The sequence below is a fragment of the Oceanobacillus caeni genome, assembly GCF_042678465.1.
Taxonomy (GTDB): domain Bacteria; phylum Bacillota; class Bacilli; order Bacillales; family Amphibacillaceae; genus Oceanobacillus; species Oceanobacillus caeni.
Genome location: NZ_JBHTKV010000001.1, coordinates 288358 through 346028, shown reverse-complemented (window position 1 = coordinate 346028; position 57671 = coordinate 288358). Strand labels below are relative to the sequence as shown.

General features: G+C 37.0%; 54 protein-coding genes (2 of these 54 only partly in view). 53 read left to right on the top strand and 1 reads right to left on the bottom strand.

The features are described from left to right. Nucleotides 1–1187: the 5' portion of an IS1634 family transposase gene (locus ACFQ18_RS01665; RefSeq protein ID WP_047184088.1), read on the bottom strand. The gene continues 529 nt to the left of window position 1, outside the view; the window shows 1187 of its 1716 coding nt (coding positions 1–1187); its start codon is at nt 1185–1187; its stop codon lies beyond the left edge, outside the window. Between the two features lie 286 nt (nt 1188–1473). On the opposite strand from ACFQ18_RS01665, the gene ACFQ18_RS01660 reads away from it, so the two are divergent. The 53 genes from ACFQ18_RS01660 to ACFQ18_RS01400 form a co-directional block, all read left to right on the top strand. After that, complete coding sequence (locus tag ACFQ18_RS01660; RefSeq protein WP_204797666.1) at nt 1474–2682, top strand: acyl-CoA dehydrogenase; 1209 nt, start codon at nt 1474–1476, stop codon at nt 2680–2682. 20 nt (nt 2683–2702) lie between these two features. Next, nucleotides 2703–3482 (top strand): SDR family oxidoreductase, encoded by a 780-nt coding sequence (locus tag ACFQ18_RS01655; RefSeq protein ID WP_204797665.1) that lies wholly within the window; start codon nt 2703–2705, stop codon nt 3480–3482. Nucleotides 3483–3631: 149 nt separating this feature from the next. Further along, on the top strand, nt 3632–4195 hold the full coding sequence (locus ACFQ18_RS01650) for a TetR/AcrR family transcriptional regulator (protein ID WP_204797675.1): 564 nt from the start codon (nt 3632–3634) through the stop codon (nt 4193–4195). Nucleotides 4196–4297: 102 nt separating this feature from the next. Continuing rightward, complete coding sequence (locus ACFQ18_RS01645; RefSeq protein WP_204797664.1) at nt 4298–5365, top strand: phosphotransferase family protein; 1068 nt, start codon at nt 4298–4300, stop codon at nt 5363–5365. Between the two features lie 130 nt (nt 5366–5495). Continuing rightward, complete coding sequence (locus ACFQ18_RS01640; RefSeq protein ID WP_047184883.1) at nt 5496–6470, top strand: quinone oxidoreductase family protein; 975 nt, start codon at nt 5496–5498, stop codon at nt 6468–6470. 38 nt (nt 6471–6508) lie between these two features. Then, nucleotides 6509–8152 (top strand): long-chain-fatty-acid--CoA ligase, encoded by a 1644-nt coding sequence (locus ACFQ18_RS01635; protein WP_047184926.1) that lies wholly within the window; start codon nt 6509–6511, stop codon nt 8150–8152. Nucleotides 8153–8210: 58 nt separating this feature from the next. Then, on the top strand, nt 8211–9812 hold the full coding sequence (locus ACFQ18_RS01630; RefSeq protein WP_047184882.1) for a long-chain-fatty-acid--CoA ligase: 1602 nt from the start codon (nt 8211–8213) through the stop codon (nt 9810–9812). 21 nt (nt 9813–9833) lie between these two features. Next, nucleotides 9834–10718: a 3-hydroxyacyl-CoA dehydrogenase family protein gene (locus ACFQ18_RS01625; RefSeq protein WP_145523507.1), complete on the top strand. Its 885-nt coding sequence runs from the start codon at nt 9834–9836 to the stop codon at nt 10716–10718. Nucleotides 10719–10860: 142 nt separating this feature from the next. Continuing rightward, complete coding sequence (locus ACFQ18_RS01620; protein ID WP_204797663.1) at nt 10861–11607, top strand: carboxyl transferase domain-containing protein; 747 nt, start codon at nt 10861–10863, stop codon at nt 11605–11607. Nucleotides 11608–11613: 6 nt separating this feature from the next. Next, entirely contained in the window at nt 11614–13089 is a 1476-nt protein-coding gene (locus ACFQ18_RS01615) for an AMP-binding protein (RefSeq protein ID WP_225344038.1), read from the top strand. Between the two features lie 5 nt (nt 13090–13094). Continuing rightward, complete coding sequence (locus tag ACFQ18_RS01610) at nt 13095–13304, top strand: acetyl-CoA carboxylase biotin carboxyl carrier protein subunit (protein ID WP_047184880.1); 210 nt, start codon at nt 13095–13097, stop codon at nt 13302–13304. A 56-nt stretch (nt 13305–13360) separates the two neighbouring features. After that, nucleotides 13361–15019, top strand: coding sequence for an AMP-binding protein (locus tag ACFQ18_RS01605; RefSeq protein WP_225344029.1), 1659 nt, complete (start codon nt 13361–13363; stop codon nt 15017–15019). Nucleotides 15020–15048: 29 nt separating this feature from the next. After that, a complete protein-coding gene (locus ACFQ18_RS01600; RefSeq protein ID WP_047184878.1) occupies nt 15049–16347 on the top strand; it encodes a GntP family permease in 1299 nt (432 codons plus the stop codon). Nucleotides 16348–16390: 43 nt separating this feature from the next. After that, complete coding sequence (locus ACFQ18_RS01595; RefSeq protein ID WP_047184877.1) at nt 16391–18376, top strand: acetoacetate--CoA ligase; 1986 nt, start codon at nt 16391–16393, stop codon at nt 18374–18376. Nucleotides 18377–18431: 55 nt separating this feature from the next. Continuing rightward, a complete protein-coding gene (locus ACFQ18_RS01590) occupies nt 18432–19970 on the top strand; it encodes an acyl-CoA carboxylase subunit beta (protein WP_204797662.1) in 1539 nt (512 codons plus the stop codon). 259 nt (nt 19971–20229) lie between these two features. Further along, complete coding sequence (locus ACFQ18_RS01585; protein ID WP_204797661.1) at nt 20230–21210, top strand: NADPH:quinone oxidoreductase family protein; 981 nt, start codon at nt 20230–20232, stop codon at nt 21208–21210. A 62-nt stretch (nt 21211–21272) separates the two neighbouring features. Next, entirely contained in the window at nt 21273–22922 is a 1650-nt protein-coding gene (locus ACFQ18_RS01580; protein WP_240473196.1) for a long-chain-fatty-acid--CoA ligase, read from the top strand. 44 nt (nt 22923–22966) lie between these two features. Beyond that, nucleotides 22967–23710 (top strand): SDR family NAD(P)-dependent oxidoreductase, encoded by a 744-nt coding sequence (locus ACFQ18_RS01575; RefSeq protein ID WP_047184874.1) that lies wholly within the window; start codon nt 22967–22969, stop codon nt 23708–23710. 46 nt (nt 23711–23756) lie between these two features. Beyond that, nucleotides 23757–24194 (top strand): hypothetical protein, encoded by a 438-nt coding sequence (locus ACFQ18_RS01570; protein WP_047184873.1) that lies wholly within the window; start codon nt 23757–23759, stop codon nt 24192–24194. A 21-nt stretch (nt 24195–24215) separates the two neighbouring features. After that, on the top strand, nt 24216–24425 hold the full coding sequence (locus ACFQ18_RS01565) for a hypothetical protein (protein ID WP_047184872.1): 210 nt from the start codon (nt 24216–24218) through the stop codon (nt 24423–24425). Nucleotides 24426–24443: 18 nt separating this feature from the next. After that, nucleotides 24444–25643: a sodium:solute symporter family protein gene (locus ACFQ18_RS01560; RefSeq protein ID WP_047184871.1), complete on the top strand. Its 1200-nt coding sequence runs from the start codon at nt 24444–24446 to the stop codon at nt 25641–25643. A gap of 5 nt (nt 25644–25648) precedes the next feature. Next, a complete protein-coding gene (locus tag ACFQ18_RS01555; protein ID WP_047184870.1) occupies nt 25649–25948 on the top strand; it encodes a hypothetical protein in 300 nt (99 codons plus the stop codon). 26 nt (nt 25949–25974) lie between these two features. Next, complete coding sequence (locus tag ACFQ18_RS01550) at nt 25975–26838, top strand: branched-chain amino acid ABC transporter permease (RefSeq protein ID WP_047184869.1); 864 nt, start codon at nt 25975–25977, stop codon at nt 26836–26838. Continuing rightward, nucleotides 26838–27839: a branched-chain amino acid ABC transporter permease gene (locus tag ACFQ18_RS01545; RefSeq protein WP_047184868.1), complete on the top strand. Its 1002-nt coding sequence runs from the start codon at nt 26838–26840 to the stop codon at nt 27837–27839. The genes ACFQ18_RS01550 and ACFQ18_RS01545 overlap by 1 nt, the downstream gene beginning before the upstream one ends. Next, nucleotides 27839–28624 carry an ABC transporter ATP-binding protein gene (locus ACFQ18_RS01540; protein ID WP_047184867.1) on the top strand — a complete coding sequence of 262 codons (786 nt, stop codon included), beginning with the start codon at nt 27839–27841 and terminating at the stop codon, nt 28622–28624. The genes ACFQ18_RS01545 and ACFQ18_RS01540 overlap by 1 nt, the downstream gene beginning before the upstream one ends. After that, nucleotides 28596–29315, top strand: coding sequence for an ABC transporter ATP-binding protein (locus ACFQ18_RS01535; protein ID WP_047184866.1), 720 nt, complete (start codon nt 28596–28598; stop codon nt 29313–29315). Before ACFQ18_RS01540 ends, ACFQ18_RS01535 begins: the two co-directional genes overlap by 29 nt. A 26-nt stretch (nt 29316–29341) precedes the next feature. Beyond that, entirely contained in the window at nt 29342–30370 is a 1029-nt protein-coding gene (locus ACFQ18_RS01530; RefSeq protein WP_052771683.1) for an ABC transporter substrate-binding protein, read from the top strand. A 73-nt stretch (nt 30371–30443) separates the two neighbouring features. Next, nucleotides 30444–31679, top strand: a complete 1236-nt coding sequence (locus ACFQ18_RS01525; RefSeq protein ID WP_145542810.1) for an ABC transporter substrate-binding protein — start codon at nt 30444–30446, stop codon at nt 31677–31679. A gap of 160 nt (nt 31680–31839) precedes the next feature. Further along, the gene (locus ACFQ18_RS01520) at nt 31840–33015 is read left to right on the top strand and encodes an acyl-CoA dehydrogenase family protein (protein WP_047184864.1); all 1176 of its coding nucleotides are present in this window, start codon (nt 31840–31842) and stop codon (nt 33013–33015) included. Nucleotides 33016–33036: 21 nt separating this feature from the next. Then, nucleotides 33037–33801, top strand: a complete 765-nt coding sequence (gene fabG / locus ACFQ18_RS01515) for a 3-oxoacyl-ACP reductase FabG (protein ID WP_047184863.1) — start codon at nt 33037–33039, stop codon at nt 33799–33801. A gap of 17 nt (nt 33802–33818) precedes the next feature. Beyond that, nucleotides 33819–34268, top strand: a complete 450-nt coding sequence (locus tag ACFQ18_RS01510; protein WP_047184862.1) for a MaoC family dehydratase N-terminal domain-containing protein — start codon at nt 33819–33821, stop codon at nt 34266–34268. Next, nucleotides 34265–34669 carry a MaoC/PaaZ C-terminal domain-containing protein gene (locus ACFQ18_RS01505; RefSeq protein ID WP_047184861.1) on the top strand — a complete coding sequence of 135 codons (405 nt, stop codon included), beginning with the start codon at nt 34265–34267 and terminating at the stop codon, nt 34667–34669. Before ACFQ18_RS01510 ends, ACFQ18_RS01505 begins: the two co-directional genes overlap by 4 nt. Nucleotides 34670–34686: 17 nt before the next feature. Beyond that, nucleotides 34687–35856 carry a thiolase family protein gene (locus tag ACFQ18_RS01500; protein ID WP_047184860.1) on the top strand — a complete coding sequence of 390 codons (1170 nt, stop codon included), beginning with the start codon at nt 34687–34689 and terminating at the stop codon, nt 35854–35856. Nucleotides 35857–35932: 76 nt separating this feature from the next. Then, a complete protein-coding gene (locus ACFQ18_RS01495; RefSeq protein WP_379565558.1) occupies nt 35933–36373 on the top strand; it encodes an acyl-CoA thioesterase in 441 nt (146 codons plus the stop codon). 241 nt (nt 36374–36614) lie between these two features. Continuing rightward, nucleotides 36615–37847 (top strand): acyl-CoA dehydrogenase family protein, encoded by a 1233-nt coding sequence (locus ACFQ18_RS01490; RefSeq protein ID WP_047184859.1) that lies wholly within the window; start codon nt 36615–36617, stop codon nt 37845–37847. Nucleotides 37848–37943: 96 nt separating this feature from the next. Further along, on the top strand, nt 37944–38735 hold the full coding sequence (locus ACFQ18_RS01485) for an MBL fold metallo-hydrolase (RefSeq protein ID WP_047184858.1): 792 nt from the start codon (nt 37944–37946) through the stop codon (nt 38733–38735). 66 nt (nt 38736–38801) lie between these two features. Beyond that, on the top strand, nt 38802–39830 hold the full coding sequence (locus ACFQ18_RS01480) for an NADP-dependent oxidoreductase (protein ID WP_047184857.1): 1029 nt from the start codon (nt 38802–38804) through the stop codon (nt 39828–39830). A 101-nt stretch (nt 39831–39931) separates the two neighbouring features. Then, nucleotides 39932–40774, top strand: a complete 843-nt coding sequence (locus tag ACFQ18_RS01475; RefSeq protein WP_047184856.1) for a crotonase/enoyl-CoA hydratase family protein — start codon at nt 39932–39934, stop codon at nt 40772–40774. Nucleotides 40775–40814: 40 nt separating this feature from the next. After that, entirely contained in the window at nt 40815–41585 is a 771-nt protein-coding gene (locus ACFQ18_RS01470) for an SDR family NAD(P)-dependent oxidoreductase (protein ID WP_204797660.1), read from the top strand. 105 nt (nt 41586–41690) lie between these two features. Continuing rightward, on the top strand, nt 41691–43250 hold the full coding sequence (locus ACFQ18_RS01465; RefSeq protein ID WP_276516037.1) for an acyl-CoA synthetase: 1560 nt from the start codon (nt 41691–41693) through the stop codon (nt 43248–43250). Between the two features lie 434 nt (nt 43251–43684). Next, nucleotides 43685–44947, top strand: a complete 1263-nt coding sequence (locus tag ACFQ18_RS01460) for a dihydrolipoamide acetyltransferase family protein (RefSeq protein WP_047184853.1) — start codon at nt 43685–43687, stop codon at nt 44945–44947. A 16-nt stretch (nt 44948–44963) separates the two neighbouring features. After that, entirely contained in the window at nt 44964–46043 is a 1080-nt protein-coding gene (pdhA, locus tag ACFQ18_RS01455; protein WP_244986858.1) for a pyruvate dehydrogenase (acetyl-transferring) E1 component subunit alpha, read from the top strand. Between the two features lie 10 nt (nt 46044–46053). Then, the gene (locus ACFQ18_RS01450) at nt 46054–47034 is read left to right on the top strand and encodes an alpha-ketoacid dehydrogenase subunit beta (protein ID WP_047184852.1); all 981 of its coding nucleotides are present in this window, start codon (nt 46054–46056) and stop codon (nt 47032–47034) included. Between the two features lie 268 nt (nt 47035–47302). Further along, nucleotides 47303–48355, top strand: a complete 1053-nt coding sequence (locus tag ACFQ18_RS01445) for a zinc-dependent alcohol dehydrogenase family protein (RefSeq protein ID WP_047184851.1) — start codon at nt 47303–47305, stop codon at nt 48353–48355. Nucleotides 48356–48600: 245 nt separating this feature from the next. Further along, nucleotides 48601–49188 carry a TetR/AcrR family transcriptional regulator gene (locus ACFQ18_RS01440; protein ID WP_047184850.1) on the top strand — a complete coding sequence of 196 codons (588 nt, stop codon included), beginning with the start codon at nt 48601–48603 and terminating at the stop codon, nt 49186–49188. A 21-nt stretch (nt 49189–49209) separates the two neighbouring features. Further along, nucleotides 49210–49980 carry a 3-hydroxyacyl-CoA dehydrogenase gene (locus ACFQ18_RS01435; protein ID WP_047184849.1) on the top strand — a complete coding sequence of 257 codons (771 nt, stop codon included), beginning with the start codon at nt 49210–49212 and terminating at the stop codon, nt 49978–49980. Nucleotides 49981–50179: 199 nt separating this feature from the next. Further along, nucleotides 50180–51331, top strand: a complete 1152-nt coding sequence (locus ACFQ18_RS01430) for a thiolase family protein (protein ID WP_047184848.1) — start codon at nt 50180–50182, stop codon at nt 51329–51331. Nucleotides 51332–51371: 40 nt separating this feature from the next. After that, nucleotides 51372–52508, top strand: coding sequence for a CaiB/BaiF CoA transferase family protein (locus tag ACFQ18_RS01425; RefSeq protein WP_204797659.1), 1137 nt, complete (start codon nt 51372–51374; stop codon nt 52506–52508). A gap of 81 nt (nt 52509–52589) precedes the next feature. After that, a complete protein-coding gene (locus tag ACFQ18_RS01420) occupies nt 52590–53360 on the top strand; it encodes an enoyl-CoA hydratase (protein WP_047184846.1) in 771 nt (256 codons plus the stop codon). A 19-nt stretch (nt 53361–53379) separates the two neighbouring features. Beyond that, complete coding sequence (locus ACFQ18_RS01415) at nt 53380–54366, top strand: NAD(P)H-dependent flavin oxidoreductase (RefSeq protein ID WP_047184845.1); 987 nt, start codon at nt 53380–53382, stop codon at nt 54364–54366. A 25-nt stretch (nt 54367–54391) separates the two neighbouring features. Continuing rightward, nucleotides 54392–55168: an enoyl-CoA hydratase/isomerase family protein gene (locus ACFQ18_RS01410; protein ID WP_257454685.1), complete on the top strand. Its 777-nt coding sequence runs from the start codon at nt 54392–54394 to the stop codon at nt 55166–55168. Between the two features lie 32 nt (nt 55169–55200). Beyond that, the gene (locus ACFQ18_RS01405; protein WP_047184844.1) at nt 55201–56241 is read left to right on the top strand and encodes a phosphotransferase family protein; all 1041 of its coding nucleotides are present in this window, start codon (nt 55201–55203) and stop codon (nt 56239–56241) included. Nucleotides 56242–56472: 231 nt separating this feature from the next. Next, nucleotides 56473–57671: the 5' portion of a long-chain fatty acid--CoA ligase gene (locus ACFQ18_RS01400; RefSeq protein ID WP_186301031.1), read on the top strand. Its footprint extends 415 nt past the window's final position; 1199 of the gene's 1614 nt are visible here — the first part of the coding sequence; the start codon lies at nt 56473–56475; its stop codon lies beyond the right edge, outside the window.

Genomic DNA, 57671 nt, shown 5'->3' with positions numbered 1-57671 from the left:
TCATTCTGATTATGTTTATTCAACGAGCTTGGATTTTCCATCTTTTTCTTCGCTCGTTCAACTTGTTTAGCTCGAATGGATGATTGATAACGCTGATAAACAGGGGAGTAGGTGACAATTAACTTTTGTTCTAGATCATTTTCCTTGATCCAACGCTCTTTGTAGTACGTTCTCTGGTCATTTTCGAGATTGCGAATGTCATTCAAATTTATCTTTTTATTACTTCCTGGTATTCGCCACCCTTCAGGATCCAGAGACCATTCCTTCAAAAATTTCTTCAGTTTTTTGATAGACTGCGTAGTTACAAAGGCGCGTTTTCCTCGAGTATTATATATCCGATTCTTATTTGAAGATAGACCGGCATCTGTACATACAACAAATTTTGAAAGGTTAAAGTCCTTTAAAATACGACGTTCCAACGGTTTCAAGGTTGTTTGTTCATTTCTATTTCCAGGTGTCATACTAAAAGCAAGTGGAAGGCCTGACCCATCCATGAACAGTCCCATTTGAACAATTGGGTTGGGGCGATTTTCTTTAGAAACTCCATATTGTTTTAAACCGTCTTCTTCTTCGATTTCAAAGAAAAAGTTTGTGCAGTCATAATATAGAATCTGTGTGTTTCTATCCACTACATTTAGACTGTTTTTATACACCATTTCCTCTATGTAATCTGATTGCTCGGCGAGGACACCAAGTGCCCGATAAATTTGATGTGACTGAAAATGTGCAGGTTCAAGTAAGTCTTTCGAATGTTCAAACGTTCCTTTTTTAGAGGTCGGATGTAGAATCCGTAAATAAAGAAGGCGCGAAAGTATTTCATTCAGATCATATTTGAATTCATACTCCTGAGATATCTTCTGGCAAATTTTATCCAGTTTTAACCCATGGTAAATAGATTGTAAAAAGAGGTAACCAGCATTAAATAGCGTCTGTTTATTCAATGGTATTTGCTTGGCAGGACTGTATTTGGTGACGATTTTATAGTTTCGTTCCTTTTCTTCCAGTGTTAACTTTTTAGCGTATTCTTTTGCCCAGGTATAGGGATCCACACCAGGATGCTTTTCTAAAATTTCTTTGTCATTTCCCAAGGCTTCAACAACTTTGGTTGTCCTTTTATTGCCCCGATAAATATCTTTAATTACAAAATAAGACTTGGAATTTTTAGAACGACTCACTTTAATACGCATAAAATTACCCCCAAAGCAGCTAATGTTACCTTAATTATAGTATATTACGAAATGTTACGCAATAAAATTATGAAAAATTTGACAAAAAAATAAAGCCGTACCAAGGCTTTTGCGCGTTTTTTTTATTTTAGGGTGTCAAACTCCCGGATAAATAAATATGTAGATGATAAATAACTGTCGGTATGAAGAGAGGGGTTTACAATTTTTAAATTTTACTATAATATTATAAATATTAGGAACATACTATACGGTAGGTATGTGAAATTATAGAGTTAGGGGAGATAAAATGGATTTTTCATATTCTGAGAAGGTTTTAGATTTAAAGAAAAAGGTTAATACGTTTATGGAAGAGCATGTTTATCCAAATGAGAAGGTTTATCAAGACCAATTAAATCAACAAAAAACTAGATGGTCTGATATACCTCCAATTATGGAGGAATTAAAGAAAAAGGCAAAAAAAGCGGGGTTATGGAACTTATTTTTACCTGAAAGCGAATATGGGGCGGGGTTAACAAATCTAGAATATGCTCCCGTATGTGAAATAATGGGAAGATCGGTGATTGGCCCTGAAGCTTTTAACTGTAGTGCGCCAGACACAGGAAATATGGAAGTTTTAGCTCGCTATGGTTCAGAAAAGCAAAAGAAGGAATGGCTTGAGCCCTTGTTAGCGGGTGAAATAAGATCATGTTTCTCTATGACGGAGCCGGATGTAGCGTCGAGTGATGCAACGAATATTTCTACAAGCATTGTAAGAGATGGTGATGAATATGTTATAAATGGGACAAAATGGTGGTCCTCTGGTGCAGGAGATCCAAGATGTAAGATTGCTATCGTAATGGGAAAAACAGATACATCAGCCCCAAGGCATGAACAACAGTCTATGATTCTTGTTCCATTAGACGCCCCTGGAGTAAAAATAAAACGAATGCTACCAGTATTCGGTTATGATGATGCGCCGCATGGTCATGCTGAAATAGAATATGATAATGTTAGAGTGCCTGTAGAAAATATGCTGTGGGATGAAGGAAAAGGATTTGCTATTGCACAGGGAAGGTTGGGACCTGGGAGAATTCATCATTGCATGCGTTTAATAGGACTTGCGGAGAGAGCTCTTGAAGATATTTGTAAGCGTATACAGGTTCGGAAGGCTTTTGGTAAAAAATTGTCTGAACATGAAGTCATCCAGGAGTGGATTGCAGATTCCCGTATTGAAATAGAACAAGCTCGTTTATTGACACTTAAAGCAGCATATATGATGGATACCGTTGGGAATAAAGTGGCGAAAAAAGAAATTGCCATGATTAAGGTAGTTGCCCCAAATATGGCATTAAAGGTTCTTGATCGTGCTATCCAAGTATTTGGTGCTGCAGGCGTGAGTGACGACTTTACATTAGCGTATCATTGGGCTAATGCAAGAACACTTCGGATTGCGGATGGACCGGATGAGGCTCACCGTCGCCAAATTGCGAGATTAGAAATGAAAAACTACCAGTAATGATAGCGGGAGGGAATAAAATGGGTGTTATGGATTTATTTAATTTAAAAGGAAAAACTGCCATTATTACAGGAGGGGGACGTGGACTTGGGGCTCAAATTGCTGAAGCCTATGCGGATGCAGGAGCAAACCTTGTTTTATGTTCTAGAAAAGTAGATGCTTGTAAAGAAAAGGCTGAAGAACTAAAAAGAAAATTTGGAACGGAAGTATTAGCCTACGGTTGCGATGTTTCCAAACTGGAGGATGTAAAAAAAGTAGTTCACGAGACAGTGAAATATTTCGGAACAGTAGATATTTTAGTGAATAATAGTGGGGCAACCTGGGGTGCACCAATAACCGAAATGCCTTTTGAAGCTTGGGAAAAAGTGATCAATGTTAATATAACTGGAACGTATTTAATGTGTTTAGAAGTCGGGAAAGTTATGATGAAAAAAGGGAAAGGAAAAATCATTAATATTGCTTCGGTTGCGGGGTTTGGCGGGACTGATCCAAACGTGATGGATACCATTGGATATAATACTAGTAAAGGTGCTGTAATGACTTTTACAAAGGATTTAGCCGTTAAATGGGGTCCACACAATATTAATGTAAATGCGATTGCTCCAGGTTTCTTTCCTACGAAAATGTCAAAAGGTTTATTAGAAAAGGGTGGAGATAAAATTCTAGCTGGAACACCATTAAATAGATTCGGTAGTGATGAAGATATGAAAGGTGCAGCCCTTTTTCTGGCATCAACAGCATCAGATTTTGTAACAGGGGATATTCTAAGAGTTGACGGTGGTTCTAGTGCCTATGCTTAGTGAACTTCTATAGACGTTGTGGTACATTATAATAAGAAAGCGCAAGCGCCATTTAGCGAAGTACGAAGGTGAAGGAAGTCTCACTAGTAGCTGGGCGCTGGCGCTAGACATTAATGTACAAAAATCTTATGCAGTGAGGAACGATTGTGATGAAGGGGAAAATTACAGAAGTAAGTATCAAACTATTTGAAAAGAAGGGTTTTAGTGCAACGTCTATTCAAGATATTGTAGATGCAATCGGTGTTACAAAAGGGACTTTCTACTACTATTATTCAAGTAAAGAACAATTGTTAATGGATATTCACTATGATTATATTACAAGTCTGTTGGAAAGACAGAAACATATCGTTGATAACTCTCATCTATCCCAAAGAGAAAAAATTACAGAAATTATTACTTTATTAATTATGGATGTGACAGAAAAAGGACCAAGTGCTAGGGTTTTCTTTAGAGAGTTGAGGCATTTAAGTGAAGGGAATATAGAGAAAATAAAGGAAATTAGAAAACAGTTTTATTTAAACGTAGAAGCGGTAATTAAAGCTGGAATAGAACAAGGTGAATTCAGAAAAGCAGATCGTCCAGACATGCTAGCGTACGGGGTATTAGGTATAGTGAACTGGAGTTATAACTGGTATAACCCAGAGGGTGATGTGTCACCTAGTGAATTAGCAAAAATTTATGCAAATGTTATTTTAAAGGGCATAGAAAACTAGATTATTATCTATATATAGATAATAATCCGGGATAAATTTTTTGAATAATCATAACATACTGGTCGGATAGTATTTAAATGTTTGCCACGGGAGGGAAATGGTATGAAGTTTTCTTATAATGACACAATCAATGTAAGACAAGGTGAAGAGTTAAATGAAGCAATTGTATCTAATTTTATTAAAGAGAATCTACCTAACATTCCAAGTGGTAATCTGGAAATTGAACAATTCGGAGCAGGGCATTCTAATTTAACCTATTTGTTAAAGATAGGGACATGGGAGGCGGTATTACGGCGCCCTCCCTATGGCCCTGTTGCTCCAAAGGCTCACGATATGGAAAGGGAGTATCGAATTTTAAGTAACCTTCACCCATTATATTCTACTGCACCAAAACCGTATATTTATTCGGATGATAAGTCAATTATTGGTAGTAGTCTTTTTGTTATGGAACGAAGAAAAGGGATAGTAATTGATACAGAATTTCCTGATTCTATCTCTTACACACCCGAAATAGGTCGTAAGCTTTCACAAATCATGGTTGATAAATTAGTGGAACTACACCAAGTTGATTATACGAAAACTGATCTATTGAATATATCTAAGCCAGAGGGATTTATGGAACGACAAGTAGCAGGATGGATAAAGCGTTATGATCTTTCAAAGACAGATGACATCTCAGGGGTTGAGAAGTTAACAAAATGGCTAGAAAAAAATGTTTCAACTCGAGAGGACTCAGCCATCATTCATTACGATTATAAGTTAAATAATGCCATGTTTTCTGAAGACTGTAGTGAAATGGTTGGCCTTTTTGATTGGGAGATGACAACGGTAGGGGACCCACTTGCTGATTTAGGAGCAGCTTTAGGCTACTGGATAGAGGCTGGTGATCCAGAAGAATTAAAAAGTGGATTCAATAAAGAGCCAGTTACGACTAGAAATGGATTTTATACTAGAGAGGAATTTATGCAAGAATATGCGAAGAAAAGTGGTAGGGATTTATCCAATATCCATTTCTATCTAACTTTTGCATATTTTAAGCTTGCGGTAATTGGTCAACAAATCTATTACCGGTTTAAGAAAGGCCAAACTCAGGATCAGCGATTTGCTAACTTGAATCGGTTAGTTGAAAGTTTAATTCATTATGCATTGAACTATAGTAGAGGTATATAAGTGCGTGTTCAAAAAGAAGGATCACCGGACTTTTTGAACAACCTCTATAAGAGGATGAAGACTAAATAAGTTTATCCAAAGTACCTAACTAAAGAAATGAAACATGAGCAAGTGGAGGAGAGAATAAGATATGAAAGTGGTCCAATTTAAGGAATACGGTGGTCCTGAAGTCTTGAAATTAATTGAATTAGATTTGCCCAACATCGGAGAAACAGAGGTGCTAATAAAAATAAAGGCAATTGGAGTAAATTATGCTGATACAGCTAGACGTGAAGGTGCATATGTAGTACCAACACCATTGCCGTTTATTCCAGGTTTGGAGATTGCTGGTGAAATTGTTGGCATGGGAGAAAAGGTAAAAGGGGTAAAAAAAGGTGACAGGGTGATGGCATTAATCGAATCTGGTGGCTATGCAGATTATGCGATAGTGAAGGCGAATCAGCTTATCCCTATTCCAGATGGAGTAGCCTTTGAACATGCTGTAGCTATACCGGTACAAGGTTTAAGCGCTTACCATATATTGAAGACAATGGGAAGGCTTAAAGAGGGGGAGACCGTCCTTATTCATGCAGCAGCAGGTGGTGTCGGAGTGTTAGCGGTTCAACTTGCAAAAATCTTCGGTGCAGGAAGAATCATTGCTACAGCTAGTACGCCTGAGAAATTGGAATTAGCGAAGGAAATGGGAGCGGATGATTTAGTTAACTACACGGAAGAGGGTTGGGAGAATAAGGTAAGAGAAATTACTGGGGGCAAAGGTGTCGATGTTGCACTAGAAATGGTTGGTGGAGATGTCTTTCATAAGACGGTAAATTGTCTAGCACCTTTTGGAAGACTTGTTATTTATGGAGTCGCGAGTGGAAATATGCCTAAATTTTACCCATCTAAACTAATGAAAAGAAATCAATCCATTATTGGTTTTTTTCTTTCACAGATTATGAAAGAGCCAGATCTATACCTTTCTAGTTTGAAGGAATTAATTAGTTTCGTAGAGCAAGGGAAAATAAAAACAACGATTGGTGGCACTTATCCATTAGAAGAAGTAGCACATGTTCATCAAATTCTACAATCTAGGAAAACAAAAGGAAAGATTATATTAATACCATAGATTTCTGAGCTCAAGAAGGAGGATAAAAAAGTAAGATGATGAGAAATACCAATCATTATAAACATTGGCCATTGAGGTTACCTAAGAACTTAACTGTTCCCCAAACAACGCTATATGAAAATCTTGAAATGTCTACTAGAAAGTATCCGGATAAAGTAGCCTTTCACTATTATGGAGCCTCTTATTCCTACAAGGAGCTTTTTAAAGAAGTGGAAAGTCTAGCGGGATATATGGAAAAAGAATGGGGGATTAAAGAAAAAGATAATATTCTACTGTTCATGCAGAACTCCCCTCAATTTATTATTAGTTTCTTTGCTATTTTACGGTTACGAGCGGTTGTCGTTCCTATTAATCCAATGAGTTTGACAAAGGACCTAGAATTCTATGTGAAGGACTGTGGGATTAATCATGCAATTGTGGGTCAAGAACTATATGAAAAAGCTCTTCCTTTAAAGAAAGAGAATTTATTAAGAAATATAATAGTGGCTACTTATTCCGATTACAGTAAAGAAGATGACGCATTCATTCAAAGGGTTGCTAAGTCAGCCGATGGTGAAATAGAAGCTATCCCTTGGAGGGAAGCATTAAATAAAGAACTTCAGGCTTCTACATATAAAGGAGAGAGTGGAGATATTGCCATAATTCCTTATACTTCAGGAACAACTGGACTACCGAAAGGGTGTGTTCATACAAATAGCACGGTTCAGGCAAATACGGTAGGGGCCTATCATTGGATGAACTTAACGGCGGATACGATTACATTAACAACCTTACCACTTTTCCACGTAACGGGATTAATACACAGCACACTGTCCCCAATTTATGCAGGAAGTACACTTGTGATTATGACGAGATGGGATCGTGAGTACGCTGCAAAAACAATAGAGAAATTTAAATGTACCCATTGGATCAATATTAGTACGATGTTAATCGACTTTTTATCTAACCAAAATTTAAAAAACTACAACATATCATCATTAGAAGTAATTGGAGGAGGTGGAGCACCTCTCCCAGAGGCGGTAGGAGAGGATTTATATGAAAGAACAGGACTCCGATTTATCGAAGGGTATGGTTTAACAGAGACGATATCTCATACCCATTTTAATCCACCTGATCGACCGAAATTGCAGTGTCTAGGAATACCTTCATTCGATGTAGATGCAAGAATTATAGATACTACTACTGGTAAAGAACTTGGGGTTAATCAAGAAGGAGAACTAATTGTAAATGGTCCTCAAGTTTTTATAGGATACTATCAACGTGATGAAGAGAATGAAAAAGCACATATAGAAATCGATGGCAAACGATTCTTCAGAACAGGTGACATTGTTCGTATGGATGAAGAAGGATATTTCTTTATTGTTGATCGTCTAAAGCGAATGATTAATGCCTCAGGTTTTAAAGTGTGGCCTACAGAAGTTGAGTCTATTTTATACAAACATCCAGCAGTACAACAGGCGTGTGTAGTACGTGCACCAGATAAAAAACGTGGGGAAACCGTTAAGGCATTTATCATTTTAAATGATCATTATAAAGGTAAAGTCAAGGAACAGGACATTATGGAATGGTCAAAAGGCCAAATGGCTGCTTATAAGTATCCAAGAATAATAGAGTTCAGGGATAGTTTCCCAACAACTAGTAGTGGAAAAATCTTATGGAGGGTACTCCAAGAAAATGAATAAAAGGTAGAAGAAGCGTGGTGTTACGATGTCTCAAACTAAATCTTGAGGGGGATTCGTAATGAAAAGATGGTTAGAACATTATCCAGAACATATCTCTAAGGAAATAACAATTCCTGATATGTCCTTATCTGATATGTTAAAGCAATCTGTTTCCAAATTCCAAAACAACACAGCAATCCACTTTTATGGGAAGGAGACGACTTATAAGGAACTTAATAATCTTGTAGATGCATTTACTGCAGCTTTACAAGATAAAGGTATCAAAAAAGGTGATAGAGCAGCTATTATGCTACCGAACTGTCCACAGTATGTAATTAGTTATTACGGTATTTTACAAGCTGGTGGTATTGTAACACAGTTAAACCCAATGCTTGTTGGTAAAGAATTAGAATATATATTAAATGATTCGGGAGCAGAAACCATAGTCATCTATGAACCGTTACTACCGGTGCTAAATCAAGTTATGGATAATACTTTTGTTAAACACGTTATTAAAGTGAACATCGAAGGCCGGGATGCAACAGATGATATGGCCACAGGATTTCAGTCTTTCTTAAAGAGTGCAAATAAGCGGCCCGTAGAAGTGGATATTAATCCTCGAGAAGATGTAGCAGTATTGCAATACACTGGTGGTACAACAGGGCGGTCAAAAGGAGTCATGTTGACGCACCGAAATCTTCTAGCAAATATTATGCAATCCTATGAGTTTTTTAAGGATACTATCAATATAGGGAAGGAACGATATTTAAGCGTTATTCCATTATTCCATGTATATGGGATGACCTCATGTATGAACTTAACGATATATATAGGGGCCATAAACATTCTATTACCTAGATTCGATTTGGAAGAAGTACTTGAGACGATTAAAAATATTCAGCCTACATCATTTCCAGGTGTTCCTACTATGTACATTGCTCTGATTAATCATCCTAAGGTAAATGAATATGGTTTAAATAGTATGGAAATTTGTAATAGCGGTAGTGCTCCTATGCCAGTTGAGATTTTACGATCTTTTGAAGAAAGAACAGGGGCAAAAATAGTGGAAGGGTATGGTCTTTCAGAGGCATCCCCAACAACACACTGTAATCCGTTATTTGCTACTAGGAAACCAGGTAGTGTCGGAATTGGTGTTCCAAGTACAGATTATAAAATTGTAGATTTAGCGACTGGGAATAAGGAACTTCCTGCTGGTGAAGTGGGAGAGATTATTATTAAAGGTCCCCAAGTGATGAAAGGATACTGGAATATGCCTGATGAAACAGACCTAACATTACGAGATGGTTGGCTTTATACGGGAGACATAGCTTATATGGATGAAGATGGCTATCTTTATATCGTCGATCGCAAAAAAGATTTAATTATAGCTAGTGGATATAATGTTTATCCACGCGATGTGGAGGAAGTATTATATGAACATCCATCTATTCAAGAAGCAGTTGTTGTAGGTGTTCCGGATCCATATCGTGGGGAAACCGTGAAAGCAGTTATTGTTTTAAAAGATGGCAGTAATTGTACGAAGGAGGAATTGATCTCCTATTGTCGGGCTAATCTTTCTGCATACAAAGTACCTCGCATTATTGAATTTAGAAAAGAACTTCCAAAAACAGGTGTTGGAAAAATTCTAAGAAGAAAATTAAAAGAAGAATCGTCACAATAATTAACAATCTAGAAGGAGGAAATGATAGTGAATCAAGTTCAAAAGGTAGCTGTATTAGGAGCTGGATCCATGGGGCATCAAATTTCCATGCTTTGTGCCCTTGGGGGTTATGAGACTTATTTACAAGATATTAACGAAAAGGCATTGGATAAGGAAAGATTAACATTGGAGAAGCGGATGAACGATTGGGTTAAGAAAGGAAAATTAACCGAGAACGAAAAAAATGAAGCTTTCTCAAATCTTCAATTAACAACGGATTTGGAAACAGCGGTTGCTGAAGCCGATCTTGTAATAGAGGCAGTAGTTGAAAAGTTAGATGTAAAAAGGGAGGTGTTTTCCAAGTTAGATAAACTAGTACCTAAGCACACAGTATTAGCAACGAATAGCTCCACGATTGTTAATTCGAAAATTGCTGATGTGACAAGTAGGCCTGACAAAGTAATTAATATGCATTTCTTCTTTCCTCCATTAGTGATGGATTGCGTTGAAGTAGTTAAAAGCGATCAAACATCCAATGAAACGGCACAGTTAGCAATGGATTTTTGTGAGAGCATTGGCAAAACGGGGGTATTACTAGAAAAGGAGATTTATGGATTTATAGCGAATCGTTTGTTATTTGCTCTTTCAAAAGAAGCTATGTACTTATATGAAAATGGCTATGCCGATTTTAAGGATATTGATTTGATAGCTAAAAAGGCTTTGAGTCACCCTCTTGGACCGTTTGAACTAGCGGATCTTTCTGGAATAGATGTAGGCTATTATGCAAATTTACAGCTCTATGAGGAAACAAGGGATCCGAGAGATAAACCAGCAAAGTCGATTGAAGAAAAAGTAAAACAAGGACACCTTGGCAGAAAAACAGGTAAAGGATGGTACGACTACTCGGAGGAATCAGTAGTAAAATGAATAATTTAGTATCGTGGAAAAATTGTAGAATTGATGTTATAACAATCGACAATCCTGATTAAAAATTCTATAAGTGTTGTCGGTGGGAGTCAGTAATGTTTCTAAGTAATATTCTCAATTGTTTGAGGAAGGAGATCTAGTTATGAGCTGGCAACCGGAAATTGATGAATTAAGAAAAAGGGAAAAACTAGCCAAGGAAATGGGTGGGAAGGAGAACGTAGAGAAACATAGATCTAGAGGGAAATTAACCGTACGAGAAAGAATTCATCATCTTCTGGATAAAAATACCTTCCATGAAAAAGGGGCAATTGCTGGAAAAGCAATATATGAGGGGAATGAATTAAAAGAGTTTACACCTGCAAACTTTTTAATTGGAACAGGAAGGATTGATGGAAGAAAGGTTGTTGTTGGTGCGGATGATTTTACAGTCCGGGGTGGTGCTGCTGATGGTGCAATTATGGAAAAACAGATTTATTTTGAACAAATGGCGCACGATTTACAATTGCCAATGGTAAGGCTGGTAGATGGAACTGGTGGCGGAGGTAGTGTGACCTTTCTAGAAACAGAGGGGCATACCTATGTACCGGTTAACCCCGCTTGGGATTACGTAGTGAAAAATATGGGGAGGGTTCCCGTAGTTGCAGCGTGCTTAGGTTCTGTTGCCGGATTAGGGGCTGCACGAGTTACCGCATCGCATTTCTCAGTAATGGTAGAAGAAATATCCCAATTGTTTGTTGCTGGGCCACAAATAGTTAATTATGGCGTTGGACAAAAATTGACTAAGGAAGAACTTGGTGGTTCACAGGTTCACCGCTCAAGTGGAGCAATAGATAACATAGTTAAAACGGAAAAGGAAGCTTTTGAACATATTAGAAAGTTTTTATCCTAGTTTGGAATATGGAAGGTCGGAGCCGTATTTTGTCCAATCAATTTTAATTATAAAGGCAGATTATTAACCCACCAATTAAATGATACGCAGCCAAGTATTCTCATAACAGAAAGACAGATGATTTCGTTATTAAATGAGGTACAATCCGAGTTGAACCCTATCCCTGTTGTTCTCTATGAGCCAAAGAAAGCAAGTCACGACTATCTTCTAGGATTAAAAGATATCCAAATACATGATAAGTTTCCGACTACTACTTTTGATGAAATGATTTCCGGAGATATAAACAATCCAAATATTGAGATTAAATATTATGATAGCGCAAACATAATTTATACTTCCGGGACAACGGGGAAGGCAAAGGGTGTCGTACAATCTTTTCGTTGGATACACGGGTACACGTATATGTTTCGTGTACTTAATAAGCAAGAGGATATAATTTATAATGATTTACCAATGTATCACGTTGGCGGGGCATTTGCCTTGGTTGCTAGAGGTGCTTTTATCGGGTGCACCGTTGCACTTTGGGATAAATTTAGCCCAAATGATTTCTGGAAAAGGATAAAGGTAAGCAAGGCATCCAACGCTATCTTATTAGATGTCATGATTCCTTGGCTTATGAATAAGGAGCCTAGTGAAAACGATCATATCAACACATTAACACGTGTCCATATGCAACCACTTCCCAAGTATCATCATCAAGTAGCCGAAAGATTTGGCATTCATTTTGTTTCAGCTGGCTATGGACAAACGGAAGCGGGGGTAGGATTTGTCGGAATCATAGACGAATTAGAAGAAGGTCAGGGGACGCCAACCAACTTGTACAAAGGTTACACGAAGGAAGAAACAAAAAGGATTGCGAATGAATTAGGAATTCCTTTGCGAAAGGGTAATCAAGATTTACCGAAAGGATATATGGGAAAAGTCACTCCGTTTTATGAGGCTACAATAGTTAATGAATATGATGAAGAATGTGGTCCTAATGAAACAGGTCAACTCGTTCTAAGGCCATGTTATCCTTTTCTCCAATTCAATGAATATTTTAACACTCCTAATGCCACGGTCGAAGTATTTAAGAATTTGTGGTTCCATACGGGAGATGCAGGCTATAAAGATGAACAGGAAAATTATTATTTCGTGGACCGAATGAAGGATGTAATTAGACATAAAGGCGAGAACATATCTTCCTATCAGGTTGAGGATATGATAAATCAGCATAAAGAAGTAAATGTTTGTGCAGCCTTTCCAGTACCGGCAACTCAAGGCAATGAAGATGATATTGTTATTTATGTAGTTCCTAATTCTGAAAAATTACACAAAGACGAATTGAGAAAATGGATACAGAAAACCATGCCGAAATTTATGTGGCCTAAATATATTTATATGATTTCCGAATTACCCAGAACACCGACTAATAAAGTTGAAAAATATAAATTAAAAGAATTATTTCAAAACCAAATCAATTCAAAAATTATAGGATGGTGAAATTAATGGAAATTAAAGCGAATTTGGCAGGAGTTGTTTGGCAAGTGTTGGTAAGTCACGGGGAAGAAATAATAGAAAATCAGGATGTCGTCATTTTAGAGTCTATGAAAATGGAAATACCAATTGAATCAGAAAAAAGCGGGAAAGTAAAAGAGGTTAAAGTAAAAGAAGGTGATTTTGTTAACGAAGGGGATGTCTTAATGGTAGTTGTTTAAGCTGTTGAGATTAAATAGGAAACTTTGAATATTAGAAATAAAAAGGAGGAGGAAAAGTGAAGGACGTATTAATAAAAAATTGGCCAAAAGAACTTCCAAAAACATTAAATTATCGTTTAGGTGAAAAACCCCTCCATGAATATTTAATGCAAAACGCGGTAGATTTTCCAAATCAACCCGGATATTTGTATTATGGAAATACAATCACTTGGAAGCAGTTAAGTGATTATACTCAAAAATTTGCAAGCTTTTTACAGAGTAAAGGTATCGGCAAAGGGGATCGGATTGCGCTTTATATGCAAAACTGTCCACAATATTTAATTGGACACTATGCTATTCAAATGCTAGGTGCTATTGTTGTTCCGCTGAACCCAATGTATAAGCCGTCTGAATTAATTTATTTTATATCTGAAGCTGAAATTAAAGCAATTATCTCTTCCCAAGAACTTTATCAACATATCGAATCCATAAAAAGTGAAACTCTATCCCTTGAATTTATAGTAACTACTAATTATATAGATTTACTTCCAGAGCAATTAACACTTCCGCTACCTGAAGAATTAACAATCGAAAAAAGGATTATAAATAATACCTATGACATGAAAAACATAATTCAATCCACCGATCCATTATCGAAGACCGAGGAAATTGATATATGGAATGATGTTGGGTTATTGGTATTTACCTCAGGAACGACAGGTCGTCCAAAAGCTGCCATGTTAACCTATGGAAATGCTTTATTTAAAACTGCAGCTACTGTTCATAGCTATAGATTGGGGGAAGGGGATAGAACCCTAGCCAATGCTCCGCTATGCCATATTGCGGGTATGGTAATGGGTGTTAATATTCCTGTATACCAAGCCTTATTCTGTGTCCTCTTTACTCGTTTTGATACGGAAGCTACTATTCAAGCAATAGAGAAATACAAGATTAATAAGTTTTATTCCGTTGCAACGATGAATGCTGCTATTTTAAATTATCCTGGTATTGAAAATAGAGATCTTTCATCCTTAGAATTAAATTTTGCAACTAGTTTTGGTATGAAGGTAGATGAAAAATTAGCAAATGCCTGGAAGAAGCTAACAAAAGGTTGTGTTGTACTTGAAGCATCGTACGGATTAAGTGAAACACATACATGCGATACTTTTATGCCTATCGAAAAGATCAAATTTGGCTCATGTGGAATCGCTACATACGACACAGAATTTCGAATTATTGATTTCGCAACAGGAGAAGATCTTCCACCAGGGAAACAAGGAGAAATTGCGGTAAAAAATCCAGGTGTATTTAAAGGATATTTAAATAGGCCTGAAGAAACAGCAGAAACATTACGTGATGGCTGGGTATACACTGGTGACATTGGATGTATTGATGAAGATGGTTATTTATATTTTCTAGGTCGTGTAAAAGAAATGATTAAATCCTCTGGTTTCAGTGTATTTCCAGAAGATGTTGAAGCTTTAATGAGTGATCATGAAGCTATTTCTCAGGTGGCTTGTATTGGTGTTCCCGATCCAAAACGTGGCGAAAGCGTTAAAGCATTTATCGTGCTAAAACCATCTTATAAAGGAAAAATAAGCGAGAATGAAATGATAGAATGGGCGAAAGAAAAAATGGCTGCTTACAAGTATCCAAGAGCTATAGAATTTATTGATAGTTTACCTGCCACAAGCTCAGGTAAAGTATTAAGGAGACTTTTGAAAAAGGAAGGGTAAACCTATGTAATTAAATTGGGAGGATAATTATGGAAATTGCTAGTGTTGTAGGGACGATTGTTGCATTATCACTACTAATATTTCTTGCATTAAAAGGATTTAATTTATTGATTATATCGCTAGCCGTATCAGCACTGGTCGCAATAACGAGTGGGATTACGATTGATGCGGCTTTGACAAACCATTATATAGAAGGGTTTATTGGTTTTGTAGGTAATTACTTTTTAATATTCTTATTTGGTGCCCTTTTTGGTAAGGTGATGGAAGATAGTGGAGCTGCAACTAGTATAGCTAGAGGAATCCTAAAAGTTACAGGTAAGAAAAGTAGATTATCTGTTATCATAGCAATTATGACTATCACCGGAGCATTAACCTATGGTGGGGTTAGTTTATTCGTTGTTATATTTGCAGTCATGCCAATTGCAAGACCCATTTTTAAAGAGCTAAATATTCCGTGGCCAATATTTATTGGTTCGGCATTCTTAGGTTCTGGTACGTTCACGATGACGATGCTTCCCGGAACACCGCAAATTCAAAATTTAATTCCTATTAATTATTTAGGTACTACTGCAACTGCAGCACCAATTGTCGGAATAGTAGCAACATTGACTATTATACCATTTGGCCTTTGGTGGTTAAGCCGAGAAGATAAGAGGTATCAGATGAAGAACTTGGGTTATGAAGATACAAAAGGGGATGACACTTTTAAATTTGACAACAAGCAAAAATATCCATCTTTTATTTTAAGTATTATTCCATCGGTTATCTTATTACTCTTTCTAAATATCATTAAATTAAGTATAGAAATATCATTGGCTATCGCAGTGATTGCTGCTGGAATTCTACTCTATAAATATATTGATCGGCCAATGAAAACATTTAATACTGGTGCTATGAATGTTGCTTCACCAATTTTAAATACTAGTGCGGTAGTGGGTTTTGGAAGTGTTGTTTCAGCTACAGTAGGTTTCCAAATGTTACAAGATGCTATTTTTAATATTCCTGGTCACCCACTAATCTCATTCGCAATTGCAATAAATATCATTGTTGGTATTACAGGATCAGCTTCAGGTGGACTAGGAATAGCCATGGATACGCTAGGTGGACACTATGCAACTCTTGTTGATCCAGAAGCCTTGCACAGAATTGCTACCATTAGTTCAGGAGGCTTAGATTCCCTACCTCATAATGGTGCAGTTGTTACTGGATTAACAGTCGCTGGATTGACACACAAGGAAGGTTACAAACCTGTATTCTGGATATGTTGTATTGCACCATTAATTGCCTTAATATTTGCAATAATAACGGCATTCATCATCTATGGGTAATTTATTCCGAAAATTAATAACTTTTTAAAGGGGAGAAGGCAATATGACTGTTAAAGAAGGAGAATTACTCTGGAGTCCTAGTAATAAGGAAATAGAAGGGGCAGCTATTACGGATTATAAGAAATGGTTGAGGATGAATAAAAATATTACTCTGAAAACATATGAAGATTTATGGAAATGGTCTGTTGATAATATGGAGGAGTTCTGGGAGACAATTTGGGATTACTATCAAGTGAAATCATATACTCCTTATGAATCCGTTTTAAAGAAAGAGATAATGCCAGGGGCCGATTGGTTTTCTGGATCAACTCTTAACTATGCAGAGCATATATTACGAAATGTCAAAAAGGATAAAACAGCCATTTTCTACACATCTGAGAATCAACCTTTATCAGAATTAAGTTGGACTGAATTATTGGATAAGACTGCTTCGATTGCAGCTTATTTAAAATCCATTGGTGTTAAAAAAGGTGACCGTGTTGTTGCATATATGCCGAATATACCTGAAACCATTATAGCGTTCCTTGCTACTGTAAGCATTGGAGCCATTTGGTCCAGCTGTGCTCCGGAATTTGGTGTTGGAAGTACTCTTGGTCGTTTCAAACAAATTGAACCAAAAGTATTATTTACTGTTGATGGATACAGGTATAATGGAAAACCTTTTAACAGAATTGAAACTGTTTCAAAATTAGTTGAAAATTTGCCTAGTGTTGAAAAAGTAGTCGTAGTACCATACTTAAATCAAGATCCTGATATGAGTGGTATAGAACAAAGAACTTTTTGGAAGGAAATAATCGGACTTCCCGCCAAGCTAACGTTTGAGAGAGTACCCTTTGATCACCCACTATGGATTTTATACTCGTCCGGTACAACTGGTTTACCAAAGCCAATTGTTCAAGGGCATGGGGGAATATTACTTTCTCTTTTATCCGTAAATCTGCAATCAAACATAACTTCGAATGATCGATTCTTTTGGTATACAACTACCGGCTGGGTGATGTGGAATAGTGTGGTAGGAGCTATGGTTACAGGCGCATCGGTTGTTTTATATGATGGAAGTCCTTCGTATCCAGATCACGGCGTTCTCTTTAGATTAGCTGAAAAAACAAAAATGACAATCTTTGGAACTAGCCCCAGCCATATCCTAAATTGTATGAAAGTAGGTATAAAACCGGGTGAAACATACGACTTGTCTAATCTGAATACCTTTGCATATACAGGAGCTCCTTTATCACCAGAGGGATTTAAGTGGGTATATGATTATGTAAAAAAGAGGGTGAGGATAGCCCCTATTAGCGGTGGTACAGATATAGCTGCAGGAATAGTGGCTGGAAACTCCCTATCACCAATTCATGCTGGTGAAATTCCTTCTAGATGCTTGGGGGTTTCTGTTTATTCCTATGATGACAACGGAAAGCCGGTCACAGGTGAAATAGGTGAAATGGTCATTACAAAGCCATTCCCTTCCATGCCGCTTTACTTTTGGAATGATCCAGATGATAAAAGATATAAGGAAAGCTATTTCGATTATTTTCCTGGAGTATGGAGACATGGAGACCTATTAAAAATAACGGAACGTGGTAGTGCTGTCATTTATGGAAGGTCGGATGCAACGATTAATCGAATGGGAGTAAGAAGTGGTTCAAGTGAGATTTATAATGCAGTCGAATCTGTACCTGAAGTGCTCGACAGTCTTGTTGTGGACTTAAGTGGATATCTCCATCAAGCTTATATGCCATTATTTGTGGTATTATCCGGAGAAGTTGATTTAACAGACAAGTTGAAGAAAAAAATAAATATGAAAATAAAAGAAGAAGTGTCTCCACGCCACATACCAGATGATATATTTGCTATTAAAGAAGTACCAAGAACATTAACTGGTAAGAAAATGGAGATTCCGGTTCGTAAAATTTTATTAGGTATTTCTGTGGAAAAAGCTGCAAGTGTTGATGCCATGAGTAATCCAGATTCAATTAATTATTTTGTCAGATTTGCTCAATCAGATAAATTAAGGAGTAATAATTCGTGAAGGTGCCTTCCAAGATGCATTGAATCTTACTAGAATTTCTAAAAGGAGATCATATATGGAAAAAGAAATTAAAGAGTTATTAAATAGAAAAGAAATTGCAAAGTTAGGAGGTGGAAAAGAGAAAATAAAACAACAGCATAAGCTTGGCTTTTTTACAGCAAGGGAACGAATTAATAAATTGGTGGACCCAGGCTCTTTTTTAGAGTTAGGTTTACTAGCACATTCTGATCAAGAGGGCATGGAACATAAAAGTGCTGGTGATGGTATTGTAACTGGTCTCGCAAAGGTTAATGGTCGCCCGGTAGTTGTGCAAGCTGCAGATAAAACCGTATTTGCTGGAACAGAAGGAATTGTATATTTCCGAAAGACGAAGGCACTGCATGAATATGCTTTTAAACGAGGATTCCCTTTAATAAATTTAATGGAAGGTGGAGGACTACGCATGCCCGATGGAATGGGTTCTGACGGTATTAGTCAAATGCTATTCCCACAAGTAATGTTACGACATCAGCGAGAAGTTCCTATGGTAACATCCATCTTGGGAGATAGTTTTGGTGGTCCAACATGGCTAGCGGTATCCTCTGATTTTGTAACACAGGTCAAGGGAACAACAATGGCTGTTGCTGGACCAAGGATGTTAGAGGTGGCAACAGGAGAAAAAGTAACAAACGAAGAACTTGGTGGATGGGATGTTCATGCGAAGTATACGGGACAAGTAGATCAGTTTTCGGAAAATGAAGAGGATTCAATTGAAAGTATAAAAAAATTCCTAGACTATATGCCACAACATGCTGGTAAAGAACCAAGATGCAAAGAGACAAATGATGAACCGTATCGAAGTTTAGACAAAGTAGTCGATATCGTTACAACAAATCGTAAACGTGCCTATGACATGAAAAAAGTGATTAAGTTGATTGTAGATAATGAAGATTACTTTGAAATGAAGCCAACATTTGGAAAAGCATTAATTACTGTCTTAGCGAGAATGAATGGTAAAGTTGTCGGTATTGTAGCAAATCAACCTATGCAGTTTGCAGGCGCAGCTGGTCCCAATGAATGTGAAAAAGCAACAGATTTTATTTGTCTATGTGATTCATATAATATTCCGTTAATTTTTTTACATGATATTTCTGGTTTTCGGGTATCTAGTGACGCGGAAAAACTTAAAATGCCTACAAAAATTATGATGTGGAATCAAGCACTAGCACAATCTACTGTACCAAAGATTTCTATTATTATTCGAAAAAGTATTGGTGCAGCATATGGCAATATGTGCGGTCCGACGATGGGAGCCGATTTTGTTGTAGCCTGGCCGACAGCCGAAATTAATTTTACGGGACCAGAGGTTGGCATTAATGTAGTATATGGTCGTCAATTACAAAATACCGAGAATAAAAAAGAAGAACGCTTAGAGTTACTGAAAAACTGGGGATTTGACAGTTCACCATATAAAGCTGCTGGTAAATATTTAATTGATGATGTTATTGATCCAAGAGACACAAGAAAGTTTTTAATTCAGACGTTAGAATATGCATGTGCTAAAAATGGGTCTCTTAGTGAGAGGAAGTTAGCTAATTGGCCAACAGGTTTTTAAAGAAATACTGTAAAAATATATTGAATATTACAAAAACAAATTATATAATGAACCTAGAAACATACTGTACGTTTAGTATTTTACCCACCTAAACGGGAAGTAAGACCCACCTCAAGCTTCTGGGGAAGCAAATAAGCTTGGTGGTAGATAAACTACCCGTAAAGGTCCGATAAGGCATCAGTGGGGGATGAAGGAAAACCCCTACTGATGGAAGTCTTCTTTATATTATTTAAGAATTAAAATGTTAGGAGGAACAGAAATGCGTAGCTGGAAAGTGACTAGATTAGGTGAACCTAGAGATGTATTGGAATTGTTAGAAACGGAACGTCCAGAGGTAAAGGTAGGAGAAGTATTAATAGAAGTTGAAGCGTCATCATTAAACTTTTTTGATATTTTACTTTGTCAAGGGAAATATCAGGAAAAACCTCCCCTTCCATTTACACTAGGGGCAGAAATATCAGGAATTATTTGTGAGGTAGGAGGTAATTCAGAACTTAAAGTAGGACAGCGTGTAATTGCTACACCGCCCCTTCCAAATGGAGGATTATCTGAGTTTGTTAGTGTTTCGGAGGATTCTGTTTATGTTATTCCTGATTCGATATCGGCAAGTGAAGCCGCTGGAATGTTTATCACGTACCAAACGTCCTACTATGCTTTATTTTATCGGGCAAAACTACAAAAGGGAGAAGTCCTTCTCGTCCATGCGGGAGCTGGAGGAGTTGGCTCTGCCGCTATTCAGTTAGGTAAGGCAATAGGAGCAAAAGTTATTGCAACTGCGGGTGGTCCAGAGAAAGTAAAAGTCTGTAAGGATTTGGGAGCAGACGTTGTTATTGACTATACTTCCGAAGACTTTGTTTCTACTGTTAAGAAAGAAACAAATGGTCGAGGTGCAGATGTTATTTATGACCCTGTCGGAGGAGACGTATTTGATCGTTCGCGCAAATGTATTGCCTTTGATGGGCGTATTTTAGTCATTGGTTTCGCTGGTGGACGAATCCCAGATGCCCCAGTCAACCATGCATTAGTTAAAAATTACTCTATCGTTGGTGTTCACTGGGGATTATTCGCTAGAAAATATCCAGAAGAGACTAGGAAAATTCATGATAATATAGTGAACCTATACAATGAAGGAGCTGTCCGCCCATTAATTTATAAAGAATTTCCTTTTGAAAATGTTCCAGATGCTTTAGAAGTACTTGCGGACCGTAAGACTTATGGAAAACTAATCGCCATTCCTTAAGTTTTAAGGTGAGTTACGTAAGCTGTTCCCTTAGAAAGTATATATACGAGGGAGATGAGGTCGTGAATTCAAAAGAAAAAAGATGGTTAGAGTTCTATCCTGAAAATGTAGATCCTAATATGAAAATTAAGGAAAGAACTTTAACGGAATTATTAAATAGTGCAGTTAAAAGATTTAGAAATGAAATTTCCCTTCAATTTGAAAATGAATCCTGGACCTACAAAGAGGCTCAGGAAATATCCGAAAAGTTAGCAAGTAGCCTTTTCGAGCAAGGATTGGAGAAGGGTGACCGATTGTCGATTATGTTACCAAACTGTGCACAGTATGTATTTTCTGTTTTTGGTGTTGTTCGGTTAGGTGGAATAGTTGTTCAAACAAATCCGATGTATGTAGAAAGGGAACTCGAGTACCAATTGAATGATACAGAAGCTGAATTTATGATTTGCCATGACTCGGTTTATGAACGAGTGAAAAGAGTCCAGCCTCAGACCTCTCTAAAAAAAATAATCGTTGTTCAGTTTACCGAAAAAAGAAATATTAAACTGCATGAGAATGATATGTTCTTTGATGATTTTATAAATACATATCATTCTCAAGCTCCACATATAAAAATAAATCCTAAAGAAGATATTGCCTTGCTCCAATATACAGGTGGAACAACAGGGAGATCAAAAGGCGTTATGTTAACCCATCAAAATTTTGTTAATCAAACTGAGCTAGTTAATGAGTTTCTATTAAAAGAATTTAAAAACGATGAAACTGCAAATCGTGTGGTCATAAGTTTTTTACCATTATTCCATATCTTCGGTCTAGCAAGTGTTACAATGACAGGTTATCTATTTGGATATAAACAAATCATCTTACCACGTTTTGAGACAGAGACCGTATTACATGTAATTAAGAAGGAAAAACCAATGTTCTTTTTTGGTGTACCTACTATGTTTATCTCTATGCTTCATTTTCCTAACGTTGAAACGTACGGGTTAGAACATATTAAAGTGTTTTTTTGCGGAAGTTCACCGTTGCCGTTGGAAACCTATACCAAATTTGAAAAATTAATGGGAAAGAATTCATATCTTTCTGATGGATATGGATTATCAGAAATGACTTCTGGTGCCATAAGTAATCCGCATTCCAAAATGAAAATAGGTAGTGTAGGTGTTCCTTTGCCATTAACCGAAGCTAAGGTAGTGGTGGAAACAGATAATGGATTAGAAGAAGCCCCATTTAAAACGAATGGAGAGATTATAGTCAGGGGTCCCCAATTGATGAAAGGGTATTGGAATAATCCGGAGGAAACAGAGGTAGCATTAAAGAATGGTTGGTTGCACACTGGTGACATAGGCTATATGGATGAAGATGGGTACTTTTACATTGTCGATCGCAAAAAGGATATGATCATTGCTGGCGGTTATAATATCTATCCAAGAGAAATTGAGGAAGTAATTTATCAAATTCCACAGGTTAAAGAGGCAATTGTAATTGGTATTCCGGATGAATATAGAGGAGAAACTGTAAAAGCTTATATTACATTAAAAGAAAATAAGTCAATAAAAGAAGAAGAAGTTATTACATTTTGTCGTAAAAATTTAGCAGCTTACAAAGTTCCAAGATTGATAGAATTTCGTGACTATCTTCCAAAGTCAAGTGTAGGAAAACTTTTAAAACGAGAACTTAGGGAGCAAGAATTAAAGAGATTAAAAAACAAATAGAAAATACTAACTGGTTAGTTCATTGATCAGAAAGGATGGATGACATGCGTTTAAAGAATAAGGTAGCAATTATTACTGGTGGTGGAGGGGATATTGGGAGAACTACAGCTGTTCGATTTGCAAAAGAGGGAGCAAAAGTAGTTGTAGCTGATGTCAGGGAAGAAGCGGCTAGGAAGACGGCAGCAATCATTGAGGAAAACGGTGGAGAAGCAGAGCACATTCGTTGTGATATGACGAAAGCTGGGGAAGTTAAGAATATGGTAGATCGAGCAATCGGTGTGTTTGGAAGAATCGATATTTTCTTCAACAATGCTGGGGTCAATAGTGAAGAAAAGAAACTACCAGATGTTTCCATAGAAGAATGGGAAAAGGTAATGGATATAAATATTACGGGTGTCTTTCTCGGAATGAAGTACGTTATTCCGAAAATGGAAGCAGGAAGTTCCATAGTTAATACAGCGAGTATCGCAGGTATTAAGGGGCAAAAACTTGTATCTGCTTATTCTGCATCCAAAAGTGGTGTGATGGCATTAACCAGAACGGCTGCTACAGAATTTGGAAGAAAGAATATACGTGTAAATGCAATAGCTCCAGGGATAACAGATACAAATATGGTTGAGGATTGGAAGAAAACAGATAAGTGGCCGATATTATCGACTGCGAATGCATTAAAACGAATTGGGAAACCGGAAGAAATAGCTAATGCTGTTTTATTCCTTGCATCTGATGAGGCATCCTTTATTACTGGTGAAACTCTGATTATTGATGGCGGAACATTAAACCTTTAAACGAGATGATTCTTTACTGGAGTGTTGAAAGGGGAAATGGATATAGATGTTTAATCGGAAATGGGAAGTATATGCAAATATATCCCAAAAAGAGGCGCTTCAATTGTTTAAGCAAATTATTGGAAAACAAGGAATGGACTATAAAATAGAAAAAGCACCGCCAAATATTATGTACGATCCTAACAATGAACAATTTATTATTAAGACTAAAAATTTTTCCATAAATGTAATCTATGTTTCTAATGATCCAATTACTCGTATCTTTGCTAATTTATTAGGAACGGCTCACAACTTCAAAGGAATTTCATTCTTATCTATAGGGTACAACAAAAGTAACTCTGCGGAACTACCAATCATACTAAGGAAATTTACAGAAATGAGTCCCGAATCACCTTGGAACATTACAGCGTATCCACGGTTTAGGTTTGCAGTTTTACTACAGCTTATTACAAAACAAAAGTGGAAGCGTTTTCTATATAAATAATTTTTTAATTGGAGGTTTCGTATGGGGAAAGATAGTTGGTTTCTAATACCGAAGAAAGACGGAATTTTCTTTATAGGTATTGTAGTATATGTTGTTATGTTTTTCCTCCCTTGGACACATGAAATAAAAATTCTCAATGTATCGCTACTTGCATGGGGAGGAGCACTGCTTTTCTTACTTGCACCAATAACTGGAATCATATTAACGCTTATAGATTCAACCGACAGATAAAATTAGGAGGCTATAACGTTGAAATTTATAGAGGTTACGATAATCATTTTCTATATATTGTTTTGTATCTTGTTGGGTATTTGGGCGCAAAAAAGAATCTCTACCTCTGATTCAGGGGTTGATAATTATTATGCAGCAGGGAGAAATGTTGGAACAGTAGCGAATTCTTTAGCAATCCTTGCTGCATTGGGAAGTGGCGGTTCTTTTATGGCTGGTCCAGGTTCTGTATGGCAGTTGGGAATTCCTTTTTTAACCTGGATGACAGTAGGTTCTATTGTAGGTTTTGCTTTAGCAAGTATTTTAGTTGCAAGACCTCTTCGTAATTCAAGAAAGGTTACTGTACCTGAATTTCTTAATGATAGATATGGTGGGAATAAAATCATTAAAATTGCAGTACCAATTGTAATTATATTAGGGTCAGGGATGTATCTGATGTCTCAGATGAAGGCAGGTGGATTGATTACATCTTATGTTACAGGCTTGTCCTATGAATGGGGATTAGTCGTTATTGCATTAGTCTTTATTTTATACGTGTCGATGGGTGGGATGTTGGCCGTTACATGGACGAATTTACTTCAAGGTTCTCTAATGATCCTCATTACATTAAGTTTGTTTACTGCATGTATTATTCATCTACCAACATCATGGATGGATTTCTTTAAAGAGTCCGCAACCCGGAATCCTACTTTAGGAACAGTGGGTACTACTGTGCCGATAGTAGGGTATTTAGGTGCATTTGTTACATGGGCAACAGCGGTTTGTATAACACCACATTTAGTTATGCGTATCTTTACCTCAACAGATGCCAGGTCTGCAAAATTATCTTTAAACATCAGCATGTTAATCTATGGAATATTGATGTTAGGGTTAACCTTTTTAACTGCTCCTTTTATTGGAACATTTGGGGAAGCAGTATTGCAAAATTATGCATCCGATATGTGGTTGTTATTAATAGCGGAAAGTATGTTTGGTCCAATTATGATGGGAATTATTGCTGCTGGAATTATGGCAGCAGTTATGTCCTCAACGGATTCCCTATTGCTCGCTATAAGTAGTGCAGTTGCATATGACTTGTATAAAGGAGTAATAAATCCTAAGGCAAATCAAAAGAAAACGTTGTTCATGTCTACGGTTGTAACCTGGATAATCGGTATTGTAGTAATGGTTTTAGCATTAAACCCCCCAGAATATTTGGTAGTACTTTATACAGTGCAGTAGGTTTTATGGTTGCAGCGTTATTTAGCCCTATGGTTTTAGGAATTTGGTGGAAACGGGCAAATGTTCAAGGTGCAATAGCTGGAATTTTAGTTGGAGGAAGTAGTTTTATAATTGCCTTTTCCTTTTTTGAGATGCCTTATAACTCTGAAATACTAATTGGTCTTCCATTATCCATTGTATCGATGGTGGTTGTGTCTCTAGTGACAGAGAGTCCATCGGAAGAAATCATAAAGAAAATGGAACAGTACCACTTACACGAAGCAGATGATAGGGGAAGTCAAAAGACTTTAGAAAATGTAACATAATTCGGGATTTTTTTAGGAGGGGGAAAATGGATTTATTTTTTCAGCAGCTATTAAATGGTTTATCTAATGGTAGCGTGTACAGTTTGGTAGCTCTTGGCTTAACCATGGTTTTTGGTATCCTACATGTTCCCAATTTTGCACAAGGTGCCTTTTACATGGTAGGGGCATATGTCACCCTGACCGTAATGACTATATTTGGAATTCCATATTGGATTGCAATGTTTATATCCATGTTAGCTATTGCCTCTCTCGCCGTATTATCGGAACGTATCATTTTCCATCCATTGAGAAAGGCTGAAGCATTACATCAAATGATGGGAGCAATTGGGATTCTGTTATTTCTAGTAGCCTTTGCACAAGTTATTTGGGGACCAAATTATCAACAGATGTCAAGTCCATATGGAAATGCAATAAATTTACTAGGTATTACTGTGACTCAGCAACGTTTGATTGTTATTGTTGCTACAGTGATTATCATGATAATTCTCCATCTATTTTTAACTAGAACGATGATAGGTTCCGCGATTGTCGCAATGGCGCAAAACAGAGAGGGGGCATTTTTAGTTGGAATTAATGCTAATACGGTAGCTATGTTAACCTTCGCAATATCTGGTATATTGGCTGCAGCTGCTGCAACATTAGCCTCTCCAATAAATCTAGTATTTCCGGGTATGGGGGATCTAGTCATTATGAAGGCGTTTGTCATTATCATTATCGGTGGTATGGGAAGTATTCCGGGTGCCATTATAGCAGGCTATATTTTAGGAATTGTTGAAAGTTTTGGTGCCACATATATTTCTGGGGATTATAAAGACATCATAGCTTTTGTGTTGTTAGTAATAATTTTATCTGTAAAACCAACAGGATTATTCCCAGGGAGGGTTAATTAATGGAAAAATTATTATCCAAACGCAATGGTTTAATATTCGTGTTGGTTCTAGCTCTTATCATGCCATTCATCGTACCGAATGAATATATCTTACATGTTCTAGCATTAGTCTGCATTTGGAGTATTAGTGTGTACGGAATAAATATTTTTACAGGATATACTGGAAACTTGTCACTAGCTCATGTTGGTTTCTTTGCAATAGGTGCTTATACACTTGGATTATTGACAGTAAAGGCTGAATGGAATTTTTGGCTTGCATTTTTAGCTGCTGGTGTGTTGTCTATTATCCTTGGATTCTTGGTAGGTCTAATTTCCCTTAGGACAAATGGCCACTTCTTTGCAATTTATACGATGTGTGTAGGATATATTATTTATTTGATTATTGATAAGTGGGATACATTAACAGGAGGAGTAAGGGGACTAATTGGAATACCTGGACCGACTCCGATTGGGCCGATCACTTTTGAAAGTCTAACATCACAATATTATTTATTTCTGTTCTTTCTTATTTTAACTATTTTTATAACGAAAAGAATTGTTCATTCCTTACTGGGGCGTACTTTTATTGCGATTCGAAACAGTGAAGAACTTGCCCAAACGATAGGTATTTCTACAAAGAAAAATCAACTTCTAGCCTTCGTTATTTCCTGTTTCTTTGCAGCTATTGCGGGTGCCTTATATGCATCCTTTGTACGATTTATTGGACCAGAGGTAGGAGCTATATTTTTAGGGTTTGAAATGTTGATTTATCTTGTCATCGGTGGCTTAGGTACGTTATCAGGTCCAATTATAGGTACACTTTTGATTGTATTCCTTACCCAATCACTTCAATTTATGCAAGAATACAAAATGCTCTTATTTGGGCCAATTTTGCTTATTATTGTCATTTTTTATCCAAATGGCATAGTTGGTGCGATAGAAGGTATTAAAAGAAAAATAAGACAGAGAAGGAAAAAGCCTGGTTCCAATGAAGGTTATCCCGATGTGAAGGAGGTTGGCTAATGGTATTAATAGTGGATAATTTATCTAAAACTTTTGGTGGATTACAGGCAGTGGATCAAGTTGACCTTAAGGTGGAAAAGGGGGATATTCATGCAATTATAGGACCTAATGGTGCAGGAAAATCAACATTTTTTAACTTGATTAGCGGTTTTCACCCTCCTACTTCAGGAAAGATTACATTCAATGGTAATGATATTACAAAAATGCCCCCTAATAAAATTGCCAGGTTGGGGATTGCAAGAACATTTCAAACAACGAATTTATTTGAGGATGCAACCGTTCTTGATAATGTCATCATCGGTAATCGTTTAAGAACGAAGTCGGGTCTCTGGGATGCAATTTTGCGGACGAAAAGAGAGATAAGGGAAGAAAAGGAAAGCATGGAAAAGGCATATCAGGCATTAGATTTTGTGGAATTGACGGAATTAGCGAATGAACCAATTGCGAATATTAGTCAGGAACAGAAGAAGCGAGTTGCATTTGCACTTGCACTTGCAACGGATCCAGAGCTTGTATTATTGGATGAACCTGCTGCTGGTGTTAATCCAGATGAAACAGATGGGCTCAGTTCATTAATACAAAAGATGGCAGATAGCGGGCTTACGGTATGCTTAATCGAACACAAAATGTCTATGATTATGTCCTTAGCTAATCGAATAATGGTCTTAAACCAAGGTAAACGAATTGCTGAAGGAACTCCGGATGAGATTAAAAACAATCCTGTTGTTATTGAAGCATATTTAGGGAGTGACGAAGATGAGTCAGTTGAAGTTGAAAATATCTGATTTAGAAGTAAAGTATGGTTCGTTTACTGCACTAAAGCAAATTAATATGGATGTTAGTCATGGTGAATTGGTAGTTCTATTAGGGGCTAATGGTGCAGGGAAAAGTACTATTTTCCGCGCTATTAGTGGTCTAAATAAGTCAAGTAATGGAGAAATTCGCTTTTTGGATCAAAAGGTAAACGGTATATCCCCTGACAAACTTGTCAAGTTAGGAATTGTTCAATGCGCAGAGGGTAGAAAACTATTTCCTGAAATGTCAGTATATGAGAATTTGCAAATGGGTGCATATGTTCATAGAAAAAATAAAACTGAGATTAAGAAGTCAACGGAGCACGTATATGAATTATTCCCGATTTTAGCTGATAAAAAAGACGATGCGGCTGGATCATTAAGTGGTGGTCAACAACAAATGCTTGCCATTGGTAGATCTTTAATGGCGAAACCCAAACTTCTCCTGTTGGATGAACCGTCACTAGGTTTAGCACCACTTATAGTAAAACAGATGTTTGAAATTATTCAGCAAATTAATCAAGAAGGCACTACCATACTTTTAGCAGAGCAAAATGCTAGTGCTGCATTGAAAATTGCAGATAGAGGATATGTCATTGAAAATGGTCGTATCGTTGTGAAGGGTACTAGTAATGAACTATTCAATAATGAAGAAATACGTAAGGCCTATATTGGTGCATAGATTTACTTCCAAAAAGGAGGGTAAAAATGAAGCATATTAATGTATTAAATGGACTGGAAATGGCAGCTGAAGAGATCAATCAAGAGGGTTTTGAGGTGGATGGAAAAACGTATAAAATTGAAATTGTTGCATTGGATGATAAGTATTTACCAAATGAAACCGGTGTGAATGTTCAGCGAATGATCTCAGAAAATGATCCGATAGCGGTGTGGATTCCTCATAGTGGAGGGGTATTTGCAACACAGGTTTTTAATGAACAAGAGGATTTAATCATAATGGCACAGACAAGCGAACCTAGGATGTATGAACAGGGAAATGAACTGATGATTGGCGTTTCCCCACAGTATAATATATGGCCCAAGACATTCAGTAAGTACATGATGGAGAACTTCGGGAATAAAATGGCCCTACTTCCTACCAATTCCCAGTATGGTAAGGATTGGATTAATGTAATTAAGCCGGTTTGGGAAGAAATGGGTGGAGAAATTGTATATGAAGGTGAAATTGATTTTGCCAAGGAAACTGATTATTTTACGGTTATGACAAATGCATTAAATACAAACCCAGATGTTCTATTTGTTGGAGGACCTTCTGAACCAACATCTCTAGTAATTAAACAGGCAAAAGACTTAGGATTTGAAGATGGTTTTATGGTGATGGACCAGGCTAAAATTGAAGAAATGTCGGGATTTCTAGAAGAGGGCTATGATATGTTGAATGGTTCTATTGGTGCCTATCCAATTGAAGAGTATAATACGGAAGCTAGTAATATATTTGTAGAGAAATATAAATCGGTTTATAAAGAAAAGTTTGCGACAGCGGATTCGTCATTAAGTTACCAATCACTATATGTATTAGTTGAATCAATGAAGGCTGCTGGTACAGTTGATAAACCGAAAGAGATTATGGATGCTGTAAATGAAGGAATACCAAATGTTCCAGTGGAGAAAATGGTTATACCGCTAAATGAGATCAATGATGTTGGAAGCCTACAGTGGGAATTTAATGCTGGTGCCGTTAAAGATGGAGAAGTAATTTCTGTACCACTCGAATAATAATCTTTGTCCGTAATATAAATAATTAGTAATAGATTGACAGCTTACTAGAATTTAAAGTAGGGGGAATGAAATGTTCAATATAAAGAAGATTTCCTTATTTGGTTTACTTTTAATTGCTTTGATTTTAGTTGGATGTGTTGATGTCTCAAATAACCAATCAACGGATAATGATGCCGAGAGTACGGAAGCAAGTGAGGTGGAAGTAAAAACACCGAAAGTGAAAGAGGGAGAAAAAGTTGTAGAGATAGGATACAGCGGACCGTTAAGTGGCCCAGGTGCGCAATATGGCTTAAATGTTTTAAATGGATTGGAAATGGCTGCAAATGAAATTAATGAAACCGGTTTTGACGTAGATGGAACCACCTATAAGATTGAAATTGTAGCACTTGACGATAAATATTTACCGAACGAGACAGGTGTCAACGTAAAAAGAATGGTTTCAGAGAATGAACCTGTGGCCGTTTGGATTCCACATAGTGGGGGTGTGTTTGCGACACAGGTATATAATGAACAGGACAATTTTATAATCATGGCGTATACAAGTGAGCCAAGACAATATGAGCAAGGAAATGAATTGATGATTGGCATTCCACCTAAATACAATATTTGGTCTGAACCATATAGTAATTATATGATGGAAAACTTTGGGACTAAGATGGCATTACTTCCAACGAATTCTCAGTATGGGAAAGATTGGTCTGAATCAATTGTTCCAGTTTGGGAAGAAAAAGGTGGAGAAATAATTTACAAGACAGAGATAGACTTCGCGAAGGAAACGGATTATTTTACAATCATGACAAACGCTTTAGCTACAGACCCCGATGTTCTTTTTGTCGGCGGACCATCTGAACCAACTGCGCTTGTAATTAAGCAGGCAAAGGAATTGGGATTTGAAGGTGGCTTTATGATTATGGATCAAGCAAAGCTTGAAGAAATGTCAGGATTCTTGGGAGGATATGAGATGTTAACTGGTTCTATTGGCTCTCTTCCTATAGAAGACTTAAATACGGATGCAAGTACTACTTTTGTTGAGAAATATAAAGAACTTTATAATGAGCCTTATGCGACTTCGGAAACGGCATTAAATTATCAGAGTTTATATGTATTGGTGGGAGCCATGAAGGCAGCAGGTACTGTTGAAGATAGAAAAGCCATTATGAAAGCAGTTAACGAAGGGATTCAGAATCTATCTGAAGAAGAATTGGTTCTTCCTCTTGAAGGGATTGCCGAAGATGGTGCATTACAATGGGAATATGATGCTGGAATCGTAGAAAATGGTGAAGTTGGAACTTATCCCGTTGATTAATATTATTTTATAGTAAAATAAAGGGAAAATTTGAGATTCAGCGAAATATAATAAATGAAGAGGGGTATAACATCATAATTTTCCTTTTTTTAATAGAAACATACTTACTAGTTAGTATGCAGATTTTAAACTTATAACTAATAGAATAGGAGAGGATAACATGTATTTACGTTTAACAGATGAACAAAAGATGGTACAACAAACGATTAGGAAATTTGTAGAAAGGGAGTTAATTCCACTTGAAAACGAGGTACTAAGAAATGAACGAGAGGGCAGACCTAGTCTATCAAATGAAAAGTTAAAAGAGCTTCAATTAAAAGCGAAAGAGGCAGGATTTTGGGGAATCAATACTCCTGCTGAATATGGTGGAGCAGATTTAGGACAAATGATGATGGCACTTGTAATTATGGAGGTATCCAAGACCTTTGTGCCATTCCAGTTTGGAGGTACAGCAGATAATATTCTTTACTATGGAAATGATGAACAAAAGAAAAAATATCTTATTCCTACCATAAATGGGGATAAGAAGTCATGCTTTGCGATGACCGAACCAGGTGCAGGTTCAGATACGAGAAATATTAAAACGACAGCAGTAAAAGATGGCAACGAGTGGGTTATTAATGGAGAAAAGACATTTATTACAGGTGGGAATGAAGCAGATTTTGTGATGGTGATGGCTATTACGGATAAAGAGAAACATGCTCGCACAGGAAGAGAAGGGGTTACTTGTTTTATTGTAGATCGTGATATGGGATGGAAATCAGAATATATTCATACGATGGGAGAATGGGGACCAGCTGGATTAGTATTTGACAATGTCAGAGTACCGGAAGAAAACATTTTAGGGGAAGTTGATAATGGGTATCAACTTGGTTTAGAATGGATCGGTTTTGCAAGATGGGTTGTCGGCGCAACAGCAGTAGGTGCATCAGAGAGATTGTTACAAATGGCAATCGATTACTCAAAAGAACGGGAGACATTTGGTAAGCCAATTGCTGATAGACAGGCAATTCAGTGGCAAATTGCTGATTCTGCAGTTGAGATTGAAGCTGCAAAATGGCTTGTTTTAAATGCGACTTTTACCTTAGATAATGGAGAAGATAATCGTCATTTAGCATCAATGGCGAAATTATATGGAGCAAACATGGGAAATCGTGTCATTGATCGTGTCCTTCAAATCCACGGTGGAATGGGGTATACCAAAGAATTACCAATCGAACGTTGGTACAGGGAAGCTAGACTATGGAGAATTTATGATGGAACGGATGAAATACAACGTTTAATCATTTCTAGAAATTTACTAAAAGGTAATGTGAAATTAGGACAATATTTATAATAACTAGGGGGAATAAGAATTATGTCCAACCGATTTAATGAAAAAGTAGCTTATATCACAGGTGGAAGCCGTGGAATAGGAAAAGGTATTGCAAAATTATTTGCCGAAGAAGGGGCAAAGGTAGCAGTTGTAGATGTTAATGAAAAGGCTTTAAGGGAAATGGCACAAGAATTCAAAGAGGAAGGATATGAAATTTATACAAAAGTAGTAGATGTTGTTCATGCTAATGAAGTAGAAGAGTCAATGGAAGAAGTGGTTAGTCGTTTTGGCTCACTCGATATTCTTGTGAATAATGCTGGCATTATTCGGGATAATTTACTATTTAAAATGACTGATAATGATTGGGACCAGGTCATGAATGTTCATTTGAAGGGTGCATTTCATGCCACTCGTGCAGCACAAAAGTACATGGTTAAAAATAAGTTTGGAAGGATTATTAATATTTCATCCACTTCAGCATTAGGTAATCGTGGGCAAGCGAATTACGCAACTGCAAAAGCAGGTATACAAGGATTTACAAAGACTCTAGCGATAGAATTAGGTAAATATGGAATTACCGCTAATGCCATTGCGCCGGGATTTATTGAAACAGATATGACGAAAGCAACGGCAGAAAGAATCGGTATTTCTTTTGACGAGATGGTACGGTTAAGTGTAGAGCAAATTCCTGTTGGTCGCAGTGGAAAGCCTTCGGATATCGCGAATGCAGTAGCTTTCTATGCGGATGAAAAATCTGGCTTTGTCAATGGGCAAGTAATCTATGTAGCTGGAGGTCCAAAAGATTAATAGTGGAGGGAACTTTATTGTATAAAAATGTAATCGGAAAAAAATCCGAAAAAGTAAAAAATATTGTGGAAATGGGCATGGTAAAAAGATTTGCGGATTCTATAGGGGATTCACATCCATTATTTATAGATGAAGAATATGGAAAAAAGTCAAGGTATAAAGGAAATATTGCACCACCAACTTTTCCCCGAGTCTTTGATTACGGTGAAATAGAAGAATTACATCTTCCAAATGTTGGGTTAATTCATGGTGAGCAGACATATCATTATAAACGACTACTACTCGTTGGTGAAACCATTTATTGTTTTACAGAGGTAGCAGATTATTATGAAAAGAAAGCTAGTATCGGTTTGCTAGGTTTTATAGTTTTAAAAAGATACGGAGAAGATGAAGAAGGAAATACTATTTTCACAGAAAATCAAACTGTCATTATTACGGAAGCGGTTAGAAAGGAATTGGTTAAATGAACCGTTTAATAGATTTAAAGAAAGGCGATACATTAAGTGAAGTTCAGCTGAATCCTGTATCTCGTCTTGATTTAATTAAATACGCTGGAGCTTCAGGGGACTTTAACCCTATTCACACTATTGACAAGGAAGCTACAAAAGCAGGTTTACCAGGAATTATCGCCCATGGCATGTGGACAATGGGAAATCTATCTAAATTATTTACGCCTTATCTAGAAGAAGGATTTATTCAAGATTATAAGATTCGGTTTGCAGATATGGTCTTTTTGGATGATGTTATTACGTTGAAAGCAGTTTTAGATGAAGTTCATGAAGATTACTTAAATTTTGATGTGGTTGCTCTTAAAGATAATGGAAAAGCGGCTATAAAAGGTCAGGTAAGATTTAAAGTTTATAAATAGAACAGGAGTGTAAAAGAATGAAAAGAGATGCAGTTATTGTTTCAGCTGTTCGGACACCAATTGCTAGACAAGGTGGAGCGTTGGCTACTGTTCCAGCTCATGTATATGGTGCAGAGGTAATTAAAGAGTCGGTCAAACGTGCCAAGGTTAATCCAGAAGAAATTGATGATGTGATTTTTGGAAATGTTTTAAGTGGTGGTGGAAATATTGCTAGGTTAACTGCTTTACAAGCTGGATTATCTATTAATCTGCCAGGATTAACCATTGACAGACAATGTGGATCAGGAATTAATGCAGTTGCATTAGCGGCACAGGCAATTAGAGCTGGTGAAGGTGATGTGTATATAGCAGGCGGAACGGAAAGTATGAGTCGAGCACCTTATCTTATGGATCGGCCGGAAAAGCCTTATGCAGCAACGCCGCCAAAATTTAGAAGTTCTCAACTTTCTCCAAAAGAAATTGGAGATCCTCCTATGGGGATAACTGCGGAAAATCTAGCTGAAAAATATAATATTACAAGGAAGGAGCAGGATGAATTTGCTCTTCGAAGTCAACAAAGAATGGCAATCGCTATGGAAGACGGTCGGTTTGATGAACAAATTGTTCCCATTTCAGTTCCGGTCAGAAAAGGAGAGCCGATTATATTTAAAAAAGATGAACATCCCCGTCCAAATTCAACAATAGAAGGTTTATCAAAACTACCTGCTGCCTTCGTTAAAGATGGAACGGTTACAGCTGGATCAAGTTCAGGGCTGAATGATGCAGCTTCTGCTCTTGTAATCATGTCCCGTGAAAAAGCAGAAGAACAAGGTCTAAAACCGTTAGCGGTTATTCGTGAAACTGCTGTGGCAGGAGTTGATCCTAATATAATGGGGATTGGACCTGTACCAGCAACCAAGAAAGTGATGGAGAAATCGGGCCTACAAATAGATGATATGGATATTATCGAGCTAAATGAAGCTTTCGCTGCACAAGTAATTGCTTGTGACCGCGAACTATCATTTAACCCTGAAAAACTAAATGTAAATGGTGGTGCGATTGCACATGGTCATCCACTTGGAGCAACCGGTGCCATCCTTGTTACGAAAGCGGCTTATGAATTACAAAGAAGAGGAGGAAAGTATGCACTTATAACGGCATGTATTGGTGGAGGTCAAGGAATAGCAACAATTATTGAAAAAGAATAGTAGTAGGAAGAAAAAGATAATACTCCCACCTCAAGCTTCTGGGGAAACGAAGAAGTAAGGTGGGAGTATATTTAAAATGGAGGAGAATATGGAAGCTAATGAGATTGAAGTGTATGTACGGTTCAGTGAGACAGATGCTGCTGGTCATGTGAATAATACAAGTTATTTTTTATACCTAGAAGAAGCCAGAACAAGGTTTTTTAATCGTAACTTACGGCTGGACTTTAATGGAACGGAGGGTCTATCTTTAAATAATTTTATTTTAGCCTCAACCAAATGTGATTATATCTCTCAAGCATACGCGGGGGAAATTCTTAAAGTAAATACGACTGTATCTCATATAGGAAACAAAAGTTTTACTTTTAATCATGTTATTACACATGCTGATACCAATAAAGTGGTTGTTCGAGCTACTGCCACAATGGTTAGTTTCAATTATTCAAGACAACAATCTCAGCCTATCCCGGAAGAAATAAGAATATATTTACAACGTAATCTAGTAATCGAAGGTAAATGAAAATAAAATGTACTCTAAGTTTCATATTTCTGCTTAATACCCTGAATTATTATACGAATTTATAGAATATTATAAAACCAACATTGTGTTTAAAATAGAACGATGTTAGAATTTTAGGTATACACATTTCCTAATAATCAGAATATAGCGGAGTGCTCCGCTATCAGCCATTTGATAGGGGATGGCTGAAAGTATATTTATTATCATGACTTCATTAATTTTATTTAAAGGAGGAGTTTGTATGTTAAAGGAAATATCAAGTTATGCAGAACGACTCAGAGAAGAACTGATTGACTTCATGGAAGAGTATGTATACCCTGCAGAAAAAGAAGTAGAAGCATACTTGGAAACTGCTGAGGACCGTTGGACAATTCCACCAATTATTGAAGAACTGAAACAAAATGCAAAAAGACAAGGATTATGGAATCTTTTCTATGCGGATGAAAAATATGGCAAGGGATTAACGAACTATGAATATGCACATCTTTGTGAAATTATGGGGCGATCTCTAATTGCTCCAGAAATCTTTAATTGTAATGCTCCTGATACCGGAAATATGGAGGTCTTAATTAAGTATGGTAATGAAGAACAAAAACAAAAATGGCTAACTCCATTATTAGAAGGTGAAATTCGGTCTATCTTTTCGATGACGGAACCTTCTGTTGCTTCTTCTGATGCGACGAATATACAAACTGAAATTATTCGTGATGGCGATGAATACGTTATCAACGGAAAAAAATGGTGGTCAACAGGAGCTATTGATCCTAGATGTAAAATTGCCATTGTTATGGGGAAAACAGACCCTAGTGCGGAGACCTACAAACAGCAATCGATGGTATTAGTTCCCATGGATACGCCTGGGGTAGAAATTAAACGCCCATTAAAAATATTTGGTTATGACCATGCTCCTACAGGTCATGCGGAAGTGCACTATAATAATGTACGAGTACCGGTATCTAACTTAATATTAGGCGAAGGTCGTGGATTTGAAATCGCTCAAGGTAGATTAGGGCCTGGAAGAATTCACCATGCAATGCGTGCTATTGGACAAGCGGAACGTGCCTTGGATTTATTAATTGATCGTGCGGAGGAGAGGGAGGCATTTGGATCTAACCTAATTGATAAGGATGTAGTACGTGCTCAAATTGCAGAAAGTAGATTGGAAATTGAACAAGCAAGATTAATAACACTTAGCACTGCTCATAAGATTGATCAGTATGGTGCAAAAGCAGCACGCAAGGAGATTGCGATGATAAAAGTTGCGGTTCCCCGAGCGACTCTAAATGTAATTGATCGTGCGATTGAGGTTTATGGTGGTGGAGGAGTTTCTCAAGACTTCCCATTAGCAGAGCATTATGCACATGCACGAACACTTCGAATTGTGGATGGGCCAGATCAAGTACACATTCGTGATATTGCAAAATTAGAAATTCGAGAAAGAAGAAATAAGAGATCAAAAATAACGGTGAATTAAATCGAAATTTTAGTGAGGGATTTCTTCATTTCATCCCCACTGAAATTTTAATATCTATTGCTTACATTGGATAAGCAATAGGAGGGATTCAACAAAATGATAGATATTACAAATCATGAAAATGTGACCTGTGTAAAGGCAGTGACGCCAAGTAAAAATACTGTTTATCTATATTTGGTAGATGGAATGCTAATCGATACGGGTCCAAAAATATTAGAAAATGAATTAATAGCTTTTTACGACCAGTACGATTTTGATTTGGTTACGTTAACCCATAGTCATGAGGATCATGCAGGTACAGCTTCATGGATTCAAAAAAACAAAAATGTCCCCATTTATATTTACCCAAAGGGGATTACGGTATGTGAGAAACCTGCTGACTATCCTGAATATCGTCAAATAGCATGGGGGATTCGAGAAGAATTCCACCCCTTGCCATTAAGGGAAAGTATACAATCAAGAAATTTAGAATGGGAAGCATTTTATACACCGGGGCATGCAGATGATCATGTATCCCTATTTAACAAGGAAACTGGTAGATTGTTCTCAGGAGATATTTATATTTTACCTACAGTTAAAGTACTCATGAAAACCGAATCTATTTCAAAGATGATGAACTCCATTCAAACGTTACTGAAATTAGATTTTGGAGCGATGTACTGTTCTCATGCCGGTTATTTACCCGATGGAAGAGAAAAATTGGAAACTAAGTTAGATAACTTACGAGGAATATACGATTCTGTAATGGATTTATATAAGAAAGGTTATTCCGTATCAGAAATAGACAAAATCTTATTTGCGAAGAAATATAGACTGGAAGAGTATTCAAAAGGTGAATACTCTTCTATCAATATTGTTCATTCTATTGTTTCGGACATTCAAAGCTAGAATATTTGATTATTAAATTTAAATGTCATTAAAATGGAATGGAAAGACAAATATGGAGGGGTGAGAATGATTAATAGAACAAATAGGGAGTTTTTATTAGTAAGTAGACCAAAAGGAATGCCGACAGATGATAACTTTAAATTGCAAACAAATCAAGTACCTAAGGTGAACGATGGTGAAGTGCTGGTTCAAACCATTTATTTATCGGTTGATCCTTATATGAGAGGTAGAATGAATGGGGTTAAAACATACACGTCCCCATTTGAACTTAATCAAGTCTTAACCGGTGGCGTCGTAGGAAGAATTATAGAATCCAAACACGACAAATTCAAGGTGGGAGATGTCGTAGAAGGACGATTAAATTGGGCTGATTATTCTGTAACAAGCGGAAAGGGATTAAGAAAAGTCGATCCCAACTTGGCTCCAATCTCTACTGCATTAGGTGTAGTAGGTATGCCTGGACTTACTGGATATTTTGGTTTACTTGATATTGGGAAACCTAAAGCAGGAGAAACGGTGGTTGTTTCAGGAGCGGCTGGAGCAGTAGGTACTGTGGTAGGTCAAATTGCTAAAATTAATGGTTGTCGTGTTGTTGGGATTGCGGGATCAGATGAAAAAAATACGTATCTGGAAAAAGAACTTGGTTTTGATGCAACGATTAATTATAAAACAGAAAATGTTAAAGCCTCACTGAAGGAAAAATGTCCGGATGGTGTAGATATTTATTTCGATAATGTTGGTGGTGAAATTTCCGATGCGGTTATGAGTTTGCTGAATTTCCAAGCTAGAATAGCAGTTTGTGGCATTATTTCCGAATATAACAATACGGAACCTTCCTTTGGACCACGTATCCAACGTTATTTACTAAATCGTAGTGCGTTAATGAAAGCGTATATTGTCGGTGATTATTACGAGCGATTTGATGAAGGATACAAACAACTAGGGAAATGGGTGAAAGAAGGAAAATTAACCTATCGAGAGAATATAGTAAATGGACTTGAAAATGCACCGAAAGCATTTACGGGACTCTTCCGGGGTGAAAATATTGGGAAGCAATTAGTCCGAGTTCGTAATGAAAACGATGAAATCATATAAATGTATACCTTTCAATCTGCAAACTAAGAAGCCATCAAAATAAATGATGGCTTCTTAGTTATAAGTTTGTTCTGAATATATAAAAAAGAGGAGGGAGAAATATGTTTAAAACGATTAAAACAAATATTATGGACAATATCATGACGATTACATTAAATCGACCAGATCGATTAAATGCGTATACTGAGTTTATGGGAGATGAGATTATCCAGGCTTTGGATCATGCGGATGAAAACGATGAAGTGAGAGTAGTCATTATGACAGGGGAAGGTAAAGCGTTTTGTGCCGGTGCCGATTTAGATAAAGATGCTAGTATATTCCGTTCCGAGACTTCTGTGGAAGATTACCGTGATGGTGGGGGCTTAGTTTCTCTACGAATTTTTGAACTTAACAAACCTATTATCGCAGCGATTAATGGCCCAGCAGTTGGAGTTGGAATTACAATGACTTTACCAATGGATATACGTATCTCTTCTGAAAATGCAAAGATGGGATTTGTTTTTGCACGAAGAGGAATCACACAAGAAGCGTGTAGTGGATGGTTTCTACCAAGAATTGTTGGGATTAATCAAGCGATGGAATGGGTAACGACTGGTAGAGTTTTTTCAGCTCAGGAAGCAAAAGAACATGGGTTAGTTAGTAGGGTAGTTCCTGCTGATGAGTTATTGAATACAGCACGACAACTAGCAGCTGAAATTGTTGAAAATACATCTGCTATGTCTGTCGCATTAAATAGACAACTGATGTGGAGAATGCTTGGAGCGGACCATCCCATGGAATCTCATAAAGTAGAATCTAAATATATTTACTGGACCGGTAGAAATGCGGATGTTCAAGAAGGGGTAGAGGCCTTTCTTGAAAAGCGTAAACCCAACTTCAGCCTGAGAGTAAGTTCCGATATGCCAGACTTCTACCCGTGGTGGGAAGAGCGAGAATTTAAATAAAAATATATCTTGAAAAAACAATAACATTAGGAGGATAACGATGAAGAGATTTGAAAATGCAATTGCGCTTATTACTGGTGCTGGAAGTGGTATTGGGGAAGCAACAGCGAAAAGGTTAGCTTCAGAAGGTGCGAGAGTAATTCTAGTCGGAAGAACTGTTTCAAAATTGGAGAAAGTAGCCAGTGAGATTAATAATAGTCGGAATAGCCAAGTAGCATTTCCTTTTGCATGTGACGTAACTTCTGAAAAGGAAGTGGAGAATTTAACGGATTATGTGGAAAAGGAGTTTGGTGATGTAACCGTTTTAGTAAATAATGCTGGAGGGCTATTTAATTCAACTATTCAACAAACCTCTTATGAGGATTGGGAGGAAATCCAAAGGCTTAATTTAAATAGTGTGTTTCTAGTATCGAAATGGATTGGGAAAGTAATGATGGACAGTTCAAGTAAGAATCCGAATGTGGATCGATCGATTATTAATGTGGCATCCCTTTCCGGACATAAGCCTGGTGCACTATTCCCGCATTATAGTGCAGCTAAAGCTTCTGTTATTAATCTAACAAAGGCAATGGCATTTGAGTATTCTAGAAATGGTATCCGAGTTAATTCGGTTTCTCCAGGTTTTGTTGAAACGTCACTGGTTGACGCGGAAAATGAGAAGTTGTTGAAGATCGTCAAGAAGAAAACCACGATGAATCGTATTGGTCAACCAGAGGAAATTGCAAATGTTATTGCATTCTTATCATCTAAAGAAGCTTCCTATGTCACGGGGACTGATATGCTAGTAGATGGTGGGTTTATGTTAACGTGAATTTTGCGATTCAGAAAATATTTTATTTTCTCAGGTCGATAAATGGAATTAATCTAATGGACTTTTCTTACACAACGAAAGAAGAAAAATTAGGAGGTGTAAGTACTGACTAGTTCATCTTTAACTTTATCAAATCAATTATTAGTAGGAGAAATGTTGAAAAGGGCTACACATAAAACACCGAGAGCAGAAGCCTATGTTTATGAAGAAGAGCGAGTAACATTTGAAGAAATCGATGTTAGAGCTTCGAAACTAGCAGCATGGTTTCAAGGAAAAGGTATTAAAAAGGAAGAGAAAATTGGATTTATGTTAAAGAACTCCATGGCTTTTCCAGAGGTTGCATTTGGAGCAGCTTTATCAGGTGGAGTTGGAGTGCCGATAAACTTCCGGCTAGGTTCAAGTGAAGTAGAGTATATTGTAAATAATTCGGATACAAAAATTTTAATTATTGATAACGAATATATTGAATTGATTCAATCCATTCGAGGTAATTTAAAAAAAGTAGAAACAATAGTAGTAGTTGGTACAAATCAAGTGCCGGACGATTTTATGAGCTATGAATCTATTTTCGAAAGTGAATTTTCATATAAACCTATTGAAAATCTAATAGATGATGATCCTTGCTATATTGTTTATACTTCCGGTACAACTGGTCGACCAAAAGGTGCAGTTTTAACACATAAGAATATTACAGTAAATACAATGAATTTAATTTACGATACAAAGTCCAATTTAGGGGATACCCAGCTAATTAGCGTTCCTCAATTCCATATTGCTGGACTACTTCTTACGATGTTAACGTGCTTAACTAGTGGAAAAACCGTTATTCACCGTGATTTTAATCCAGTTAATGTTTTAAGTACGGTGGAAAAAGAGGAAATTAACATTTTGTTTTTGGTCCCTGCCATGTGGAACTTCCTATTACAAGTATCAAACATTAATGAATATGACCTTTCTTCTGTTAAAGTTACTTCTACTGGTGCCGCCATTACACCGCTAGAAGTAAAGAAGCGAATGCTTAAAACGTTTCCGAATGCCATATTAATAGACAACTTTGGTCAGTCTGAAACAACCGCCACTACAACAAGTAACTCCGGAGAAGATGCACTTAGAAAAACGGATTCTGTAGGGAAACCTTATCTGAACGTAGAGATACGAATAGTTGACGAAAGTATGAATGATGTTCTTATAGGAGAAGTAGGAGAAATTGTTTATAGAGGACCTACCGTCATGAAAGAGTATTATAAAAATCCAGAAGCAACAGAGGAAGCCTTTAAAGGTGGTTGGTTCCATAGTGGTGACTTAGTCAAGATGGATGAAGAAGGCTTCATTTATGTAGTAGATAGAAAAAAGAATATGATCATCAGTGGGGGAGAAAATATTTATCCTGCTGAGATTGAAGAAATTCTCTATCAAATGCCTGAAATTCTGGAATGCGCAGTAATCGGAATTCCAGATAAAGATTGGGGAGAAAGTGTCAAAGCTATTGTCGTGACAAAACCAAATCATACATTAACGGCAGAACAAGTTATTGATTATTGTAAACAACATTTAGCATCCTATAAAAAGCCAAAAATGGTTGAGTTTATCGATGAATTGCCACGAAATGCGTCAGGTAAAGTATTGAAGTACGTTTTGCAAAAAGAACCTAAACAACTTAATTAAATTTTACTATGTAAGGCAGTGTCGTTTATATGATACTGCCTATCTTTATGCACTAAATTCTCTCAATCTAGGATATCTATTATTTATCCCATCTAAACGGGCAGTTAGACTTCCACCTCAAGCTTCTGGAGAAATAAAGAAGGTAGGTGGTGGTGAAGGAAACCTCCTACTGATAGGAGTCTTCTTTATATTCCTTTTCCCGTATATTTTATAACGAATAAGAATAGAATAAAGCAATTACTCTTTATCGCGTCTTAACTGGTAGTAATTTTCCCATTTCAAGAGGTCGAGTTATAACCAAGAAATCCAAGTGGGGGTGGATAGCCTGTAGTAACCTGATTAGTTCAACTAACATTTAGTGGGGGATGAAAGAAAACCCCCATTAATGGAAGTCTTCTTTATAAAAAAATTCGATTAATTGGTGGTGAACGAAATTGAGTTATCAGTTCAAATTTCCTGATGTTGGTGAAGGGTTACATGAAGCGGAAATAGTGAGATGGCTTGTGAAAAAGGAAGACGTCATAAAAGCAGATGATCCTGTTGTAGAGGTGCAAACAGATAAATCTGTTGTTGAAATATCTTCTCCAGTTGCGGGAAAAGTTGTTTCATTAGCGGGAGAAGAAGGCAAAGTTATTCATGTCGGTGATGTATTAATCACCATTGATGAAACAGGAAAATCATCCAAAGAGGATAGTCCTCAGAAAGAAAGCAAGTCCAAACAAGAGGTAAAAGCAATCGAAAGTAAAACAATGGAATACGGTATTGAAAATAACAATAAGCCACCTAGAAGAGTTAGAGCTGCTCCGACTGTGCGTAAATTGGCACGTCAACTGGGAGTCAATATTGAGGAAGTAGTAGGAACAGGACCAAGTGGAAGAGTAATAGAAGAAGATGTTCGGAATTTTAGTCAAACTGGTAGGCAAGCAGAAACTATTACAGAAAATCATTCAACCGTTTCCGTTCATCCAAGTTTTGATATTCATTCAACTGAATTAATAGAAGAAATACCGTTCAGAGGTTTAAGAAGAAAAATCAGTGAGAAGATGGTTCAGTCTGTCTATACAATTCCTCATGCTACAGGAATGGGTGAATTCGATGTTACTAAATTAGTAGAATTTCGAAATTCACTAAAACCATTTGCTGAGAAACATGGCTGTAAGCTCACTTATCTTCCTTTTATTATTAAAGCAGTTACGAAAGCACTGATTGAAAACCCTTACCTAAACTCATCTTTAGATACGGAAAAGGAAAAAATTATTTTAAAGAAATATTACAACATTGGTATTGCTACAGCCACAAAAGGTGGGCTAGTTGTTCCAGTCATAAAAAATGCAGACAAAAAGTCCATTATTGAAATAGCGTTGGAACTAGATCAATTATCGAATAAAGCACGTGAGGGTAAACTGCTACCAAAACATATGCAAGGTGGAACGTTTACGATAAGTAGTACTGGAAGTATGGGTGGAGGTACATATGCCACTCCAATTATAAATTATCCCGAGGCTGCTATTCTTGGCATTTATAAAATTGAAGATAAACCAGCCGTCGTTGATGGAGAAATAGTGATTAGAAAGATGATGGGGAATGCACTATCTTTTGATCATCGAATAATGGATGGTTTGGAAGTGGGTCTATTTATGAACTCGTTAACGGAAATACTAGAAAACCCAGAATCATTACTTTTAGAAGTAAGGTAAATGGAGGGAGAATTTGATGATTAATATTTTCGAAAAACATCAACCAACGGAGATGTATCAAATAGTAAATGAAAGAGGGGAATATAACGAAGCAGCGTTAAACGATTTAAACTTAAATAATGAGCTTCTTCAAAACATGCATTATTGGATGCTAAAAGGAAGAATCATGGATCAAAGATTTCTAAAGTTACACCGACAAGGAAGGATTGGAACTTATGGACCTTTTTCGGGTCAAGAAGCAGCACAGGTAGGAAGTGCCTTGGCATTATCGAAAACAGATTGGGTTGTACCAAGTTATCGAGAATCCTTAGTTTCCATGATACATGGAACAAGTTTAAAACAGTTTTTAAGCTATCTGAAAGGTTATTTTGGAGGAAATAGACCACCAGAAGATGCCAAACTATTTCCTATCCAAGTAATCATAGCTGGGCAAGTACCGCATGCTGTTGGTTGTGCTTGGGCATCTAAACTTAAGAAGGAAGATAGTGTGACAACCGTTTATTTTGGGGACGGAGCAACATCACAAGGTGATTTCCATGAAGGACTAAACTTTGCAGCTGTTTATAATGTTCCTATCGTATTTTTCTGCCAAAACAACCAATGGGCGATTAGTACCCCATTTGAAAAGCAAACAACTAGCGAAACCATTGCACAAAAAGCAATTGCGTATGGAATGAAAGGTGTCCGAGTCGATGGGAATGACGTTTTAGCTTGCTATCAAGTAGCGAAGGAAGCTATTGAAAAGGCGAGAAAGGGAGAAGGGCCAACTTTAATTGAAGCGGTTACGTATCGCAGGGAATCTCATACTACTGCAGATGATTGGACGAAATACCGAAGTCAAGAAGATGTGGACGCATGGGTTAAAAAAGATCCAATTGTTCGCTTCGAACGTTTCTTAATGAATAAAGGTTTATTAACGACAGAAAGAAAGGAAGAAATGGTTAAGCAATTTGAGGAAGAAATTGAAAAAGCCGTAAAGGATTTTGAGGGGACACCTTTACCACCCGCTCATGAAACATTTGATTATGTTTATGAAAAACCTCATCCACAGTTGTTAAAGCAAAGAGAGGAATTTAAAAATAGGCTAGAGCGTTAGGAGGAATAGTATGCGTAAACTCACGATGATTGAAGCCATTCGAGAAGCGATGGAACAGGAAATGGAAAAAGATCAAAATGTGATTATTTTAGGAGAAGATGTTGGAGTTAATGGTGGGGTTTTTCGAGCGACAGATGGCTTGCAGAAAAAGTTTGGAGAAGATCGTGTATTTGATACTCCTTTGGCAGAGTCAGGAATTATCGGAACAGCAGTTGGTTTAGCTATGAATGGAATGCGTCCAATAGCAGAAATTCAGTTCCTTGGATTCATTTATCAAACAATGGATCAAATTTGTGCACAGGCGGCTAGAATGAGGTATCGTTCTGGCGGCAGATTTACAGTCCCTATGGTAATTAGAAGTCCATTTAGTGGAAATGTAAGATCACCGGAATTACATTCTGATAGTCTAGAAGCATTATTTATGCATTCACCAGGATTGAAAGTGGTAATACCTTCTAACCCATATGATGCAAAAGGATTACTCATTTCTGCTATTCGTGAAGAGGATCCAGTGCTTTTCTTTGAACCTATGAAACTATACCGTTCTAGTCGGGAAGAGGTACCTGAAGAACCTTATGAGATTCCAATTGGAAAGGCATCCGTTATAAAAGAAGGAGAAGATGCCACCATCGCCACATATGGTGGAACCGTCCCAATGGTATTGAAAACGGCACAAGCTTTTCAAGAAAAGGGGATTAACTTGGAAGTAATTGATTTAAGAACGATTAGTCCAATAGATACAGAAGCAATTAAAGAATCTGTAGATAAAACAGGTAGATTAATGATTGTTCATGAAGCAGTGAAAACTGGCGGAGTTGGAGCAGAGATTGCAACTATTGTAAGTGAAGAATGCTTATATTCTCTAGCAGCACCAATTGTAAGGGTAACAGGTTATGATACTCCTTATCCTGTCCAAACGGTTGAGGATGATTGGCTACCGAATGTGGAGCGTATTACAGAGGGTGTAGAGAATCTATTATCGTATCAATAGATGAAAAAAAGATGGAGATTAATGTAAGGGTTATCAAAATTTGAAGTGACAAGGGAGGCTAAATAAGCTTTAATTATTCCCATTATTTAATGAATATTAGCAGATATGGATTCAGATGATTTTGTAACGATCATGTATCAAATTAAAAATATGATAAATCGATGGGGGTGAAAAATATTATTCTGTAGAGGTATGGATGTTTAATAGTAAATACGGTTTAGGGACCGTTAGCTGTCAAACTATTAATATATAAATGGGGAGGAATAACATGAAAGCAGCACAAATAATTGAGTTAAAGAAACCTTTAAGGGTAGGGAATGTACCAGATCCAACACCGGGACCACATGATGTCATTGTAAAAGTGGAGGCAAGTGGAGTTTGTCGTAGTGATTGGCATACGTGGATGGGTGATTTGGATTGGGTAGGATTAACTACAGAGCTACCGCTTATTCCAGGCCACGAGATGGGAGGAGTTGTTGCAGAGGTAGGAAAAGAGGTAAAAAACTTCAAGCCTGGTGACAGAGTATCCACACCATTTCATGAGGCTTGTACACACTGTTCCTATTGCTTAAGTGGAAGATCGAATATTTGTGAGCATTCCCAAGTGTATGGAACGGTAAAGGATGGGGCTTATGCAGAATATATAAATATACCAAATGGTGATTTTAATTTAGTTCATCTTCCGGATGAGGTGGATTCATTAACAGCTGCTGCAATAGGGTGCCGCTATATGACCGGTTTTCATGGAATTAGTCGTTCAAATATAAAACCAGGTGAATGGTTGGTAGTTAATGGAACAGGCGGAGTCGGTTTGTCAGCGGTTCAGGTTGGTAGTGCTGTTGGGGCACAAGTAATTGCAGTAGACGTTGATGATAAGAAATTGGATATGGCAAGAAAAGAAGGTGCAGTCGTAACAATAAATGCTCGTAAAGAAAATGTTCCTGAGGCTGTTAAAGAAATTACAAAAGGTGGTGCACAAGCTTCCATTGATGCACTCGGTATAAGAGAAACCATCTTAAATTCAATTCTGTCATTAAGAAAAGGTGGACGACATGTGCAAATTGGTATTACAACTAGTAAGGAGTCTGGGATTGTTGATATACCAATAGATGTAGTGACTTTAAGTGAATTGGAGATTATTGGTAGCTATGGAAATCCTAGAACAGAATACGATGGATTACTAGGATTGATAGCACAAGGAAAATTAAATCCTAAATCACTTATATCAAGAGAAATATCATTAGATGGTGTTACCGATGTGTTTAATGCAATGTCTAATTATCAAACATATGGTTTTAATATAATTACGGACTTTTCGTAATAACGTTAAATTAATTGATTGATGGTAGAGAGAAAGTTATGTCTACGCCGTAAAGATCCCATCATTGTGGGGATGAAGAACTCCCCCCAATGATGGACTTCTTTATGTAACATGACCATTTACTTTTCTCATTTTGTTTTTTTAAGTGCTTTTGCGCCTTTTCAAATTTAACTTGACATTTAAAAAATGAATATTTAGAATTGTATTAACTACATAAGAATATATTACCTAAGGGATGTGTCATTTTGTCATTACGAGAAAAGAAGGCCGAAAAGAAAAAGAAAGAGATCATCCAATCTGCATTAAGTATTATTGCAGAAAAAGGCTATCATGCAACGACAATGGAAGACGTTGCTGCTAAGCTTCTGATGACAAAAGGTTCGGTGTATTATTACTTCAAAGATAAACAGGATTTATTGTTTAAAAGTCAAAAAATGCTACTAGAACAAAGTATTCAAAACATCGAGGAGATAATGTCTAAAGAATTACCTATTATTGAGAAATTGCAAAAAGTCATGGTTGTTCACATCGAATTTTTAATTACGGAACGAACTGGATTTGCAATGGGAGCAAGACCAGATCAATTTTTTGCAGGTGATCAATTACAAGAAATAATTTCGTTAAGGCAGAAATATAGTCATTGTATCGATAAACTTATTGCACAAGGGATAGAAAGCGGCTACTTTAATAAAGTAGATACGAAGATTGTTCGAAATATCATTTTAGGTGCGATGAACTATGTTATTGAATGGTATTCATCAGATGGCAGTAAAGATAAAAATGAATTAGCAAAATCTATTTCAGATTATCTATTAAGAATCCTTATTAATTAAATCATGAGGGGAGAGCTATTTATGGAATTAAATCAAGTATCAGCTGTTATTACAGGGGGAGCATCGGGACTAGGCGAAGCTACGACCCGAAATATTATTTCTAAAGGTGGAAAAGTAACGATTCTAGATTTGCAGGAAGATAGAGGAAGAAATTTAGTAGAAGAACTTGGAGAAAACGTTACGTACATTAAAACAGATGTAACTAGTGAAGAAAGTGTTCAAGCAGCTCTGGAACATGCTGTAAGTACATTCGGCAATATAAATACACTTGTTAACTGTGCTGGAATTGGAATTGCTGAAAAAACCTATAGCAGTAAAAAAGGAGTACATGACCTAGGAACATTTAACAAAGTAATACAAGTAAATTTAGTTGGAACATTTAATGCCATTCGTCTTGCTGCAGAAAAGATGAGTGAAAATGAACCAAATGAGAATGGAGAAAAGGGAGTAATTATCAATACTGCTTCGGTTGCTGCCTATGAAGGACAAATAGGTCAAGTAGCGTATAGTGCTTCGAAAGGCGGTATTGTTGGTATGACATTACCAATTGCTAGAGATTTGGCTTCTGAAGGTATTAGAGTGCTTACAATTGCACCTGGATTATTTGAAACACCATTATTTGCAACAGCATCAGAAAAAGTTAGAACGGCATTAGGTGCTATGGTTCCTTTCCCTTCTAGACTAGGATATCCTAAGGAATACGGACAACTAGTACAAAGTATCATCGAAAATCCAATGTTAAATGGGGAAACAATTCGTTTAGATGGCGCAATTCGTATGCAGCCTAGATAATCTTTCTTTTTTATATAGGTTAATGGTATAATTGCACATGTAAAATTCCGAATGTTTAAAATACAATAGACTAAATCGATGGAATATTTGTAGGTGGTCTATTTTCCAGTAAAAGTAACTATTAATCGTAAAAGGTTAATTTTGATTCTGTTTAGAATGTAAGGGATTTCAAAAATACGAATGAAAGAGGGATAGGAATATGCGTGAAGCTGTTATGGTGGAGTGGGTTAGAACGCCTGTCGGAAAAAGAAATGGTGCATTAAGTGGGATGCGTGCGGAGGATTTAGCTGCGAAACCGTTAGCGGAAGTAGTGAAAAGAGCTGGTATTTCTCCAAGTTTAGTTGAAGATGTCATTTTTGGTTGTGTTGCCCAAGTCGGGGAGCAATCATTGGATATCGCAAGGGTTGCGGCATTACAAGCAGGATTCCCTATTGAAGTCCCCGGTACCACAATAGATAGACAGTGTGGATCTAGCCAACAAGCTGTTCATTTTGCGGCGCAGGCAATTATTAGTGGCGATATGGATGTTGTTATTGCTGGCGGTATTGAAAACATGTCTCGTGTGCCGATGGGGGCGAACCGTTTAGATGTTGATTTTAGTGAAGAATTAACATCGAAATATGAAATGATCCACCAAGGATTATCAGCTGACCGCATTGCGGAAAAATGGGGATTCTCTCGTGAAGAAATGGATACGTTCTCACTAGAAAGTCATCAAAAAGCAATTAAAGCTCGTAAAGAAGGACGATTCGAGAAAGAAATTATGCCATTAGAAGTTACTTTACCAGATGGCACTACAGCGGTACTCAAAGATGATGAGGGGCCACGAGAAAATACCAGTGTTGAAAAATTGGGGAGTCTAAGACCTTCATTTAAAGAAGACGGAAATATTACGGCTGGTAACTCCAGTCAAATTAGTGACGGGGCAAATGCTATTCTTCTCATGTCACGTGAGAAAGCAGAAGAACTAGGATTAAAACCTAGATTCAAAGTCCATACGCGTACAGTTGTAGGTTCTGATCCAACATTAATGCTTACAGGTCCAATTCCAGCTACACAAAAAGCACTTGAAAAATCAGGACTTACCATTGATGACATTGATATTTTTGAAGTAAACGAAGCATTTGCGCCTGTACCTATGGCTTGGTTAGTGGAAACTGGAGCAGATCCTAAGAAATTAAATCCAAATGGAGGAGCAATCGCACTGGGTCATCCGCTTGGTGCTAGTGGTGGTCGTTTAATGATTACGATGATGAGTGAGTTAGAAAGAACTGGTGGCCGCTACGGACTACAAACGATGTGTGAAGGACACGGTATGGCGAACGCTACCATTATTGAAAGATTAGATTGATAGAAAATAATTACTTTTTAATATGAAAGGAGGAAACCCATTGCCATTAACATCCATTCGAGTATTAGATTTATCACGGTTATTACCTGGACCCTACTGCTCGATGCTTCTTGCTGATTTCGGAGCAGAGGTTATTAAAATTGAGGAACCTGGTATTGGTGATTATGCAAGGGAAAACCTACCAAAATTAGATAAGGACAGTGCATTCTTTCATTCATTAAATCGAAATAAGAAGAGTGTATGTTTGAATTTAAAATCAGCTGAAGGTAAAGAAAGCTTTCTTAGGCTTGTTAAAGAAGCTGATGTAGTAATTGAATCATTCCGACCTGGGGTAATGAAGCGATTGGGATTAGATTATGAAACGTTAAGAGAAGTGAATCCAGGTATCATTTATTGTGCGATAACAGGATATGGTCAAGATGGTCCATACGCTAATTTTCCGGGCCATGATGTTAACTATACTAGTTATGCAGGCTTGTTAAATTTGATGGGTGAAAGAAATGGAAAACCCCAAATTCCAGCAGCACAAATAGCTGATATTGGTGGAGGGGCTCTTCCAGCCGCAGTTGGTATCTTACTTGCATTATTTGGAAGGGAAAAAACTGGTAAAGGTCAAATAGTAGATATTTCGATGTTAGATGGGGTTATTTCTTGGCTACCAACCCTTTTACCAGGTTTTCTGGCTACAAATGAACATCCGAAAAGAGGAGAGTTAGTTTTAAGTGGGAAACTAGCTTGCTATGAAGTATACCAAACGAAAGATGAAAAATGGTTGTCTGTTGGGGCACTTGAACTAAAATTCTGGAATGAATTTTGTAAAGCCATAGGGAGAGAAGATTTTATTTCGAAATTAGATGCACCAATGGAAGTTCAAGATCAAATGAAAATAGAAATTCAAAACATTATTTCACAAAAGTCACTAGATGAATGGATGGGAATTTTCTCTGAGGTAGATTCATGTGTGGCACCAGTTCTTTCATTCGATGAGATGATAGAAAACCCACAAGTAAAAGCACGAGAAATGATTAAAAATGTAAATCACAGTGAATTAGGATCGATTAAACAAGTTGGAATTCCAATTAAACTATCAGAGACCCCTGGAGAAATAAAAAATCTAGCACCAAAATTAGGGGAACATACAAAAGAGATTTTGGAAGAAATCGGGGTAATCAAATAAATAGAGAAGGGTTTGCATATCTTTAGAAAAGAGAATGCAAACCTTATATTCTATTAAATAAAATATTAGGGAGATGATGACATGCTTGAATTATTATCTGTGAGTAAAAAAAATGGGGTTGCAACAGTTACGATTGATAATCCTCCAATGAATGTCCTTAGTCAACAAGTAAATAAGGAATTAGATATCGTATTTAAACAACTACAAGAAGACAACGAGATAATCTCTATTATTCTGACAGGTGCAGGAGATAGAGCTTTTATGGCTGGTGCCGATATTAAAGAGTTCCCTGATCGTGACGTAAAAAAAGAGGATGAAATTGATATTCATGCCGTTCTAAATGGGATTGAAAGTATTCCAAAACCAACGATAGCCATGTTAAATGGATTTACACTTGGTGGTGGGTTAGAACTGGCTTTAGCTTGTGATATTAGAATTGCAGAGGATCATGCGAAAATTGGACTACCTGAAGTGAATCTAGGTTTATTACCAGGCGGTGGGGGTACACAGCGCCTTCCAAGAATTGTTGGACCTTCTAAAGCGAAAGAAATGATGTTTACGGGAGATCCATTAAGTGCTGAAGAAGCTTATAGATTAGGAATTGTAAACCAAGTTGTATCAAAAGGAACAGGGATGGAAGCAGCTGAAAAACTCGCAGGTAAATTAGCGAGTCAATCTCTTCAAGCTTTAAGTAGAATAAAACACTTAGTAAATGTGGGAAGTGAATTGCCGTTAGAAGAGGGCTTACAAATGGAGAAACAATTATTTAATGATCTATTTGTAACAGCAGATGCGAAAGAGGGAGTTAGTGCATTTATCGAAAAAAGAAAACCTGTATTCACACATAAATAAATTCTATGGAGGTTCATTCATGCGTAGCGAAGCAATAGAAAGAATTAGAAATTCAGTAGATTTACCAGTTATTGTTGCACCAATGTTTTTAATTAATAGTCCTAAAATGGTTATCAATTCCTGTGCCTCAGGAGTCATTGGTACTTTTCCAGTTTTAAATGCAAGAACAGATGAAATGTTAGAGAATTGGATGAAAGAAATTACATCAGAGTTAGATAGGTTAAAACGTGAAAATCCAGATAAGAAAATTGCACCATGGGGGGTTAACTTTATCGTTCATCGTTCCAACAAACGTTATGTGGAAGATTTAGAGTTAATTAGAAAATATCAACCTCCAGTAGTTATTACCTCTCTTGGTGATCCAGAACCAGTTGTTGAAATTGTTCGTGAATATGATGGAATTGTATTTTCTGATGTAATCAATATTAAATTTGCTAAAAAGGCAATTGAAAAAGGAGCAGATGGTCTAGTTCTTGTTGCAAGTGGAGCAGGCGGACATGCAGGGACGTACAACCCAATTTCTTTCGTTCATGAAGTAAGAGAGTTCTTTGATGGACCTATCGCTTTATCTGGTGGGATGTCAAAAGGGGAAGATATTCTAATTTCGGAAATTTTAGGAGCGGATTACGCCTACATAGGTACAAGATTCATTCCATCAGAAGAAAGTATGGCACAAGATAGATACAAGGAGATGCTTGTAGAATCATCTATTGAGGATATTGTTTATACAGATGCATTTAGTGGGATCCACGCAAACTATTTAATTCCAAGTATTGAGGGAATGGGACTTGATCCAAATAATTTGAAGAAGAAAGATAAGATTGACTTCTCGGAACTTCGAAATAAGGAAGTAAAAGCATGGAAAGATATTTGGGGTGCTGGGCAAGGTATTGGACCAATTACAAAAGTTCAGACCGTTGCTGAAATTGTTGAAGAGTTAAGAGAGGGTTATGAGCAGGCGATTAAAGAGGTTGCTGAAAAAAGTTTAAAAACGTTACAAAAATAATCTTCAAAAATCGGGGTGAGAATATGTGGAAGTATTAAAAGTACGGAAAGAAAATCAAATTGCTTATCTTACCATGAATCGACCAGATAAAAGAAATTCCCTTTCCGATGATTTAGTGTCTGCGCTTCTATCTGCTCTTAAGGATGCAGAAAAAGATGATGATGTGAAGGCTATCATTTTGTCTGGAGAAGGGAAAGCCTTTTGTGCGGGAGGAGATATCGACTCCATGAAACCGGGGAGTAGCCCGAAAGAAGTGATGGATTCGATGAAAGAAACATCCGTCTTAACGAAAACAATCCTTAATTTGGATAAATTTGTGATTACGGCAGTGCATGGATTTGCGGCTGGGGCAGGATTTAGTCTTGCACTAGCTTCCGATTTTGTTATTGCTGATAAGAATACGTTATTTATTTCTAGTTTCAGGAACATAGGTTTAACTCCCGATTTAGGTCTTATCAAATTATTGGCCGATAATGTACCATTACAAACCGCAAAAGAATGGGTGGTTTCTGGTAGAAGAATTACTGCAGAAGAAGTTTATACAAAAGGAATTGTAAATCGATTATCCGAAAGCGGGAATTTACTAGAAGACGCAACAGAATTTGCACAATTCGTGGTAGAAGGACCACCAATTTCAAATCGGTTTGTAAAATATCTATTAAATCATGCAAGTGAATTCTCACATGAAATAGGCATCATGCAAGAAAATATCGTTCAATCCTTCATGTTTCAAACACAAGATTCCAAGGAAGGAATACAAGCGTTCCTAGAAAAGCGCCCCCCGAATTTCGCCGGAAAATAATAGTTGGTAAACAGAGAAAGGAGGATAGGTTAATGCAAAAGGATACAGCCGATAGATCAATAGATTGGAAGAAAGTAGAAGATTACATTCGTGCAAATTTAGATGGAATTCCTAATGGAGAAATGAAAATTAAGCAATTTACGGAAGGATATTCGAATTTAACCTACATGATTAAAATTGGAAATTGGGAAGCGGTATTAAGAAGACCTCCATTCGGATATACTCCTCCAAAGGCACATGATATGGAAAGGGAATACAGAATATTAGATAAGATTAATCCTGTTTTTCCTTTAGCTCCAAAGCCTTTCATATATTGCGAGGATCCTGAAATAATGGATAAACATTTTTATATCATGGAAAAAAGAAATGGTGTTGTAATTGATGATGATATCCCATCGCAATTTGGAAAAACAGAAGAAACTGGTAGAAATGTATCTGAAGCGGTTATTAAAGCCTTAGTTGATTTGCAAAGTATTGATATTGAAAAATCAAATCTTCGTGATATTGGGAAACCAGAGGGATATCTAACTCGTCAGGTTTATGGCTGGATGAAGCGCCATAAAAATTCAAAGACAGATGATATAGAAGGAAACATCGAAAACATTGAAAAATGGTTAGTGGATCATCTACCTACGAATGAAGAGGCTACCATTGTTCATAATGATTTTAAATTAAATAATATGATGTTTGATCGCAACGATTCAAGTAAAATCGTTGGAGTCTTTGATTGGGAGTTAGCAACGGTAGGTGATCCACTAACCGATTTAGGCTCCACTCTTGCATACTGGATTGACGAGGATGTAGATGTCGGGATTACCGCTGTGACAAGTAATGTAGGTTTTTATAATAGAAGAGAATTTCTGGAAAGATATGTCCAATTATCTGGTCGAGATGTAACCGATATTAACTTTTATTTAACATTTGGCTTTTATAAATTAGCGGGAATTCTACAGCAACTTTATTATAGATGGAAAATTGGTGAAGTAAAGGATGAGCGTTTTTCTACTTTAAATAAAGGTATTTCTAACCTAATGGAGCTAGCGGAAGATGCGCGGAATAATAGATTGCTATAGGAACGTTTATTGATTAAATGCATCTCATCAAATGGCTCATTTAAGAAGAGTATAAAGTGCTACTTCCTAAAAAAGTAGCACTTTCCGAGAAAACATCTAGTCGTTGATGGATGAACATTAAACATCTAGTTCACTTCCAGATTAAACTTGACATTATGGTTTCAAATATTTTAAATTTATAGTATACTGTAAACGTTTGCAATGAGTCTAAAGACAAAGGAGGAATGTATCATGATGGATACACAATTAACGATAGCCTCTATGATTAAACGAACTGAGCAATATTTTCCAAAGAAAGAAGTTATTTCAAGGACACAAAATGGTGTTCAAACATTCACTTATAAGGATATCATAAGTAGAATGAAACGATTAGGCAGTGCTCTTGAATCATTGGGAGTAAAAAAAGGAGACCGTGTGGGAACACTTGCATGGAACCATCACCGGCATTTAGAGGCATATTTTGCTGTACCAAGTATGGGGGCGGTTCTTCACACTATTAATTTTCGACTGTCCAAAGAACATTTGATATATATTATAAACCATGCGGAAAACAAAGTATTGTTAATAGATGAAGATTTATTTCCACTAATTGAAAATATTAAAGACGAATTAGAAACAGTAGAAGCATTTGTTATCATGACAGATAATAATACACTCCCAGAATCCTCTCTACATCAAGTTTATTCCTATGAAGAATTGTTGAAAAGGGCTGATAATTCCTATGAATTTACAGCAGAAATTAAAGAAAATGATCCAGCGGGAATTTGTTATACATCCGGTACAACTGGAAAACCAAAAGGTGTAATCTATTCCCACCGAGGGATCTATTTACACAGTATGGCATTAAGTATGAAAGACACCCTAGCTTTGTCCGAATCGGATATTGTTTTACCAGTTGTTCCGATGTTTCATGTAAATGCTTGGGGTATGCCATTCGCAGCTACTTGGATGGGGACAACACAAGTATTTCCGGGTCCTAACATGACACCAAAAATAATTGCAGAAATGATAGAAAAATACAAGGTTACTTTTTCAGCGGGGGTTCCAACGATATGGTTAGGTTTGCTAAAAGAATTGGAAGAAGGAACATATAATACTAGCAGTCTACGGGGTTTATTATGTGGTGGTTCCGCGGCACCAAAAGGCATGATTCATATGTTTGAATCCAAGTATGGAATTCCATTCTTGCACGGATATGGCATGACAGAGACCACTCCACTTGTATCGGTAACACGTTTTAAAAGTTATCAATCAGAACTTCCAGACGATGAACGTCTAGAAATACTTTCTAAACAAGGATTAGTAGTTCCCGGAATTGAAATAAAAGCAGTGAATGAAAACGGGGAAATCAAGCCTAATGGAAAAGAAATGGGTGAACTACTCATTCGCGGTCCTTGGATTGCAGATGCTTATTACAAAGGAGATAGTAA

Bases quoted from the DNA above. Each gene is read 5' to 3' on its own strand.
- ACFQ18_RS01660 (WP_204797666.1), top strand. From the start codon at position 1,474: ATGGATTTTTCATATTCTGAGAAGGTTTTAGATTTAAAGAAAAAGGTT.
- ACFQ18_RS01655 (WP_204797665.1), top strand. From the start codon at position 2,703: ATGGGTGTTATGGATTTATTTAATTTAAAAGGAAAAACTGCCATTATT.
- ACFQ18_RS01650 (WP_204797675.1), top strand. From the start codon at position 3,632: ATGAAGGGGAAAATTACAGAAGTAAGTATCAAACTATTTGAAAAGAAG.
- ACFQ18_RS01645 (WP_204797664.1), top strand. From the start codon at position 4,298: ATGAAGTTTTCTTATAATGACACAATCAATGTAAGACAAGGTGAAGAG.
- ACFQ18_RS01640 (WP_047184883.1), top strand. From the start codon at position 5,496: ATGAAAGTGGTCCAATTTAAGGAATACGGTGGTCCTGAAGTCTTGAAA.
- ACFQ18_RS01635 (WP_047184926.1), top strand. From the start codon at position 6,509: ATGAGAAATACCAATCATTATAAACATTGGCCATTGAGGTTACCTAAG.
- ACFQ18_RS01630 (WP_047184882.1), top strand. From the start codon at position 8,211: ATGAAAAGATGGTTAGAACATTATCCAGAACATATCTCTAAGGAAATA.
- ACFQ18_RS01625 (WP_145523507.1), top strand. From the start codon at position 9,834: ATGATAGTGAATCAAGTTCAAAAGGTAGCTGTATTAGGAGCTGGATCC.
- ACFQ18_RS01620 (WP_204797663.1), top strand. From the start codon at position 10,861: ATGAGCTGGCAACCGGAAATTGATGAATTAAGAAAAAGGGAAAAACTA.
- ACFQ18_RS01610 (WP_047184880.1), top strand. From the start codon at position 13,095: ATGGAAATTAAAGCGAATTTGGCAGGAGTTGTTTGGCAAGTGTTGGTA.
- ACFQ18_RS01600 (WP_047184878.1), top strand. From the start codon at position 15,049: ATGGAAATTGCTAGTGTTGTAGGGACGATTGTTGCATTATCACTACTA.
- ACFQ18_RS01595 (WP_047184877.1), top strand. From the start codon at position 16,391: ATGACTGTTAAAGAAGGAGAATTACTCTGGAGTCCTAGTAATAAGGAA.
- ACFQ18_RS01590 (WP_204797662.1), top strand. From the start codon at position 18,432: ATGGAAAAAGAAATTAAAGAGTTATTAAATAGAAAAGAAATTGCAAAG.
- ACFQ18_RS01585 (WP_204797661.1), top strand. From the start codon at position 20,230: ATGCGTAGCTGGAAAGTGACTAGATTAGGTGAACCTAGAGATGTATTG.
- ACFQ18_RS01575 (WP_047184874.1), top strand. From the start codon at position 22,967: ATGCGTTTAAAGAATAAGGTAGCAATTATTACTGGTGGTGGAGGGGAT.
- ACFQ18_RS01570 (WP_047184873.1), top strand. From the start codon at position 23,757: ATGTTTAATCGGAAATGGGAAGTATATGCAAATATATCCCAAAAAGAG.
- ACFQ18_RS01565 (WP_047184872.1), top strand. From the start codon at position 24,216: ATGGGGAAAGATAGTTGGTTTCTAATACCGAAGAAAGACGGAATTTTC.
- ACFQ18_RS01555 (WP_047184870.1), top strand. From the start codon at position 25,649: ATGGTTGCAGCGTTATTTAGCCCTATGGTTTTAGGAATTTGGTGGAAA.
- ACFQ18_RS01550 (WP_047184869.1), top strand. From the start codon at position 25,975: ATGGATTTATTTTTTCAGCAGCTATTAAATGGTTTATCTAATGGTAGC.
- ACFQ18_RS01545 (WP_047184868.1), top strand. From the start codon at position 26,838: ATGGAAAAATTATTATCCAAACGCAATGGTTTAATATTCGTGTTGGTT.
- ACFQ18_RS01540 (WP_047184867.1), top strand. From the start codon at position 27,839: ATGGTATTAATAGTGGATAATTTATCTAAAACTTTTGGTGGATTACAG.
- ACFQ18_RS01535 (WP_047184866.1), top strand. From the start codon at position 28,596: ATGAGTCAGTTGAAGTTGAAAATATCTGATTTAGAAGTAAAGTATGGT.
- ACFQ18_RS01530 (WP_052771683.1), top strand. From the start codon at position 29,342: ATGAAGCATATTAATGTATTAAATGGACTGGAAATGGCAGCTGAAGAG.
- ACFQ18_RS01525 (WP_145542810.1), top strand. From the start codon at position 30,444: ATGTTCAATATAAAGAAGATTTCCTTATTTGGTTTACTTTTAATTGCT.
- ACFQ18_RS01520 (WP_047184864.1), top strand. From the start codon at position 31,840: ATGTATTTACGTTTAACAGATGAACAAAAGATGGTACAACAAACGATT.
- fabG (WP_047184863.1), top strand. From the start codon at position 33,037: ATGTCCAACCGATTTAATGAAAAAGTAGCTTATATCACAGGTGGAAGC.
- ACFQ18_RS01505 (WP_047184861.1), top strand. From the start codon at position 34,265: ATGAACCGTTTAATAGATTTAAAGAAAGGCGATACATTAAGTGAAGTT.
- ACFQ18_RS01500 (WP_047184860.1), top strand. From the start codon at position 34,687: ATGAAAAGAGATGCAGTTATTGTTTCAGCTGTTCGGACACCAATTGCT.
- ACFQ18_RS01495 (WP_379565558.1), top strand. From the start codon at position 35,933: ATGGAGGAGAATATGGAAGCTAATGAGATTGAAGTGTATGTACGGTTC.
- ACFQ18_RS01490 (WP_047184859.1), top strand. From the start codon at position 36,615: ATGTTAAAGGAAATATCAAGTTATGCAGAACGACTCAGAGAAGAACTG.
- ACFQ18_RS01485 (WP_047184858.1), top strand. From the start codon at position 37,944: ATGATAGATATTACAAATCATGAAAATGTGACCTGTGTAAAGGCAGTG.
- ACFQ18_RS01480 (WP_047184857.1), top strand. From the start codon at position 38,802: ATGATTAATAGAACAAATAGGGAGTTTTTATTAGTAAGTAGACCAAAA.
- ACFQ18_RS01475 (WP_047184856.1), top strand. From the start codon at position 39,932: ATGTTTAAAACGATTAAAACAAATATTATGGACAATATCATGACGATT.
- ACFQ18_RS01470 (WP_204797660.1), top strand. From the start codon at position 40,815: ATGAAGAGATTTGAAAATGCAATTGCGCTTATTACTGGTGCTGGAAGT.
- pdhA (WP_244986858.1), top strand. From the start codon at position 44,964: ATGATTAATATTTTCGAAAAACATCAACCAACGGAGATGTATCAAATA.
- ACFQ18_RS01450 (WP_047184852.1), top strand. From the start codon at position 46,054: ATGCGTAAACTCACGATGATTGAAGCCATTCGAGAAGCGATGGAACAG.
- ACFQ18_RS01445 (WP_047184851.1), top strand. From the start codon at position 47,303: ATGAAAGCAGCACAAATAATTGAGTTAAAGAAACCTTTAAGGGTAGGG.
- ACFQ18_RS01435 (WP_047184849.1), top strand. From the start codon at position 49,210: ATGGAATTAAATCAAGTATCAGCTGTTATTACAGGGGGAGCATCGGGA.
- ACFQ18_RS01430 (WP_047184848.1), top strand. From the start codon at position 50,180: ATGCGTGAAGCTGTTATGGTGGAGTGGGTTAGAACGCCTGTCGGAAAA.
- ACFQ18_RS01420 (WP_047184846.1), top strand. From the start codon at position 52,590: ATGCTTGAATTATTATCTGTGAGTAAAAAAAATGGGGTTGCAACAGTT.
- ACFQ18_RS01415 (WP_047184845.1), top strand. From the start codon at position 53,380: ATGCGTAGCGAAGCAATAGAAAGAATTAGAAATTCAGTAGATTTACCA.
- ACFQ18_RS01405 (WP_047184844.1), top strand. From the start codon at position 55,201: ATGCAAAAGGATACAGCCGATAGATCAATAGATTGGAAGAAAGTAGAA.